Source organism: Haloarcula pelagica (assembly GCF_030127105.1).
GTDB classification, from domain to species: Archaea; Halobacteriota; Halobacteria; order Halobacteriales; family Haloarculaceae; genus Haloarcula; species Haloarcula pelagica.
In genome coordinates this window covers 1-55,714 of record NZ_CP126161.1, presented here as the reverse complement: position 1 = coordinate 55,714, position 55,714 = coordinate 1, and the positions used below count along the sequence as shown (strand labels likewise).

The following is a 55,714-nucleotide window of genomic DNA, read 5'->3' as shown; positions in this document are numbered from 1 at the left end:
GTTGAGCGTCAACGTTACCGGCGTCCCAGATCCCGACTACGAAACCGACGGGAATGACGTGTTCTCGAACAAGAAACACGTCCTCGGCTCGACTGGTGGCGACAAAGACCAGATCTGTGACCCGACCGATCGGCTCGCCGGTGCGATCGGCGTGACCATGCTCGACTGTACCGAGTCCCCTGGAATCGAGCGTATCAACACCACCGACACGGACGCCTCCCAGGTCAAATCCGACATCTACCAGTCCGGTCAGTCTGCGAAAGCGTCCGCCGATACCTACCACGCCACCCTGGACAACTACCTCGACGATACAGCCAACACCGCCCGCATCATCGGCAAGAACGCCTACGTCCGCGCGCTGAACAACGGGTCCAGCAAAGCCGCCGCCAAAACCGCCGCGAAACAGGCCGTCTCGGACTACTACGCCACGAAACAGCGCAACCTCGTCAACCAGTGGAACACGCAACTCGCTGAAGTCGCGTATCTCGATCAAGTTGCGCGAAACGAGACGGACATCTCCGCGAACTACGTCTCGCTTGCCTACCACGAAGACGGCAATATGTGGGACAGCGGCACAACAACCACCTGGCAGGACGGAACCACCGTCCTCCCGCTGGTCAACGGCCAGTCGATCAAGGCGACCACCGCGAACATCACCGGGAGCCGTGAGGGCGCTGGTTACGCTTCTTGGTCCACCTGGGGACCGACTGGTATCACCGACTCCTCGCACAAGGTTCCAGAGACCTACGTTTGGTTCCACCACGGCTACTACTACGACTACAACAACACTGATCGCGTCGAGCTCCTCGGCGTAACTGTCTCCCCACCCAACGAGAACTTCAACAGCACTCGGGTGATGTCCTTCCAACGCTACGAGACTGCCTGGACGGCCATCGAACAACAGAACCAGCAGGTCCAGGCCGACATGGACACGGTGGTCAACAACACTTACGACGCCTACCGAGCCGGCGAGATCAACAACTCGGAGCTCGTCGATCCCTACGTCCTGGCTCGGCGCGACCCCGGCCAGGGCTTCCAAACCTGGGCCGCCGGCCAGCTCGTCCTCACCGGCCAGGGCGTCCCCGACGACTTCGACCAGCTGGGCGCGTTCAACATCACCACCGAAAACGGTGACCAGTACCGGGGGATTCTGACCAGTCCAGGAAACCCACCCAGCGGCCAGTTCGCCGTCGGTGAGACCTACAACCCCGACCGGATCAACGGTACCCAGTACGTCATTCTGAGCGACCGGTATGCCGCGCTGGAATCGAACTTCACCATCCACGAGATCCGCACGGTCAACAACGAGACACGCCAGAACGTCACCATCGAAACTCCCAGCTACCAGACTGCCAACGTCTCACAACTGGAAGACGAGATCGAGTATCTGATCGAACTACGCAAGGAGCAAGAAGCTCGCGAGAACAACCTCGACGCCGGCGCCGGTGGCGGGATCATCGGCTCTGGTGGCAACTCCGCTATACTACTGGTCTTGGCCGGTGGCGTGGTCGCCCTGATCCTGGCTGGAGGTGACTGATGCTCTACCGACTCCTTCCAATCCGCCAGGTCGTCGTCTTCGGTGTCATCCTGCTCGGGCTGCACGTACTTGGCATCGATCTCGTGACACCGGCACTCGACTGGCTCGCTTCACAGCTCGGCACCCACGCGCTGCCGTGGTGACCTAACCGCGTTTTCCATCCATGATTCGACGATTCGCACTCCTGTTGATAGTCGCCTGTAGCATCGCCCTCGTTCCAGCGGTCGGAGCGCAAGAGACGACCACGACCTCGACCCCGACAGCGAACGGGACCGCCAACGTGACCGCGCCGGCACAGGCCCCGGCTGCCGAGCTGGTCGTCGACGACGATCTCGTCGTGACCGACTACCGATACCAGGACGGTGAGATGGTCATCACCTTCTGGAGTAGCCAGTACAAGGCCGTCAACATCGCGCCCGCAACTGGACACTCCTCGGCCGGTACGGTGAGCTTCCGGGCCGCCGTCGTCGACGCCGATCGGAAGACGACCGTCCGTGTCGCCTCCCCGGCGGCGTCACGCTCTGGACCGAGCAATCCATCGAGAACCAGCGGTTCCACTACCTCCGCAAGCCGAGTACGTTCTTCGTCTCCGGTCCCTGGAGTGGCTCCGACGTTCGCGATGCCGGACTCGGCGGTGCGATCGGTGTCGCCTTCGCCTGTCTGTACTACGCCGTCGCGGCGAAGATCGGCGCTGCCGAACGAGGTGAGCGTGTCGCATGACCGAGGACGGCCCGCCGGTCGACACCGACCGTGATCGTGACCGCGCCGAGATGCACCAGCAGGCCGACGTTGGTCGTGATCACTCCCGACTCTACCGCCTGCTCGCCTGGCTCGCTGACAATGCGCTGCTCGTCGGCGGCGTGATCGGCTTGGTGATCTTCGCCGTGGCCGCAGTGATCGGCGTCGACATTCCGCGCAACGTCCGTATCATCGGACTGAGTGGACTGATCAGTCTGGTCTTCCTCGGTCGCCCGACCGGCAAGAAGGTCCGCTCGATGCTGTGGGATCCAAATTATATCTGGATCGTCGACGTTGACGCTCGCGTACTCGAGGGCGGCATCTTCCACATGCCTGCCCAACGGTTCCAACAGTGGACGGTCACCGAGGGATCACTCGACTGGGTGAGTCCGAACCTCGCGTTCGGTAAGCAGGTCGACCTCCTGGAACAGACCGTCGAGGGCACCTGGCGCGGCACGCTCTCAGACCGCGAGCTGATGCGTGCGCTCCAGGCCGTCGAGGAGTGTCGCGGCCAGCTCGAAGAGGACGCGAAACGCGGCTTCGCCATCGAATCCCAGGCGTTCACGATCGTCCGCAACGCCACCCGGAAGGCCGTGTTCCGAATCGTCGAGACCTTCGAGAAAGGAACGCTCCCCGACGAAGGCGAGTCGATCACCGAGGAGATCGACGGCGCCGTCGAACGGTTCGGACTCGAACGACTCATTCGCCACGCAGAGACCGACGACTCGCCCGAGTCCGACGTGCCCGGTGTCTCGGTCAACATCGAACAGGCGACCGACGACGCTGTCGACGAAGCGATCGAGGACGCCACGGAGGTTCCCGGCGATGACTGAAGCCGTCGAGATCGTCCTGGCGTTCACGCTCGCGATCGTCGTTTCTGCTGTCTGGCTGCATCTCTGGAGGCTCGGATACGCATGAGCGAAAGCGTCGACGAACACCTACTGACGGCGGCGAAGCTATACGAACAGGTCCGTGGTGAGATGGACGGCGACGACCGCCTGCTTCCGCACACCGGCGTGGTCGAGGACAGCCGCGACCGGACGGCGCTCTCGTTCGTCGAGACAGCCATGCGTGAAACCGACCGGTCACCGGTCGGTAATCCAACCTTCGAGCGCACCCGCCTCGGCGACGTACTCTCCTCGAAGTTCCTCACCGACACCGCGACCGAGGCCGTCGCCCAGGGCAACGGCTCGGTCATGTCTCACATCGTCGGCGTCACCGAGCAGGATCTCGACGCCTCCGCGCTGCGGCTCCCGATGATGCTCCTGGACGAGATCGAGAACAACGGCGCACCGGCGTTCGTCACTGCCGCCGGGAACCCGAACACTGGCAAGACCAACACGGCCATCCTGCTGATCCAGCTCCGCGCGCTCGACCTCGACGATCTCCTCGTCCTCTCGAACGTGCGTTCCTGGGACGGTACGGATATCGTCGTCACCTCGGCGCACGATCTCGCCGTGCAGCTGCTCGAACATCGCGACCAACCGAAGGCGATCCTGATCGACGAAGGATCGACGCACTTCGACGCCCGGACGAACCGGCGCGAAGTGGCCGAACAGTACACGCCACTGGCGAAGCGATACGCGAAACTCGGTGTCGACATGGAGGCCGTCGTCGTCCACACTGGCAAGGACCTCCACCCCGAGCGAAAGCGGCTGTCGACGCTGGCGCTCTACAAGGCCGCGAAGAAATCAGGTGAGTTCTTCGAGACGTGGCCCGCCGACGCTGACGCGCCGACCGATCGGCTGTTCGGTGGGAGTCTCGAAGAGATCGAGAAGGCCGTCGGCTACGATCCCGACGACGCCGCTCCCTGGGCGTGGAATCTTCGAGCTGGTCTGTTCGAACAAGATGTCGGTTGGAATCAGATACACGATTTATTACTGGAAAACGGACCTATGCCCTAAACGGACGACTGTTCGTCACTATCTTCTATATCTACATTAAAATGCTCAGATAAAACCCGCTTTGCAAACAAGGGAGATATCTCATAGTTTTCACCACTTTCCTGGTCTATTTCTACTGAAGACTCTTTTTCAACAACTTTCTGTAATAAGTTCTTATACTGGCCTTGCCACCGTATATACGAAAGCTCTTTTCGAGTAATATACGATTCAAATCCTGAATCAATCAGTTTATCTACTTCAACATCCTCGGTTTCTATCATAATATCAGTGTCAACATCTGGTAAATTACCATTAGAAAACTCCTCTGTTTCAATTCCTCTCGAAATTATTTCTTCCAAACTACTAATTTCGTCTTTGTTCCCATCTGAAGTCATTTGATATAGAACCCGAATAACTGCTCCGACTACCTGCTCAGGATCTCCATCAATATTCTGAAATACTGTTTGAATGTCCCTGTTTGAGAATCTCCCACTAATCAGTATGAAATCCTCCAATGACTGAGATAATCTCTTCCTTATACGATACCTTGCATCTCGATCAAGACTATCGCCTGGATTCTCTTTCTTATTTAGTAAAAACTCCCTATCGGATTCTGTCAATATTCCCTGGAATCGTCCCAAGCTTGTCTCGTCTTTATCAGTCATAGCGAAATCTGTCGTTGCTGGTGCAGACGTCGTAACCTATGCAGACGAAATTTTATAAAGGTCACTCCGCTACTAACTGTCAGGAAGAAAGATAGGACGAACTTACCACTCAGGACCTATAGTACAGGTCCTGTGCGACACCCGGGACATGTTGCCACACAGGACCGGGGGTCGCACAGGAATTACCCTGGTAGGGTTATGGGTAAACTGTAACTGCATTATGGGCTAGCAACCCATCGGTTATAGGCTTTACCCAACTTTATCTCCCCCCACTTACGGCTGGGTATGCCGTAAAGTGAATGAGTTCCGCAAAAACTCCCAACGATAGTAACGATCCTGTTGAATGGGCTGAAGAAACCAAATCACGAAAGAGACTAATCAAAACCATCGGATATGTAGCTGGGCCGAAAACGATCGAACGTCCAGACTTTCAGGACGAGGTTGTTGAGTCAGATGGACTGGAAGAGATCATCGATAGCCGAGAGAAAGTGGTGAAAACGCTCAATCAAACCAATCTGCTCAATGGACTGGTTGAAGATGGCTATCTCCGAAAGGAAAAACAGGGCGGACAGGACCCCATTGTCCTTGATCTCAACTATGATGAAGATCGAGACACGTATGAGGTTGCCCCCTTCGGTGCTCCGAGTAAACTACGCTCGATAGCTTATGACGTCTTAGACCGAAACGACCTACCGTCAGATACTCTTGAGGGCGTCGATACTAATGATTTCAATGCGGTATTGGACGCGGTTAACGATGCAGTCGGTAGAAAGGTTCTTGTTGTAGTTTCGGAGGCGAGCCAATATCGTCTCCGTGAAGAGGCTCTTAGTATCGCGTCAAAGAAAGTCTCGGATGCAAAGGAATCTTCCTGACTAGCGCATAGGCCGAACTCTGTCATTTCCCACCCACCCATCCACCCACCTACAGGTGGATTAGGCATTATTCACTTTCACCGTGGTATCATATGATTTCTGCTCTAATGGTAAGATGACACGTTCTGAAATCGTATGATTTCACCTTTCATTATGAGTTAGCCTAGTCAAATCTTCTTGGAGATACTCATATGTTTGAAAATTCTCGGTTTCACAATAGTCGATAAGATTATTTGGAGCTATCTCGTTCCCACTTTTTTTCTCATAAATCACCTTCACATGATTATTGCTTACTTCTACTATCGTGGCGGGATCTGGTTCATTGTGTGACGATTTGATTACGTAGTCCCCCACGGTGAACGGATTCTCCGCGTATTGAAGATTCTCATGTTTGTATGTGTAGAGATCAATGTCCTGATCGTCGCAGTATGAAGAAAGAAGAGCTGGCGAAATATCTCGCCAGTCACCTGGACCCTCGTCGAGCGAACTCGGGAACGCGACTCGGACCCCCTCACCATCCAGTTCTTGCCCGTACAGCTCGATCTGCGTCTCCGGTGGTAGGACCTCGACGACGACCCCGACGGAAGAATCTTCTTCACCCCGCTTCTCGACGCGATCTCCTGGCTGGAATGGATTCTCTGGCTTCTGGTTCATATTCGCCGTGTTCGGCCCGAGGTCCCGGAGTTCGTTCATCGACTGGGCCGCCAGGTGTTCGAGCTTCGCAGGCGAGTTCCCAGAGAATTGCTGTTCGGTTTCGACCTTCGATTCCAGCGTCTCGATACGCTCCCATCCAAGCAGGATCAGGCTGTCCTCGTTGTCACGGTGCCAGACCATCACCACGATATCGTCTTCCGAATCGTTCTCGATCAGCGTCTCCGGGTGGAAAGCCGCCACGTCTCGCGAGGTCTTCACGTCCACCTCGTACCCGAACACCTCGAAATCGTGTCCGGCGAAGCTCTCCGGGTTACACCGGCGAATCGCATCCTCGTTCTTCCACTCCCACATCTCTGCAGGCAGATATTCGCGGCAGAACTGCTCGAAAGCGATTTCTCCTAAGTTCCCGATACGCTTGACAGACACATCGTCGGCGTCCTGCTTCACCGCCTGATGATGTGCCCGCTGTCTGTCGATCTCGTCCGGCGTAAACTCGTACACACACCCAACCGCTCACTCGAACGACAATAGTATTTCTCTCGTTTCACTCCATCATCTTTGGATGGCGCGGATACGGGTACAACTCTACATCGACCTCGCCGTCGAGGTACTGCTCTCCCTTCGTCGTCAGCTCGACGAGATCCTGATCCTCGGTCAAGAAGGCCACCAGATCGGCGTCGGCAAGAACTCGACACCGCTCCTGGACCTGCGTCTCGGTTGCATGAATCCCGTCTCGGACAGCCATCTGGCTGGCTGTCGACCACGAATCGTCTCGCAGGTGTTCGAGTATTCGATCATCGATGCACCTCTGCCAACGGGCGGTCTTTCGAATCGTCATAGTGGAGGGCTATCTACACGTCGTTCGTCTCCGCATCCGTCGAGGACGACCCATCCGCCGGACCATTCCCCGAGATATACACTCCTTCCTCCGCATCATACTCCTCGTCGAGATAAGCGATCCCCTCTTCGGTGATCACGTACGCTCCGTTCCCGATTTCCCGGAGCAATCCGTTCTCTGCGAGCTTCCTGCACCGCCGAGAGATATGAGCCTGTGACACTCTGATGAGACCGCTCTCTTTGAGCTTCTTGGGAGTCCCTGCACCGTCGTTCTCCCGTATCCACTCCAGAATACGGTCGTCCCATACACTCTGCCACGAACCAGATCTACGCATCTAGCGCACACATTCATTCCTACGAACCTAATTCATGTTAAATATGCACTTAGCTTAGCAAATAGCGTACCAATCTGTTCGTTACATTTATGCAGTCAGATTGTAACAGAGTAGTTGCGGGGCCACCGACTGATGGCTCTCGTCGATCGAGGCCGGGACCGTGCTGGTACACGGCCCCAGAAGGTGGTTCCGGTGATCAGTGATGCACGCCGAAACCTGCGCGGGCCGGACAGCCCGCACGACGTACGTCGTCCCGTTCGCTGAAAAACGTACTGAGATGGAGGGTCCACAGTGACCCGATCGCCGTCTGATCTCACACCGCGCTCTGCTCGCGAGCGGTTCCTCGACGAGTGTCGCATCGACTCGACCGACTCGACCATCCGGAGCTACGGGAACCGGCTCACTCCGTTCGTCGAGTGGTGCGAGGCCGAAGGGATCACCGAGGTCGGCGACCTCTCCGGCTGGCTCCTCGACGAGTACCGACGGTCCCTCACCGACGACGCCCCGGTGACGGTGAAAGGCAAGATGATGGCAGTCAAGCAGCTGGTCGGCTACCTCGAACGGATCGAGGCCGTCGAGGACGATCTCGAAGACAAGGTTCCGATTCCCTCGCTCTCCGCCGAGGACGAACGCAGTGAGGTGAAGCTCGCTCCCGACGACGCGGCGAAACTGATCGAGTATCATCGAAACTCCGTCGCCATGCGCGGGACGGCCCAGCACGCGATGCTCGAAGTGCTGTGGTTCACCGGTTGCCGGATGAGCGGCGTGATGGCGCTCGACCTCGACGACTACGACGAAGAGAAAGGAACTCTCCGGTTCGTCAACCGCCCGCAGACCGGTACTCGTCTGAAGAACGGGAACGACGGCGAACGTCCGGTAGCAGTTCCACCTCAGGTCGTCGAGGTCCTAGACGAATTCATCGCTCGCGAGCGGCCGGACAAGCGGGACGATCACGGCCGTCGCCCGCTGTTCTCGACGCGACAGGGACGCGCTTCTGATACGTCGGTTCGCTCCTGGTGCTACCTGGGAACCCAGCCGTGTCTCTACACGTCCTGTCCCCACGGGCGCAACCGGGAGATCTGCAAGTACCGGAAGCGGACCCACGCGAGTCAGTGTCCCTCGTCCCGGTCACCACACCAGATCCGCACTGGCTCGATCACCTGGCAACTCAACTGCGGAATGCCGATCGAGGACGTGGCCGAGCGGGTCAACTCGGCCCCGTCGACGATCCGCCGGCACTACGACGTGGCGACCGGCGAGGAAAAGCTCGAAGAGCGCCGTCGCAACCACATCGGAAACCTCTCACTTTCCAAAGATGATTGAACACGAAACCGGCGTCTCAACGGCTGAAACCCGCGGATTTAGCCGTGGTACTGATCCCTCCGACCCCATACCGTATAAAAGTAAAGCGGTCTTTCTTGCCGCTTTCTTCTCGCCACTCCAGTGCCGACGCTGCTCCCACCAACCGAGGTGGTCGGCAATGAGTCGTGTCGAAGGTGTATTCGGCCTTCGTCACGCCGGCTTCGATATAGTCGTTGTGCGCCGCCAAGGCCTTGGGGTCGATCTGTCCGGCGGCCATCGGGCCGACCGCGATCGTCGGGCCAGCAGTTGCTCACCGGTGACATGTACGGGGATCCAGCTGACGACTGAGTGAACGAACCGAACCATTCGGTACAGAGGGGTCAGGTCTCGTCTCAGCCACCTGTTCAGTTTCGATGTCGACGCCCGTCATTCGGAACAACTCAGCTGTAGACTGCTGGTTGGTAGACGATGCCATCGATTTCGAATCGGGCACCGCCGCCCTCGCTCTCAGTGATCTCGATATCCCACCCATGCCCGATAACGATCTCTTTCACGATATTCAGCCCGAATCCGGTCTTGTCGGGATTGGTCGTGTAGCCGGACTCGAAGATCTTATCGCGCTCCCCTTGCGGAATACCAGGGCCGTCATCCTCGAAATACAGACCGCCATCCGTCGTTCCGACCCTGATAACCGTCGACCCATCGGAGTGTTCAACGGCGTTGCGGATAAGGTTCTCAAAGACCTGTTTGAGACGGCTACAGTCGGCCTCAAAGGCCTTTGAGTCCTCGATATGTAACTCCGAATTCGCTGTTTCGACCATCTCCCAGGCCGAACTGACGATATCTCGAAGTTCGACCGTTTCGGTCTCGGAGATGTCGGTCTCGACCATCCGCATGGCTGAGACCTGCTCCAAGAGTTCGTCCATGCGGTCAATCGCCTTCTCAGCTTTCTCAATCCACTGTTCCTCACCGGTGTCCCGATACAGAACCAGCGAGTCAGCCGCAATACTCACTGGATTTTGAAGATCGTGGGACAGCATCTTCCGCATATTCCGGAGTTGTTCGTTTTGCTGTTCCAACTCCTGTTCACGCTCTTTCAACCCTGTGACATCACGGGCGTTAACTACGAATCCGTTGATGAAATCGTCGTCGAAGAGATTCTTCCCACGCGCTTCCACGAGTGTCCAGCCGCCAGTTGGATCTTCGAATCGGAATTCGATCGTCGGTTCCCTGCCGGGATTTTCCACCGCAGTGAAGAACTTGTCCATCGCTTCCTTTCGATCGTCTGGCGGCATATAATCGAAGGCGGACTCACCGATCAGCTCCGCTTGTTTGTACCCTAGTTCGTTCTCACAGGCCGGTGAGATATATTTGAACCGTCCCGTCTCGTCGACAATCCCCAGGACATCGGTCGAATTCCTGACGACTTTACTGAACTTTTCTTCGGACCGTTTGAGCGTTTCCGAGGCCCGGTACTGTTCGACAGCATTACAGATGCGATTCGAAAGTATCGAGTACTGGTCCGGCCCAGTTCGCTTTTCGAGATAATCCGTGACACCCTTCGATATTGCTTCACTCGCGATTTCCTCGCTACCCTTCCCAGTGAACAATATAAACGGGATGCCTTCGTTTATCTGCCGAACGGCTTCAAGAAACTCGAGTCCATCCATGGTCGGCATATCGTAATCACTGACGATCGCATCGAGTTCCACCTCGGTGACAGTCTCGATAGCGTCGGACGGATTGGACTCCGTACGTACCTCAAAGCCGCCTTCTTCACGTTCTAAAAATGTCGCAGTGAGATCTAAGAGGTCGGGATCGTCGTCGACGACAAGGATCGCGATATCCCGATCGGTATCGGGCAGCGAGAAGACATTTGACTGGGCTTCGCCGTTCGTGTGGATCGGCATCTCAGTCACCTCCATCTTCGTGATGAGCGAGAATCTTGGTGAAGTACGGAGTCATCACACGGACGCCCTGTAGCCAGTGCCGCTCGGTATGCATATCGTGGAGTTCAAACGCGAGGGCATAGCGCATCGCCTCTGGTCCAGGTCCCGCTTGCCCCGCTCGCGGCTTGTCTGGATACTCGGGATCGTCCAGTGCGGCCCGGAGTTCGTACACCTGAGATCGCTGAAACGGGCTCCAATAGTCCCCACCGATTTTATGCTGTTTCCAGGCTTCCGCCTTTGTTATTGCATATCTCTGGTCGGCCCCGATGATTGTCGCTCGTTGTCGAAGTTGCTGGATGGCAGGTGAATAGTCCGCACCACGTAGGCCTGCACGGTCGATCGTCCCGTTCTTGAGATGATCGAACTCGATGCGGTCTTTCTCCCAGAGGGAGTTAACGAACGCCTCCGAAGCTAACTTGACAGCGTCATCGCTTAGTTCTGGAAACTGTCGCTTGTCGATTTCTTGGAGGGCTTCGATAGCTTTCTCTTTATTGGAATTGTCATGTGCCCGAAATACGATGGCGAGATGTTCGGCCATCTCTCGGGCTGTCGTTCGCAGACGTGACTTCCCCTCGTCAGAATAATCCACCCCTAATTGGTTCATTCCAGAGGTATGTTGTCACCCTACACTACTTATAGCTTATTCTGACATTGGCCCTGTAATATATTAAAATAATAAGTATATGGGTCCAGGTTAGCGGAATCAGAATTCATAAGAGAGTTTACACGGATACGTGTATGAAAAGGAGCTCGGGAAGGCACGCCCACAGATCGCTCAGTCGGGGGATTCAGGATCCAGGGGGAGGCGATCCAGGCCGACAGTATCGTAGTCCTGCTCGGTCGAGAGGACACGCCCTTCGCCAGACGTGACGAGTCCGGCGTGGAGCGCATCGAACGGAGTGAGGTCGTACTCGTCGAGAAACGCTGCAGCGGCCAAGACGCATCCTCGTGCTCTTCGGGTACGATCGGCCCTAGTTAGCCACCGTGTTTGCGGCACCAGACCTGCCCACCGATCGGTGAGTTCCTGTCGAGATCCAAGGCCGAAGAAAGAGGTCGCGGACAGCCACGGTCACGACGAGCTCTACGGCTTCACCCTGGGGTGGGCGAACCGTCACATAACAGTGCTCGTCTCGTTCCTCGATCTCGTCGGGAGACTACCAGATAATCGGTCAGGCCGCGTTCAAATACATATAATTTCAATTACATATATAGTTCAATCCACATTGTCCCAGACATCAGCCGCTCATCGTCTAAACCGCTGAATTTCTCGGTTTGGCGGCCTAACGTACTTTCCGGCCCATCCAGACGCTTAGTGGCTGGGCGAAACGTCGACCGTTCGATCTGCGGAGATTGTCACGGTCCGATCAGCGTACTGGAATTGCAGGCGGTGGTGAATCACCAGACGTAGCTTGATTTCACTGTTTTAGAGATTGCTTGATGTTGTGAACCGCACACATCAGGACGAGTTCACGAAATTCACCGTACCAGGTTCGTGCACGCACGGCGTCACCGAGCGTGCGCTTGATCGTGGAGAAGACGGTCTCACACATCGCTCTCTGGCGGTATCGAGGCCCATCGATCCGCGCGTTGTGCGCGTGATCGATGGGCCGGAACTCACGATGTTTGATCAGCGGTCTCACGCCTTCTTCACGGAGTTTATCGCGTAAATCCATCCAGTCGTAGCCTTTGTCAGCAGCGAGGCTGGCGAGGTCGCCCGCGTTGCGGAGGGCGACCTGCCAGCTTGTGTGTCGTGGCGTTTCTCGGTCGTACAATGAACGTCCAGAATGGCTTGGCTTTCTGTGTCGACGAGAGCAGTTGCTTTGAGTGTCTGAACCCGGTAATTCGTCCGGCGACAGTAGTGCTTGCAGCGTTTTCGCGGTCGAAGAATGTCGCGTCTATCGCGGCGTGACCGCTCGGCTCGTGCAGTTGCGCCGACAGGCGCAGCAGCACTCGCCAGAGTGCTGTCTTGATTCTGTCAAACCACTTGATTAGCGTCGAGTGGTCGGGGAGATCGGCCGTGTCGAGTCCGATCTCCCCGAGTATTTGTGGCATCTCGCTCAGCAAATCAAGTGCTTCTCGGTAGGATTTTTCCAGGTAAACCCGCAGACAGTGCAGCGACACCACCGCATACTCGGCGAAGCCGCCACCCCTTCGGGGGCGGCGACTTCGCCTCGCTCACCAACAGCATTTTTAGCTAACTGAACGACTTTGCTCGTGAAGCGGGAGATCTTCGACATAGAGCATCGGCGGTTTCCCGCTTCAACTTCCTGGTTCTAACGGTCGAAGTCGCCGTCGTCCAGCGATTCACCAGAGCCGAATTGCACGGAACCATCTGTCTCGCTGCCCGAAAACAACACATCAAGAGCATCGGGATCGATCACGTCGTACAACGGTGGCAGTTCCTCGACCGGGGTCTCTGTCGCGGTACCGACTGCGTGTACCACGAGAGCACTCAGGGCATCGTCGGTCTCATCTGGGATGTGTCGTTGGTGTAGCTTTGTTGCCATGTGAGTATATTTACATTTGTGGGTTATAAATCTCCGCAAGACGTTCTCATCGAGTTTTTCAACTCGGAATAGAAATAGATGTAGTTAGTCACAGGACTGTCTTGGGCTCGAGTTGGCGCGACATAGATGCCTATTATCGCCCATCTCGTCTGGGTTTTTCGTCATGTTCGAGCAGGGAAATCAGGTAGCGCTGTCATGGCTTCTTTGAGTCCGGGGAAAGCTGCTATAGTGATCAGCGCCGTAGGGCGCATATGCTCGGACTGCGGTATTTCGCCTGCCAGGCCTGTGACACCGCCCATGCTGTGCCCGAGGAGTTAGCGGTCTGCGGTCGCTGTGGGAGCAGTCAGGTCGAGGAGATTACCGACCAGTTGTCGGCCGCGCCGTACTTCTCGCCGTAGATTTCGCGGGGCTGTCGCGAGTAGGGGCTACAGAACGCTCTCGTCGATGGAATCTGACTGGTCGGTAATGCCAACCGATCGGCTCCGGAGTGTCGTCCCGGTGTTCGGTAGTGCAAGGAGCGACGCCGAGACGCTGCAGGCGATACTGACCTACGTCGAGCGGCACGAACCGACGACAGACGACCTCGTCGGGTGACACCGCGTGACCTTCGCGAACGTCCAGAGCGAGGATTCGATCATGTGCCGGGTGCGGTAGCTCCAGCAGATCGGCTTTCTGCGGCAGGTAGACAGACGCTGGGGTTGGGCGAGACTGGTCGGAAACACCGTGACTCACAGGATACCGGCGTAGGGGGCGGCCATCACGAACACGAAACCGATCAGGGCTGGGAAGAGAAACTGGAGGACCAGGAGTAGCTGACAGGTCTGCCGGGTATCAAATGCGTACTGGTCGCTGGCGTGCCGGGTCGCCGATCACGTTCTCCAGCCCGCATCGGCCAACACGTGGTAGGACTGTTTCAGCCGTTCCTCGTAGGCCGGTTGGTTCCACCGGTCCCACGCGTACCGGACCGTCCGGACGGTGCCGTCGTCGATTCCCGACACGACGCTGTCGAGACTGGGCGCCTCGGACCGCTGCTCGGTTCTGCTCGCCGGAGAAACCGTGACTGCACCGACTTCGACGTGGTCGAACTCCGTGACCGCGAGGCCCGCATCCCACTCCGTTCGGAGTCGCCGTTTGCTCGACGGGTCGGCGACGTTCAGGAGGATCCAGGGGAGCTTTAGCTCGACGACGCCCTCGTCCGGGTCGACGTAGACATCGGTGAGCGAATCGTACCGTGTTGCGGTCGGGTCGCCGACACCGTACCGGAGCCGTCCCGTCTCGACAGCTTCGAACGGGACCCGTTCCTCCGTCGCGGGGACAGTGTACCCGAGGTTGATCGGCTCGCGGACCGGAACGAACCCGGCGTCACCGGTTCGGTAGGCGTCGATGTCGAGCCCGGCCACGCGGCCGAACTCCCGGGCGAAGGCGTCGTATGTCGAATCGACCAACAGGCGCGAGTCCCCCGGACCGGCCAATCGGGCGACGAAATCCGCCTGCACGGTCGGTTCGGTTCCGACCGGTAGTTGGGTGGGCCGCCCGGTGAGTCCGACCGTCACGAGCGCGTTCGTCGTTCGCCAGTCGAGTTGGCCACCGCTCCGGTCGAACTCCAGACGGACCCCCAGCCCCTCGTAATCGTGGCTCACTCGGAGGGCTTCCAGGGGCCGGGCCGCCGTCTCGCGAACCTGGGTCGCCGAGGCGGTCGTCGCGCCGTTCCAGTCGGCGCGGTCCCCACCCAGGGAGACGGCGTCGGTCGGTTCGAACGCCAGGAGACCGAACCGCTGTTCCGGCGTCTCGATGTTCGACCAGTAGGGCCGACGGCCCGGGACCGATCGAGCGTCGAGGTTCCAGGTCCGCTTGAACCACTCGTCTTGCCAGGCGAACGCGACGCCGCCGGCCGTGTCGGCGTGAATGATGTCCTCGTACATCGCGGCGACCATCTCGCCCTGTTCCGTCTCGGTGTTGCGGCCCTGATCGCGGCCGTGGACATCCCGGTGTGCGATGCCGCGCGAACTTGGGACGCCGAACTCGGCGATCAGGAGCGCTCGTTCTGTCGCCCCCGCGAGGTCGTTCAGATAGCCCGCGTAGCTGTTTCGCTCGCCGCGGTGATCGACGTACTCGACGTAGGCGGGCGTCTCGTTCAACAGGTCCGGATAGTAGGGGTAGACGTGGTACGCGGCGAACGTTCCCGACTGGAACTCGTCGGTCGCGACGACGGTGTCGGGGTCGACGCTGACGCGGTCCTCGTTCCGGAACGGTTCGTACGGGTGGTCCAGCGGGTCGGTCGTCACCCAGTTGACGAACGCGGCGGGGTGCTGGACGCCGTACGTCTCCATCTCGTAGGCGACGGCGCCGTCGAGTCGGCCGGCGAGCCATCGCTCGAACGGCTTCCCGTCGGTCGATCGGACGTACCGGCCGCCGGTGGACTGGACCGTGTCGTGCTCGTTCGTCGCGACGACCACCTCCGGAGGCCACTCGATCCCGAACAGCAGCCCGAGCGTCGCGTCGCTCACGTCGGCGTCGTAGGTGCCGCTGGCGTGACCGGGTCGCTCCGGGAGCGTGGTCGCGCCGTGGAGGGCGTCGACGGTCCGTCGCAACTCCCGGTCGACGGTGGCCGACAACCCGGCCGCGTCCCCTGCGTCGAGGAGATCGGCCGTCGGGACCCAGGTTCCCTGCAGCAGCAACAGCGGCTCGTCGGCCGACTCGTTGTACGCCGCGAGCGCCCGGTAGAACGCGGGTGGATGGATCGTGTAGGTCCGGACGACGTTCGCGATCTCGCCGATCGCGGCGAGCCAGCGGTCGTACTCGGCGCGAGTGATCGCCGCCTGGCCGGGAAACGTCCCGGGCTTTGCCATCCCGAGATTGACACCCCGAACGACGAGTGGTTCGTACCCGCCGTCAACTCGGCGCTCGAATCCCGCGTCGTCGACGCGGAAGGGGACGCGCGTCGCTGTCTCCCCAGACCGCGTGTTCGTCGCCGTCCGCTCGGGTTCCGTGTTCGTCGCCACCCCGTCACCGGACTGCCCGGGTCTGCCCGGACAGCCCGCGAGCGCGGTAAAACTGCTCGCACCCACCGACGCCAGGAACCGCCGACGATTCATGCGGTAGTATGTAGGGGAGCCACAAGAGCGCGTCGGCATGGTCGTCTTTTTATCTACTGCGTGAGTAGGCGGTGCGTAGATGGTAGGTGAGGTACTCGTCGTCGACGACGACGAAACGATCAGGTGGCTGGTGGCCCACCGCTTGGAGGCGGCCGACTACGACGTGCGACTCTGTGAAGACGGACGCGAGGCGGCCGACCTCCTCGGAACCGACTACGAACCCGATCTGATCGTCCTGGACGTGATGATGCCACGGCTCGACGGCACTCGACTGGTCCGGATGATCCGCAACGGGGAGCTGGCAGTCCCACAGGATTTACCGATCGTCATGCTCACCTCGCGTGGCCGGGAGGAGCACGTCCTAGAGGGGTTCGACGCCGGCGTGGACGATTACGTGACGAAGCCGTTCCGAAGCGCGGAGCTGGTCGCCAGGATCCGGAGACAGATCGATGCGTGAGCCGATCGTCCTCCAGACGGGGGACGTGACCGCGTTCGGCTACGCGGTTCCGACGACGGTCGTCCTGGTCGCCGTCGCACTCGTCGTCGGACTCGCACTCGCCGTCTCCTTCTATCTCACTATCGGGCTGTCGGTCTACCGCTCGGTACAGGACACCCGGCGGGACCGGGTCCGACCGGCCCTCCGGGAGGAACTGCTCGGCCGGCTGTTCAGTCCCGACCCCGACTGGGAGGACTGGGTTGCCGACTGCTCCCGCGTCGAGCGCCGGGTTATCGAGTCGCTGCTCGACGAGCACCTCCGGGAACTCGACGGCGGCGACGCGGACCGGCTCAGAGAGTTGGGCGATGCCCTGGGTATCCCCGACCGCTCCCGCCGTCGGCTCGACGACGGCGGCGAGTACCAGCGGTTACACGCACTCACCTGGTTGACGCTCCTGCGCCGACCGGAGCCGTACTTCGAGTCCTCGTTCGAGCCACGGACGCCACGAGAGCGAGCGGCGGCTGTCACGCTCCTCCAGGCGACCGACCGACTGCCGGACGCAGAGACGAGGATCTCGATGCTGCTCGATGGGGCGGACGAACAGTTCACCGTGTTCGGACAGGACACGCTGTATCGCGTCGCCCGGACCGAACCCGCGCCGCTGTTGCGCGCGGCGGGCAGCGACTACCGCGACTGGCCCGAACCGCTCCTCGCGCAGGTCCTCGCTGTCTGTGCCCATCTGGAGACGAGCGTCAGGGACGGGAGCCTGGAGTGGGTGACCGCCGCGCTCGAAACGGAGAACGACGCGATCCGCGCGGCCGCGGCCGACGCACTGGGGAGTTTCGGCTGGCGGCCGTCGCTCCGTGACCAGGTGTTCCTCGAACGGGCGACCGGCGATCCCACCCCTCGCGTCCGCGCGGCAGTTTACGAGATGCTCGCCGCGTGGGGCGACCGGGAAGCGCTCACGGTTCTCCTCTTCGCGCTCGTCGAGGAGGCCGACCCCCGGGCGCTCACGATCGGAACCACGGCTCTGGTGGGGCGGCGCGACCGCGTCGATCACGACGTGGCAGCGGTTCTTGGACCCGCCTGGGAGTGGAGTTTCGAACACTCGGAGTACGACCGGCTCGCCGGCAAGACGGCCACCGAGACGGTGGGTGGATAGGATGCACTCGCCGGAACACGTCCTCGGCACAGCACTGGTGCTGTTCGCACTGTTCGTCGTCGGGTACTACACCGTCGTCAACGCGGGCTATCTGCTGTTGCACGTCCTGGCGCTGTTGGAGCTTCGGGACGACGTTCGCGAGTCCCAGTGGGACCCGCCGTTCCGGAAGTTCACCACGCCGTTCTACCCCGGGATCGGCGTCGTCGTCCCCGCGTACAACGAGGAGGCGACGATCGTCGAGAGCGTCCGGTCGATGCTGTCGCTGAACTATCCGGAACTGGAAGTCGTCGTCGTCAACGACGGATCGACCGACGAGACGGTCGAGCGGTTGATCGACGCCTTCGAACTGGAACCGGTGGACGCCGAAGTCCCGTTCGAGGTCCCGACCGAGCAGATCGACCGCGTGTACCGCTCACGGGTCTACGAGGAGTTGCTGGTCGTCGACAAGGCAAACGGCGGCAAGAGCGACGCGCTCAACGCCGGCGTCTGGCTCACCGATATGCCGTTGTTCTGTGCGGTCGACTCCGACACCGTCATCGACCGCGAGGCGTTGCTGTCGCTCGTCAGACCGTTCCTCGAAGCGCCGACGACGGCCGTTGCCTCCGGCGGCGTCATCCGCGTCGCCAACGACTGCCGGATCGAGGACGGGGTCGTGAAGGAGGTCTCGCTCCCGAAGACCGGGCTCCCCGGCCTGCAAGTGATGGAGTATCTCCGGGCGTTTTACTCCGGGCGGCTCGGGCTCAACCGGATCAACGGGCTCATCCTCATCTCGGGGGCGTTCGGCCTGTTCCAGACCGACGCCGTCCGAGAGATCGGGGGGTATCGGCAGGACACGATCACGGAGGACTTCGACATCGTCGTCCGCCTCCATCGCTATCTGAAAGAGACCGACCGCGAGTACACCGTGGATTTCGTCCCCGAGCCGGTCGCCTGGACCGAAGTGCCCGCGACGCGGCGGGTACTCAGCCGCCAGCGGCGACGGTGGTACCGGGGGATGGTCGAGACGCTCGTCACCCACTGGCGGATGCTGTTCAACCCGAAGTACGACCGCCTCGGGACGGCCGTCATGCCCTTCTTCGTGCTGGCGGAGACGATCGGCCCGCTGATCGAGGGGCTCGGCTACGTCCTGTTGCCCCTCGCGTGGTATTTCGGCCTGTTGGACGTGGAGTTTTTCCTCGTCTTCTTCCTGTTGACGACCGGGTTCGGGGTGTTTCTCTCCTGGTTCGGCGTCTTCAGCGAGGTCTGGAGCTTCAACCGGTACGACAGTCCCTGGCAGGTGTTGCGTCTGCTCTGGTACGGTGTCCTGGAGAACTTCGGCTACCGGCAGTGGAAGACGCTGGTCGCCTGGCGCGGGTTCGTCGAGTACCTCGCCGGCGTCGACTCCTGGGGTACGATGGAGCGGGCCGGCTTTTCGATCGGGGACGATTAGTGGGTCGGTGAGCAACCGCCGATATGTCCGAACCGGAACGCCGGAACTACTTCCGTGACCTGTACGAGCTGGGCAGCGATCCGTCGGCCACGCTCGGTCGGAAGATCGAACAGGCCATCACGATCGGTCGGGACAGGCTCGGTGTCGACTACGGAGTCCTCTCGTACACGGGACACGGCGAGTACGAGGTTGTCGACTCGACGATCGAGAGCGGCGAGTTCCGGGCGGGGACGATCCACGATCTGGAGACGACTTGGTGTCGCCACGTCGTCGACGGCCGGGAGGTTCTGACGGTCGCCGACGCCGGTGCGTCGGCGTACAGCGACGATATCGCCCGCGAGGCCACCTGTCTGCAGTGTTACGTCGGTGCGCCGGTCCGAGTCGACGGCGACATCTACGGGACGCTGTGTTTCTCCAGCGAAACACCACGCGAGGAGCCGTTCGACGAGGACGAACAGCGGTTCGTGGAGCTACTCACCAGATGGATCGGTCACGAGATCGAGCGCGAGCGCCACTACCAGGCGCTCGATGCACAGAACGAACGCCTCGACGAGTTCGCCGGAATGCTCGCTCACGATCTGCGCAACCCCCTGACGACCGCGTACGGGTACACCGAACTCGTCGCCGAGACGGTCGACGACCCCGAATCGGGGTATCTCGGGACCGCGCTGGACTCGCTGGACCGGATGGAGACGCTGATCGCCGATACGCTCTCGCTCGCCCGCGACGGCGTCGATGTCGGCGAACGCGAGTCGGTCCAGCTCTCGACGGTCGCACGGACCGCCTGGAAGACGGTCGACCCCGCGACGGCGACGCTCACGGTCGTCGACGACCGGACGATCCACGCCGACGAATCGCGGCTCCGGCAGCTGTTCGAGAACCTCTTTCGCAACGTCGACGAGCACTGCGAGGCGGACGTGACGGTGACGGTCGCAGGGACCGACGACGGGTTCGTCGTCGAAGACACCGGCCCGGGGCTACCGGAGTCGATCGCGGCGTCGCTGTTCGATGGCGACTACACCGAGGGTCGGCGCGGGCTCGGCCTCCTCATCGTCGAACGGATCGTCTCCGGGCACGGATGGAGCGGGGCGGTCGAGTCGACGACTGACGGAACCCGGTTCGTCTTCGGCGATATCGGAATCACCACGACACCCTCCGTGGTTTCGTAGCCGACGACCTCCGGTTGTCGACAGCCGAGAGGTCCGGAGCGGGACGAGACGGAGCCGGGTCGTCGTTCGGCTGGCGAAAGCGAGCGCCGTGTGTCGCACCGCTGAAGCGCACGAGCGAACACGACGGGGCTGCGGACGCTACAGATACGCCGCTACCGCGGGCGCCGGAAACTCGACCGAGACGGCCGCACTACCCCGGTTTCGAGATCGTTCTGTCCGATTCACCGCGATCAACCGGTGTCGCGAGCGAGTACACAACGGGCCAACGCGGAATCAAGCCGGATTTGAAGCCGGCCACGGAGTGTTGAAATCGCCCGGGACTGGCGAGGTACCTCACCCGCTGAGCTTCCTATTTTTGCGGTTTCAAGCCGAAATTGAACGGTATTTCGGCGAATAAAACGTCTGATGTATTTATTCCAATCGCCTGATATCGGAGCGGTGTATGCGAATCAAAGAACTGTTCGAAGACGACGACGCAGTGTCGCCGGTCATCGGCGTCATCCTGATGGTTGCGATCACGGTCATCCTCGCCGCCGTCATCGCGTCGTTCGTACTCGGACTGGGCGATCAGACACAGAGCGCAACGCCGCAGGCGAGCTTCTCGTTCGACTTCGAGGCAGGGGGTGGCGGGAACGGTGTACTCTCAATCACGCACGATGGTGGGGACACTATTGTCGCGCAGGAGTTGTACGTTCGTGGTGATTCTAGCGACTTCGTCAGTTCCGGGTCTATCGCTGGCGGACCACCACTCGACATGGACTCACCAGGCGACTGGACCACGGCCGGATACAGCAGTGGTTCTGAAATCTCTGCTGGGAGCAGCGTTGACGTTGGTGTCAGTAACGACTACGACATCCGCGTCGTCTACGAGGCCCAGGAAGGCGACTCCTCGGCGACGCTCGGCCAGGACTCCGGTCCCGAAGCGTAACTGACCGACCGCGTTTTCCCGTTTTTCGATCTCGTGGGGACAGCCACGGCGCTCGTCGGTCGTGGAACTTCGATAAATCCGTCCCGAAAGGGTATGGGTAGGGGTACCGGGACGGTGTCAGAGGCTGTGGGCCGGTCGCCCACACGTACACAGACGAGAGCAGGACAGTTAGTTATACGACCGCTTCGTTCGGTAGGGAACTGTTATCCGGGGGCGGTCTACTCGGACATTTTTACGACGGCGGCGGCTACCGACTGGTGATGCCAGACACCATCGAGGTCTACACCGGCGATGTCGTGACCGTCGAACACGTCGACGCGCTCCCCGACGGCGGCGCGCGGTTCGATCTCAGTACCGACGACGGCCGGACCTGGCGGGTAGACGTGACCCGGGACGGGGGCAGCGAGATCGTGACGACGAAACGGGACGGGACGCTGGCGGACCTCGACACCCCCGAGTGGCTGGACGACGTGGTCGCCAGGCTGAGCCGGGCCTGATCAACGGATCGTCGCGTCGGTGATCAACTGGAGTTCGGTGGCGATATCGTCGTCGAGTTGCGCGTCGGTGACACGCCAGGCCCAGTTACCGTCGGTCGTTCCCGGGGTGTTGAACCGCGCGTCGCTCCCCAGTCCCAGGAGGTCCTGCATCGTCGTCATGGCGATGGTCGACTCGGCGTTCCAGACCGCTTCGACGATGTCCCAGTGGACATCCTCGCCGTCCGAGCCGAGATTGTAGTGCAGGCACTCGCGCTGGCGGTCGCCCAGGGAGTGGTAGTAGCCGACGACGGTGTCGGTGTCGTGGGTCGATGTGTAGCCGACGCTGTTCTCGGGGAAGTGCATCGGCTGGTACATGTTCCCTTCCTCACACCAGTCGGCGTACTGGGGGACGCGCATCCCGGGGAAGTCGAACTGGCTGCGGAGGTCGTAGCTGCTGTGGTCGACGAACCCCAGATCCTCGGCGATAAAGGGGAGATTTCCGAACCGGTCGCGGACCGCTTCGAAGAACGCGGCGCCGGGGCCGTCGAGCCACTCCCCGTTGGCTGGGTCGTCGCTGTCGGCCGGGATCGCCCAGAACTCGTCGAACCCCTTGAAGTGGTCGATCCGCGCGATGTCGACCATATCGAACAGTCTGTCGAGCCGTCCCAGCCACCACTCGTAGCCCGTCTCGGCGAGGTGGTCCCAGTCGTAGACGGGGTTGCCCCAGCGCTGGCCGCTGTCGCCGGTGTTGGGCGGGACCCCGGCGACGGCCGTCGGTCGGTGGTCGTCGTCGAGTCGGAACGCCTCGGGCGAGGCCCACACGTCGGCAGAGTCCAGCGCGACGTAGATGGGCAGGTCGCCGATCAGGTCGATCCCACGGTCGCTCGCGTAGGCGCGCAGGTCGCGCCACTGCTCGTCGAACACCCACTGGCAGAACTCCCGGAACTCGATCTCGTCGGCCAGATCCTCGCGGTAGGTCGCGAGGGTATCGGGCTCTCTGGTCGTCACGTCGTCCGGCCACTCCGTCCAGAGCGCGCCGTCGAACTCCCGCTTGAGCGCGCGAAACAGGGCGTAGTCGGAGAGCCAGCCCGACTCGCGGTCTCGGAACTGTGCGAACGATTCCCTGTCGGCCTCCGTGGCCGTCTCCCGGAAGTCGTCGAACGCGGCCCGTAGGCACTCGCGTTTGAACTGGGCGACGACCTCGTAGTTCACTTCCTCGGCGTCGATGCCGGCGGGCGGGGCCGCCGTCTCGCTGTCGAGGTACCCACGGTCGACGAGCCACTCCAGATCGACGAGCAGCGGGTTGCCGGCGAACCCCGAGAAGGCCTGGTACGGCGAGTGGCCGTGGATCGCGGCGGTCGGCCCGAGCGGGCAGACCTGCCAGAGTGACTGCTCTGATCGGTCCAGAAAGTCCACGAACGACCGGGCGCCGGCACCGAGATCGCCGATGCCGTGGGGACTCGGGAGCGAAGTGAGATGCAGGAACACGCCGCTGCGGCGACTGAAACGCATACCCGCCAGTTCACCGCGGAGGGATTTCAACTATCGGGTCCGTTACCTGACCTTCGAGTGCTCGCCGATGAGCGACCGCTGGAGGTCCACGTCCGAGACCACCGACTCGCGGTCGATCAGCGACCACTCGATGGCCGCGTCTTCGACCGTCGCGCCCGGGAACACGACCGTATCTTCGAGCGTCGCGTCGGTGACGGTCGCGTCGGCCATCACGTGGACGTTGTCGCCGAGTTTGCTGTTGGTGACCGTCGCGCTGTCGGCCACGATCGTGTCGTCGCCGAGCGCCCACTGGACGGCCTCGATGTAGGCGTCGGCCTCGCCCACGTCGTACCAGTAGCTGTCGAACGTGAAGGCGTTGACCGCGTCGCGCTCGGCGAGCCACTGCATCAGCCAACCCGGTTCGTCGGGGTTGTTGTCCTCGGCCAGGTACTCGTCGAACAGGGGGAGCGTCTCGCTGGGGAACGCGTAACACGCGATCGAACAGAGCGTGCTCTTGGGGTTGTCCGGTTTCTCCTGGAAGCCGACGACCTGCGTCCCGTCGAGTTCGACCACGCCGTAGGACGTGGCTCGCTGCTTCGACCCCACGTCGTAGGCGGCGATACAGGGCGTCCCGGTCTCCTCGAAGAAGGAGGCGAACTCGCCGATATCGAAGCCCATCAGGTTGTCGCCGGCGACGACCAGCATGTCGTCGTCGATCCCCTCGCGGTCGATGAGCTGTGACAGCGCACCCACCACACCGAACTTCGAGTCCTCGTCGGTCGTGTCCTCGATCGAGAGCTGTGGTTTCTCGAAGTCGCTCTCCTCGATATGCTCCTCGAACTCATCGGCGAAGTACTCGTTCGTAGAGATGTACACGTCCGAGACACGGTCGTCGGCTTCCAGATCCGAGAGGATCCCGTCGATGATCGTCTCCTCGCCCACCGGGAGGAGCATCTTCGGACGGTTTCGCGTGATCGGCCAGAGTCGCGTTGCGTACCCACCTGCCAGAACAATTGCGTCCATACCGGCTCTCTCTCGGGGGGGAAGTATCTCTTTTTTCCTTTCTGCCTGATATGTGTGTGAGACACATCTTCAGGGGTCGACGACGGAGGAGTGACCGCGACCGGGGGCTCTCCGGCCAACAGTATAAGTATCCCACCGTCAATCGTCTACGTGATGGCTACACAGGTCCTGATGCTGGCATGGGGGTTCCCGCCGAACGTGACCGGTGGACTGGACACGGCGGTCGGCGAGTTGTTCGAACGACTCACCACGAGAGACGATGTCGACATCGAACTCGTGTTGCCAGCGGAGTACGCCCCCGACGGCTACGAGAACATCCACGGCGTCCCGACCGGCGAGGGTGACATCATCACCCGGATCGGCCGGCTCTCCGGGGAGTTCGTCGACCGGGCGGCCGACGCCGATATCGTCCACACGAACGACTGGTTCGGCTACAACCCCGGTTCGCGTGCGCAGTCGACCCACGATGTCGAGTGGGTGACGACCTTCCACTCGCTGTCCTCGGACCGCAACATGGAGCCCCCTGAACGGGAGGTCCAGACCGAACAGCGGATCGTCAACCGCGCGGACCACCTCGTCGCCGTCAGCAAGTACACCGCTGGCAAGATCCGACGGGAGTACGGCCGCGAGGCACAGGTCATCTACAACGGCTTCTCCTCGGTCGAGGCCACTGGCCGGGACATCAAGGCCGAACTGGGTATCGACGGCGAGATGCTCTTTTTCGTCGGCCGCCACACCGACCAGAAGGGCATCTCGTATCTCCTGTACGCGCTCTCGAAGCTCCGTCGTGACGACCTGACGCTCGTTCTGGGCGGATCGGGGCACCTCACCGCGCAACTGAAGCGGTTTACCGAACTGCTCGGGATCGAGGATCAGGTCGAGTTCGTCGGCTACCTGCCCGAGGAGGAACTGGGCGACTACTACGCTAGCGCGGACCTGTTCGTCTCGCCCTCGCTCTCGGAGCCGTTCGGCATCACGTTCACCGAGTCGCTCTCGGTCGGGACCCGCGTCGTCGCGAGCAACGCCGGGGCCGCGGAAGTGCTCCCCGAGGACTGCCTCATCGAGGTCGAGCCCCAGTCCGACTCCATCGCGGACGGGATCGAGTACGGGCTGACACTCGATACCCCGATCGAGTACGATGTCCGGACCTGGGACGAAGTCGCCGAGGACCACGCGGACCTGTACAAGTCGATCGCCGCGGGGACGGAATCCGAGGCCTCGGACGACGAAGCCGGAACCTGATCAGCGCAGGACTCTGAGATCGGTGACCGGCTCCGGGTGGACGATTCGGAACCCGTCGCCCGTCGGCGAGAGTCCGGCGCGCTCGCTCACGTCGCCGCCTGACTGGTACGGGCTGTCGGAGTTATCGGCCGACTGGTACGGGCTGTCCGACTCCGCGGGCTGGTAGGGACTGTCGGAATCTGCGGACTGGTACGGGCTATCCGACTCCACGGACTGATACGGACTGTCCGCGTGTGGCGTGTCGGCGGCGGAGTCGGGCGGCCGTTCGAAGTCCTCCGGTGGGAGGTAGATCCGTTCGCCCGATCGGGATTCGACGACGACGGCGGCGTCTCGGTCGCCCGTCGCGGTGATGACCGTTCGGCCGTCGTCGATGTCGACATCGATGGAGATCGGAATCGATCGTCCGCCGGAAGCGTCCTCGGAGTCGCTCATACCGGACCGTGACCGCGGACTCACTTATACTGTTTCCCGATGTCGGGGTGCCGGTTCCGCCGCCGGTGTCAACACACACCACGAGAACTTTACCGTGCGGGCTGTTGGTGGCAGCAAGATGCGGTTGCGAACGGCACTCAACGACTACAAGCGAGGGGACGACGGGTCGACGGCAGCGACGGGCGCGTTCTCCGGGCACGGCGACCGTCTCGTCCACGTCGCTCCCGCGGGGACCGTCCGAGACTACTCCGCGGCGATCTCCGGACTGTACGGTATCGACCGGTCGCGGTTCGGCGTCAAGACGCCGCGCCGGACGATCTGGCTCGACGACCTGGAGACGGTCAGACAGCACTACTACCGCGAGACGACGTTGATCGAGACCGAGTACGACGCCGGCGAGTTCACGGTCCACCAGTACGACCTGACGCTGGGGCGTGCCCACCTCACGCACGTCGAACTCCGCGGCGCGGTCCCCCCGGACGCGCAACTGGTCGCGTTCCTGACGATGGCACCGGAGGGCAAGGAGACACAGGTCGGCCGGCTCGTCCACCCGGAGAAAGGCCCCGCCGACGGCGCGGTCGTCGAGGTGTTTCACCACGACGAACACGACTACGTCACCGCCTCGACCGGGCTATCGGGCATCCGCGGGCAGGTCCCCGAGCGGTTCCCCGAGATCCTGGCCGACGAACCGGTCGAGTTCCCCCGCGAGCGACAGCGCCGCAGGTACGAGGACACCCACCTGAGCGGCGATGTCGTCGTCCAGGCGCCCCTCGAACGCGAGGGACGGGGACTCCGAACCACACTGGTGACACAGCTCTCGGACCACGGCGACATCGACCGCGGGACGGCGATCCGCGACCTCCGGGAGTGTGCGGCCCGGTTCCAGGGGGCCAGAGACATCAAGGAGGCCGCGCGGGAACGGACCGAGATCACCGTCCCGGAGGGGGTCGTCCGCGAGCGCGTGGTCCGGAGTGACCTCCGGGCACTCGACCTCCTGAAAGCGCCCAGCGGCGGCCGGATCGCGGCCCCGGAGTTCGATCCGTTCTTCCGGGACTCCGGGGGCTACGGCTACACGTGGTTCAGGGACGACGCGCGCATCGCCCAGTCGCTGCTCTCCTCGACCGGGACGCTGGGACTGGACATCGACGACGAACTCGTGGCGAGCGCACAGTTGTACTGCCGGACCCAGCTCCGGGATGGCACCTGGCCACACCGCGTCTGGGCGCGTGACGGCTCGCTCGCCCCGGGGTGGGCCCACGCACACGTCGAGGACGACGACGACTCGCTGGAGTACCAGGCCGACCAGACGGCGACCGTGACCGCGTTTCTGGCGGCGCTACTGTGTGATCGCCGTGACCGACTGTCGCCCGAGACGGCCAGCGAGATCCGGACCACCATCGAGGCGGCCGTCGAGGCGATGGAGGCGGATCTCGACGACGGTGGGCTTCCCGGCCCGTGTCAGAACCTCTGGGAGGACATGGTCGGGCAGTTCACCCACACGACGGCCACCTACCTCGAAGCGTTCGCGACCGTGGCTCGGGCACCGGTCGCCGACGACCTGCGCGACCGGGCGCGAGCCTGCGCGGATCGGGTCGCCGACGGGCTGGACCGGCTCTGGGAGGACGCGACCAGGACCTACGCCCTCCGGCTGACCGACGGCGGGCTGGATCTGCGACTCGACGCCGCGACGTTCGCGCTCGTCGACGGGTTCGCCGCGTACGCGGCGCTCGACGGCGTCGATCTGGACGACGAGACGGCCGACCGGCTCACCGATCACGTCAGCGCCTGTCTCGACGACCTCTACCGGAACCCGGCCGGCGAACCGGTCGCGGGGCTGATCCGCTACGAGGGCGACACCTGGCGGACCGAGGGCCAGGACGGCGAGAAGATCTGGGGGTTGACGACGGCGATGGGGCCGCCGCGGCCGCGAAACTCGGTGTGCTCCTGGGTGAGTTCGGTCGCGACGGGACGGCCTTCTTCGAGCGCGCTGCGGGGTTGTACGGACTCATCGAGCACGACGGGCCGCTGGTGACGGACGTTGGGTACCTCCCGGAACAGCTTCACGACGACGGCCGGGCCGACAGCGGCACGCCGCTGGGGTTCGCCCACGGCTACCGACTGCAGGCGACCGCGACGCTCGCGGCGCAGGACGCCCTGCCGAGCGCGGCGCCGTCGCCGTCGGGACCGCCCGACCGACCCCGATGGACGACCGGCGAGAAGTTCGGCGTCGGCACCGTCGCCGACCACCGTGCCGACGATCCCTCCCGGGTCTGGTTCACGCTGACCGCGGGCGCGCTGACGGAGGTCCGGTTCCCGCGGGTGGACCTGATGAACCTCCGGACGCTGGATTTCATCGTCTCGGCACGGACCGACGACTACACCGTCAGGACACACGTCGAGGGCGCCGGCCGCGCCGAGGGCTCCGTCGCGCGCCGGGTCGAACCGACGGCCGACGACGCGCTCTGTTTCCGCCACGTCGTCACGGAGACCGGCGACGGGCAGGGTCACGAGTGGCAACTCACGGTCGAGTACGCCGCCGATCCCGACCACGACGCCGTCGTCGCTGACATCGAGTTCGAGGCACGAGACGGCGCCCAGTACGACCTGTTCGCGGCCGCGGACGTTGCTCTGGCGAACAGCGGCACGCGGGACCGCGGACTGCGCCTGGGCCAGCCCGGCCGCTACCACCTGGCGGCCCGGGACGCGAGCGCCTACACCGGCTCCTCGACGGAACCGCGACTCGTCGACGAGGACGGCGAGGGGTACTCGGTCGCGCTGGCGATGGTCGCGGCCGACCGCTTCGACTGGGCGACCGTCGGCGTCAGCGGGAGCGACCCGATCAGCGACCTCTTCGCCGAAGGGGTCCGTCCCGATCCCCGAGATTCGATCTCGAACGACAGCGTCGTCCTCGTCGGCCAACTGGGGGCCGGCGAACGGCTCTCCGAGACCGTCGCGCTCGGCTTCGCCCGACAGGCCGACACCGCCGCGGCGCTCGGGGAGGCAGAGGGCGCGCTCGCAGCGGGCTACGACACCGTCAGAGCGGGCTACGTCGACTCCTGGCAGTCGTTCCTCGACGGCCGTCCGCTCCCCGAGTCCGTCGCCGACGAGCCCGAACTGGCCGCCCAGTACCGGACCGCGCTGATGACGCTGCTGGCCGTCGAGGACAAGACCTTCCTCGGGGGCTCGATCGCCTCCCCGTCCGTCCCGTGGGGCGAAGCCGTCACCGCCGAGGAGCGCAAGGGGTACGGCTACAACTTCGTCTGGGCGCGGGACCTCTATCAGGTCTTCACCGCGTTCGAACTCGTCGACGACATGGAGACTGCCGTCACCCAACTGGAGTACATCTACCGGTACCAGCAGGACGAGAACGGCTTCATCCCGCAGAACACGTACCTCAACGGGATCACCCGCTGGGGCGGCGAGCAGATGGACAACATCTCGTTCCCGCAGGTGATGGCCGCCCGCCTACTCGAACGGGGCTATCGCTTCGAGGATGTCGACTACGACTACGAACACGTCCGTCGGTCGGCCGACTACGTCCTCCGCAACGGACCGGCGACCGGCCAGGAACGCTGGGAGGAGGAGTCGGGCTACTCGCCCTCGACGATCGCTGCCGAGATCGCCGGCCTGGCCTCGGCGGCACAGATCGCGCTGGAGACCGACCACGAGGCCGACGCGCTGGTCTGGCTCTCACTCGCGGACCGCTGGACAAACATGGTCGAGAACTGGACCGCGACCCACACCGGCACCGACAGGCACGCCCGGACGCCGTACTTCCTGCGGATCACCCGCGACGGCAACCCGGAGACCGGGTTCCGGCGCCGGCTGGCAAACGGCGGGCCACAGCTCGACGAGCGGGACATCATCGACGCCGGCTTCCTCGAACTCGTCCGGCTGGGGATCACGCCCTGGGACGACGAGACGATCCGCAACTCCGTGGCCGAAGTCGACGAGACGATCCGCGTCGACCTGCCGGCCGGAGCGGCGTTCTACCGGTACAACGGCGACAGCTACGGCGAGCGCGACCGCGAGGACAGCGGCGCGCCGTGGGCGCTCGAAAACAGCGGGAAGGGCCGCCTCTGGCCGTTACTGACCGGCGAGCGCGGCGAGTACGAACTGCTGGCCGACACCGAGGAGAGCGCGCTCGACCCGACGGAACTCCTCCGGACGATGCAGCGGTTCGCCAACTCCGGGCGGATGATCGCCGAGCAGGTCTGGGACCGGGAGTACAGCACCGAGTACGACTGGGAGTACGGCGAGGGGACCGGCTCGGCGACGCCGCTGGCCTGGGCGATGGCACAGTTCATCAGGCTCGCACACGGGATCGACGAGGGCCGGCCGGCGGAGGCGCCGGCGTTCGTCCGCGAGCGATACAGCGAACGCGGCCGACACGGGCCCGACAGGAGCCCCGGCCTCCACGTCGACACGAGCTTCGAGGGGAACCAGGTCGTCGTCACCGGCGAGACCACCGCCGCGGTCGTCGCGATCAAGACGCCGACCGACACGGCGCTCGTCGAACCGGACGACGGCGCGTTCGAAGAGCGGCTGGCGATCCAGTACGGGGAGAACGATATCCTGGTCGCAGCCGCGGCAGAACGCGACATCGAGTCGGCGGGGACGACCGTCCGACGGCTGACGGTGTGAGCTACACCAGGGACTGCAACAGCTCGGCGTGTGTCCGCAGGAGCGCGGTGCCCTCGTCGGTGATGACGTACTCGTTGGTTCGGCGGTCGAGCTGGCGTTTCTCGATCAGGTGTTGCTCGTCGAGTTCGTCGAGGTTCTGATACAGCCGGCCGTGTGTCACGGTCTCGGGATACACGTCCTCGACGACGCGTTTGATCGCGAGCCCGTAACACGTCTCGTCGCTGCGTTTGAGCTGACTGATCGCGACCAGGAGGTCACGCTGGAACGCGCTCAGCTGTGTCCAATCGGCGTCGAGTTGTGGCGCCATCAGTCGACTCCCTGCCGTCCAGGCGTGACCTGAAATCCACGGCGACCCTCCGCCCACGTGACTACTGAGCTACTCATACAGGGAGATGTTCACCGGGACCAACTTAGTTCCACCTGACGATTTCGTTATCTTCGCTTGACGCGAGTATCAGATACTGTAACTGACCGAACAGGATTTATGTCAGTACCCGTTAGCCGGAGTGAATGTATAATAAAGTGGACTGGATGAAAGCGGCCGACCAGTCCATCCTCACGGTGCTGGGGCCACCGAAGGCACTCGAACTGACACCGAGCAACATCGCTCGCAACGCCGGGTTCAGCCGCGGCTACACGAGCGGGCGGCTCAACGAACTCTGTAAACGCGGGCTCGTTACTGTCGACGAGTCCGGCGGCTCACACCCCTACTACAGTATCACCGAGCGGGGTGTGAAAGTCCTCAACGCGGAACTCTCACCGGACCAGTTGGAGGGGAGCGACTGAGGCGGGTGCCGATAGGCACAGGCCCGGAGTCGGCACGACCCGGGACTGGGACCTCGTGTGCGCGGCCCGGCCGAGCCGCCCCTTACCAGTAAGGAGGGGGAGTGAGGCACCACGCGGGTGTCCTCGCTTGTATGGAACCGACGCAAGCGCGCTACGACGTTATCGCCGATCAGGGACAGAACACACTCCATCTCGTTCTCCAGGGGCAACTCACCGATGACGAGGTAGAGCGCCTCGCTGTCGAGGCGGTCACGTCGGCCCGGCACCTCAGTCCGGGCTTTACCGTCATCACCGATGTCTCGGAGTTCGACCCGCACTCGACCGTGGTCGTCGAACCGCTCGTTCGCGCTCGCGGCCAGCTGTGTGAGATGGGGTGTGAACGGATGATCAGCGTCCTGGCGGACGACACAGCCGACGACCCGACCCGGGGCGACTACCAGGTCGAAACGACGACAGCGCGTTCGGCGTCCGGCATCGTGCCGCCCTCGACATCCGAGTCGGTCTCGGCGAGGGCAAACTTGAAGTAGCACCGTGACAATAGGTAACGTGGAGCGTACGACTCCCGGCGGGAACCACCGCCGTATCGTTCCGGGATTGGCACCGGCGGCCGACCGATCACCTGCGGGGCACGGCCACCCCGCCGGTAACTTTACTCTTATACGGACACGACCAGTAGCTGTCCGTCGTTCCAGATGACCACGCTGCGTGCCGTCGTTCGACTCGGCGACCGCCCGCCGCTCGGCGAGGGGATGGTCCCGCTCGTGGAGGCCCACCTGTACGGGGGTGGACTGGCGCGGTTCGTCGCGTTCCGCGTCACCGACGGGCCGGAACTCGAACGGATTCCGGGAGCGTACGCACCGGATTTCGGTGCCGACCCCGCCTATCCGGTGACCGACCTGCTCCTCGCGCTCCCGGAGACGCGCGGACTGTCCGCGGTCGGCCAGCGCCTCGATACGCTCTCGACGAAGGCCGACGCCAACTACGGCCAGTCGTTCGACGCGATGGTGTTTACCACGGACGTGGAGTGGGGCAGCGACGGCTACGGTCGGCTCTTCGAGGGCCGGAGCCAACTGGAGGCACACCCCTTCGACGGCGTGGCCGAGGTGACACTCCTGGCCGGCGCGAGCGAGGCCCAGCGGGACACACTCGCCGCGAACCTCGACCGCCTCGACGGGACGACGGCCGTCTACACCGCCGACCGTGACTGACAGCGACATCGATTTTGCGCGGGGGGATCTACCCTCGGCCATGGACGGGCTGGGACTACCGGGATCGAGCCGGCGCGAGCGGGTCCTCGCCCACGTCGACATGGACTGCTTCTACGCGGCCTGCGAGCGACAGCGCGAGCCGGCGCTGCGGGGCGAACCACTCGTCGTCGGGATGGGCTACGAACCCGGAGAGACCCACGGGGCGGTCGCGACCGCCAGCTACGAGGCCCGCGAGTACGGCGTCGAGTCGGCGATGCCGATAACCGACGCCCTCGAACGCCTCCCGCGCAAGGTCGACGCCGTCGACGACCCGGAGCGTGACGTGTCCGAGGCCGGCTTCTACCGGCCGGTCGAACTGGACTACTACGAGTCGGTCGGACGAGACGTGAAGGCGATTCTCCACGACACCGCCGACACCGTCCGGGAGGTGAGCATCGACGAGGCCTACCTCGATGTCAGCGACACCGTCGACTGGAGCGAGGCTCGGGCGTGGGCAACCGATCTCAAAGACCGGATCGAGGCGTCGGTCGGCGTGGTCGCAAGCGTCGGCCTGGCCCCGACGATGAGCGCGGCGAAAGTCGCCAGCGACCACGACAAGCCCGACGGACTGATCATCGTCGAGCCCGGTGAGGTCCGGGACTTCTTCGCGCCGCTGCCCGTCGAGGCCGTCCACGGCGTCGGGCCGGTGACGGCCAGAGAACTCGCCGCCATGGGGATCGAGACGGCCGGCGACCTGGCCAGTGCCGATCCGGACCGCCTCGACGACGCCTTCGGCGAGCGCGGCCGGGAGATCCGCCGGTTCGCCCGCGGCGAGGACGACCGCGACGTGACCCCGAAAGGCGACCCCAAGAGCCTCTCGCGGGAGTCCGCGTTCACCGAGGCGACCGAGGAGAGTGAGACGGTCCGGCGTCGCGTCCGCACGCTCGCCGACGCCGTCGCCGACCGCGCACGGCGACAGGAGGCCCGGTATCAGACGATCGGTATCAAGGTCGTCACGCCCCCGTTCGATGTCAACACACGCGCTCAGTCGTTGCCAGGGCCGGTCGAAGACGCCGATCTGGTCGAGTCGGTCGCGCTAGACCTGCTGACGGAGTTCGACGGTGCGGCGGTCCGAAAAGTCGGCGTGCGCGTCTCGAACCTGGACTTCTCGGCCGGCCAGCAGGCGAGTCTCGACGGGTTCGAGACGACCGACGACGACGGCCCGGCCCGGCGAGGAGGGCAGTCGATCAGGCACCGCTTGGTGCCTTCCAGGAGCGGGCGGGGACCGACCGAGTGGCCGACGGCGACAGGGGAGGCCAGACGACGCTCGACGAATTCGGCTGACTCAGTCGACCCCGTGCTCCAGATTCTCCAGCAGTTTCCCGACGAACAGTCCCGCACGCGGCGAGAGCACGTCGTCGGGCGGGACAGCCGTCGGCTGTGCGGCGAGCGTCCGAACGAACTGCTCGCTGTGTGTCATCGCCTGGAGCATATCGACCACGTCGACGGTGAGTCCCTCGTCGGAGGTGTCGACTCCGGGGAACTGCTCGCGATAGGCCTCGGTGTACTCGATCGTCCAGGCCGGCCCGCCCACGGCGGCGACGATGTCGTCGAGCGGCGCGATCTCGATGCGACCGTCGGGGGTACCGACGGAGACGCTCCCGTTCTCGACGACTGTCTCGTACCGTGTCATCTGTCACCGACCCACAAAAATAGTTACGGCTCCACCGCAATAGCGGTTGCTCCACCAAGCCCGTCAGCGGACGGAAGACGCCTGTCTGACGGAGAGTTATGAGGTGTGCGTGTCTCCGTCGGGACACGAATGGCAGAGACCGAACAGATAACCGTCGCCGACACGAGCGCCGGCGTCGGCGGAAACACGGACCCCGACAGACCCGTGAACCTGCCGGTCGTCGAACTGCTCACTGGCCGCGGCTTCATCACCGGGAAGAGCGGGAGCGGGAAGAGCAACTCCGCGAGCGTCATCGCGGAGAAACTGCTCGACAACGGGTTCGGGCTGCTCATCGTCGACATCGACGGGGAGTACTACGGCCTCAAAGAGGAGTACGAGATCCTCCACGTCGGCGGCGACGAGGAGTGTGACATCCAGGTCACGGAGGACCACGCGGGCAAGATCGCCTCGCTGGCCTTGGAGCAGAACGTCCCCATCATCCTGGACATCTCGTCGTTCCTCGACGAGGAAGAGGCCGAGACGCTGCTGACGGAAGTCTCGAAGCAACTGTTCGCCAAGGCCAAAAAGCAGAAACAGCCGTTCCTGATGCTCGTCGAGGAGTGCCACGAGTGGATGCCCGAGAAGGGGTCGATGGGCGAGGTCGGGAAGATGCTCATCAAGATCGGGAAACGCGGCCGGAAACACGGGCTGGGCATCGTCGGCATCAGCCAACGCCCGGCCGACGTGAAAAAAGACTACATCACCCAGTGTGATTGGCTGGTCTGGCACCGTCTGACCTGGAACAACGACACCAAGGTCGTCGGGCGGATCCTCGACAACGACTACGCAGACGCCGTCGAGGACCTCGGCGACGGCGAGGCGTTCCTGATGACCGACTGGGCCGAGGCCGTCCACCGGGTCCAGTTCCGGCGCAAGCAGACGTTCGACGCCGGCGCGACGCCCGGCCTCGACGACTTCGAGCGCCCGGAACTGAAGTCCGTCAGCGAGGACCTGGTCTCGGAACTGGAGACGATCAGCGACGAGAAACAGGCCACCGAGAACCGCATCAAGGAACTCCGCGAGGAACTGGACAAGAAGAACTCACGCATCGCGGAACTAGAGCGGGAACTCCAGGACGCACGGGACCTCTCCCGGATGGCCGAGCAGTTCACCGACGCGCTGGTCGACCACGTCGACGACTACAACCCCGGGCGGACCGCAAAGGAGGAAGAACGCCGACGGCGCGAGCGGTTCGCGGAGGCCGGCGAGGGCTCGCCGTCCGAGACGGCCGAGGACTCGCCTGCCGAGGACGCGGAGCCGGCGGCGGCCTCCGGTGGCGGCTTCGGCGACGCGTTCGGCGACTTCGCGCCCGAGGAGGGGATGGACAGTCCGCCCGCGTCCGGCGGGGACGCCGGCCCACCCCAGGCGGACGCGACGGCCACCAACGGCCAGCCCGACGCGGCATCGGCCAACGGCCAGGCGGAGGGCGACGACGCCGAGACGGCGTTCGCCGCGGCGATGGCGTCTGTCGATTCCGGCGGCTCGTCGTCGGACGGCGGCGTCGCAGCCGACACCGGCGGCGGGACCCGAGCGGCACCGATCGATCCCATCGACGACTCGGTTCCGGAGGCCGTCGCGGCCCTCGCGGCGGATATCGCCGACCTGGAGGGAAAGACCCGGCGGATGCTCGCGTTCTACGTCGAACAGGGGCCGGGGACGCCGCTGAACGCGCACTTCTCGGCCGGCGGCTCGGGCGACCGGACGGCGGCCTACGCGCGCAACCGGACGCTCAGGCTCCGTGGGCTCGTCGAACACGTCGGGAGAGGCTCCTACGACGTACGGCTGGGCGCGCTCATCGACGAAGAGACGGCGACCGACCTCCCGGCCGCGCAGCGCGACGAGTACGCCGACCGGCTCGAAGGACAGATCGTCGACAACGAGTCCTGAGAGCCGTCAGACCAGCGGCTCGACGAGGTCTTCGCGCGGCACGGGGGTCGTCGGCCTTCGCGACACCGCTCGCCAGCAGGACGCCGGTCGCGCCCAGATCGCTCGCGGAGACGAGGTCTTCCCCGGTAGAGATACCCGCGCCACACAGCACGTCCACGTCGCCGTCGACCCGTGCGGCCGCGTCGACGGCACCGGTGACGATGTCGGGGTCGGCCTTGCTGACCGGCGTCCCGGTGCCGATGAGTTCCGGCGGCTCGACGGCGACGGCGTCCGGGCCGAGCGCCGCGGCGGCACCGATCTGTGCGGGGTTGTTGGCACAGACGATCGTCTCCAGGTCGACCCGATCGGCGGCGTCCAGGGAGCCGTCGATGTCGGCGAGTTTGAGTCGGTTCTCGGAGTGGTTCAACAGCGTGCCGACGGCGCCGGCGTCGGCGACCGCCTCGGCCAGCGTACTCCCGGTGTGGCTGCCGTGCTCGACGGGGCTGACGTGCTGTGCCCACGTCTCGACGCCCGTCTCGGCGACCGACTCGATGTGGGCCGCCTGGGGTGCGACCGCGACGCGGACGCCGGAGTCGTCGCTCACGTCGGCTGCGGCGGTCGCTACCTCGATCGGATCGCACGGATACGCCTTCAGATTGACCAGAACGAACATACGACTATCACCTCGGCCGGCAGTCAAATAGGTTGTGCGGTACGGAGCCACACGGAAGCTGGGGGTATTAAGACGGTCCGCGTCGTCACCAGTTATCGAACCGTGAACCGTGGCTCCGGGGGACCACCGACAGTCCTGATCGTCGAGGACGAACAGCATCTGGCAGACCTGTACACCGACTATCTCGCGGCGGCGGAGTACGACGTGGTGACGGCCTACGGCGGTGAAGAGGCGCTCGAACGCCTCGACCGCGAGCCCGACATCGTGCTTCTGGACCGGCGGATGCCCGTCGTCTCGGGCAACGAAGTCCTCGCCGAGATCGAGGACAGGAACTTCCCCTGCCGGATCGCGATGGTCACGGCGGTGAACCCCGACTTCGAGATCATCGATATGGGCGTCGACGACTACATCGTGAAACCGGTCACCCGCGGTGAGCTGATCGAAGTCGTCGAACGGCTGGAGATGATTTCGGACTACAACGAGCAGCTCCGGCAACTGACGACGAAGAAACTCAAGCGCAACGTCTTACAACTGGAGAAGACCGAATCGGAACTCCGCGAGAGCGACCAGTACCACCGGCTCCAGTCGGAGATCAGCGACATCGAGACGAACGTCGACTCGCTCGCGAACGAACTCGACGTAGAAGAGGAAGACCTCAGACTCTAGTCCTTGCGTTCGACGACATCGCCGAGCGTGTAGCTCCCCTGGCTGCTACCGCTCGACCACTCGGTCTCCTCGCTACTGCCGCCTTCGCTCAGCGAGATCCCCAGTTCGCGTTCGAGTTTCTTCTGGATCTCGTCGGTCGGGAGCGTGTCGCCGCGTTCGAGTTTCCGGATGAGACTTGCCTTCTCGTTGAGCTTCCGTGCGAGGTCCTCCTGGCTCATCCCGCTTGACTCGCGGGCCTCCCGGATCCGCTGGTCGTAGTCCTGGGCCACCTCGTCCATCTCGTCGAACATGTCGCGGCGACGGCTCGACCCGCCGGAACTGGACGCTCGACTGTGAGGACGAGGACGACCCGCTCGACCCGCTGGAGGATGTCGAATACTTCGTCGATGTCGAGGAGCTGTCCTCGGTTTTGACCTCCGTGCCGAAGTCGGTACACTCGTCACAGACATCGAGTTCAGCGCCCTCGATCTTGACGCGGTTCGGAGACGAGACCTCCTTGCCGCACATCTCGCACTGGACCATACTGCCGGGTTGGAGAGGGGAGGGTATAAATGGTGTGCCGGCCGCCCTGTCAGTCCAGCGCGCGCATCGAGTGATAGAACCGCTGGACGGCGGTGAGATGACCCACCAGGGCGAAGACGACCAGCAGCCAGCCGACGAGCGAGAGCCCCGCGACCTCGGGCTGGACGAACGCGACCACGCCGGTGACGACGCCGACGAGCGCCAGCCGGTCGGCCCGGCCGAGCAGGCCGCCGTACACCCGATCCAGGCCGACGGCTTCGGCCTGGGTGCCGAGGTACGAGGTCATCAACACGCCCGTGACGGCGGCGATGCCGAGCGCCCACTGGCCGATCCCCGCGGCCAGGCCGACGATGATCGCGATATCGGCGTACCTGTCGAGGACGTGATCGAGCAGGTCACCACCCGAGGAGGCAACGTCGAGTTCCCGGGCGAGCGCGCCGTCGACGAGGTCGAGCCAGCCGTTCCCCAGGACCAGAAAGGCACCGAGGACGTACAGCAGCGGGTCCCGTGCCGCCACGCCGTAGGCGCCGCCGGCACCGACAGCCAGCAGGAAGGCGATGACGCTCACGCCGTCGGGAGAGAGCCCGGTCATGCGGGCGGCGCTGACGAACGGCCCCAGCGCACGGTCGGCGAGCGGTCTGAACCTGTCCAGTGTCATAGCCACTCGACGTACGAGACGGTGCCGGCGCTCGGGTCACGCTCGCCGCGGAGCACGGCCTCGATGGCTGCCGCCACCTCGTCGGGGTCGCGGTCGGTCGTGACGACCTCGTAGACCGAGTCGATCCCGTGGCGGTCGACGGCCTCCGAGAGGATCACGTCCAACGCCTCCGATTCGGCGTTCTCGGCTGCCTTCGCCTCTTCGTCGCCCCGCCCCCGAAGGCGGGCCGCGACCGTCTCGGGGTGGGCACGGAGGACGATCACCCGGTCGGCGTCGAAGTGGTGTGCCAGGTGTGATTCGAAGACAACGTCGTCGCGCCCGTCGAGCCAGTCGGCCACCGCGTCCAGGTCGGCGACGAGACTCCCGCGTTCCTCGTCGCGGCCCGTCGAGAACCCCTCCGAGGTGACAACGTCGTTGAGGTGGACTACGTCGAGATCGGTGTCGAGTCGCTCCGTCGCCGTGGTCTTGCCCGTCCCGGGCGTGCCCGTCACTGCGACCCTCACGCCTCTGTCACCCCGAGAATCTCGTTGAGCGTCTCGACGGCTCGGCGCGTGTCCTCGCGCGTGCCACAGGTGATCCGGACGCACTCTGGCAGGCCAAAGGAAGAGCAGTCCCGGAGGATGACGCCGGCCTCCTGTGCCGCCTCCGCGACGGCGTCGGCGTCGCCGACCGACGCGAGCACGAAGTTGCCGGCGCTCTCCCAGGTGTCGGCCGCGAGTTCGTCGTGCATGTACTCCCGGGCCCAGGCGGCCGTCTCGACGGACTTGCGGACGTGTTCGTCGTCGTCCATCGCCGCAAGCGCCGCCCGGCAGGCGAGTTCGCTCGCCGAGAACGGCGTGTTGATCCGGGCGTAGGCGTCGGCCCACGATTCGGGGACCAGCGCGTAGCCGATCCGGACCCCCGCCAGTCCGTAGGCCTTCGAGAACGTCCGGAGGATCGCCACGTCGTCGCGGTCGTCGAGCAGCGATCGTTTGCTCGGCCGGTCGGAGAACTCCCCGTAGGCCTCGTCGACGACGACGAGGGTCTGCTCGTCGGTCTCCTCGGCGATCTCTCGGACGGCGTCCGTCGAGAACTCCGCGCCGGTCGGGTTGTGCGGGCTGGTTAGGTAGACGATCCGCTCGCCGTCGTAATCTTTCAGGACCGTCTCGGCCGTCTGTGCGAAGTCGTCGGCCTTCGAGAGGGTGTACTCGGCGACGGTCCCGTGGTGGTAGCGGGCGCTCATCGGGTAGTAGGCGAAACCGGGATCGGGCACCAGCACGCGCTGGCCCGGGTCCAGCATCGCCCGGGCGAGACAGTCGAGCGCCCCGTCACCGCCGTTCCCGAGCCAGACCTGCTCGTCCTCGCAGTCCCAGTGGTCGGCAACCCTCGCCACGAGGTCCGCGTGGGAGGCCTTCGGGTACGAGTGCATCCCGGCGGCCGACTCCCGGATCGCGTCGACGGCGGCGGGACTCGGCCCGAACATGTTCTCGTTGGACGCGAGTTTCACGAGGTCGTCGGGCTCGACCCCCAGTTCCCGGGCGACTTCTTCGATACCGCGGCCCGCCCGGTAGACCGTGTGCGACGAGAGATCGCGTGGCTCCATGGATGTGCCAAGCGGGTGGGGCGGCTTAAGAGTGACCACCTGGGCTGGCTCGACGGGACGGGGCTATCCGAGGATCGAGAACGTGTGCTCGCGCTCGGCGTCACAGCTCGGGCAGGTGTGGCGGTAGACGATCTTGCCGCCGTTGGTCCGGCTGTCCCAGTTGCCCGCCTCGTCGACGAACCCACACTCCGGGCACTTCTTTTTGGTTCCCTCGTAGCGGTTCTGGATACGTGCCAGCGGTGACGAGCCGCCCTTACGGTTCGTTGCCATGACATACGATACCACGCTTCGGTAGATAAATCTTCACGTTCGTTCACAGGACTGCGGTCACACTCACGCCGGCGGGCCGTCCCACTGCTCGCCGTCGTCCTGGGTTCGTAGCCGATCGTCTCCCGGGCGTGTTCGAGGTCGTCGAGCCAGCGGCGCTCGTTGCCACTGACGCCGTAGAAGTGGTCCCACTCGACCGACTCGTCGTCGAGACAGCACGCGACCATGTGGGCCAGATCGCGGCGGGACTGCCAGAGCCCTTTCATGCGTGCGACCTGTTCCTCGTAGGCGTCGCTGCCCCGCTCCCAACGGCCCTCGTCGACACCTCGTTCGGCGTCGCCGTACGGGTGGTCGTACGCCGGATCCCGGATCGCGCCGAGACGGAGACCGTAGAAGCTGATCTCGTGTGCCTCGGCCGCGAGCCGCCCCAGGTCCTCGCCGTAGCTCTTCGTCAGACCGTACCGGGAGTCGGGACGGTGTGGCTCGTCGTGGCCGGCGACGATACCCCGGTCGTGGTACACGTCGGGCGCGTTCCGTCCCTCGACCATCCCGACGGCGTGGTTCGAGGAGGCGAAGACGATGCTGTCCAGGCCAGCGTCGACGGCCGCCTCGGTGACGTTGTGGATGCCTTCGAGGTTGTCGGCCTGTGGCTCGTTCCAGCCCAGCGCCCGGGAGTCGGGGCCGCCGGTCCCGGGGATCAGCGCCAGGTGGACCACCGCGTCCTGTCCCTCGAAGTGCGGGCGGATCTCGTCGTACGCCCGGACATCCGCGACGGCTGTCTCGTGAGGGCTCGGTGCGTCGTCCACGTCCAGCAACGTGAAGTTGTACCGGTCGTCGTCACCGAGGTGGTCGGTGATCGCCGTCCCGACGGTCCCGTGTGCGCCAGTGATGAGAACGTCCATACGGGCCGGGCGGTCCGGATCGGGTTAGGCCTTCCCCCGTCTAGTCGATGGGCAGCGCGTCGAGATCGATCTCGAACCGGAGCGTATCGTCGACGACCTCGCGGTTGACCGGGACGCGCTTCCCGATCAGTTCCTCGACCTCGTCCGGTGCGAGTTCGTAGGCGTCGAGGAACCGCTTGAGGTCACAGTTGGCGCCCCAGACCGGCGGGCGCTTGAAACACTGTTCGAAGGACGCGCCGCCGGGGAGTTCCATGTGGACCGCGACCTCGTGTCCTCCTCGGTCACGTCCGTGATCTCGACCGTATCGAGGTTCCCGTTCGTTCGGACGCGGGACAGCGCGTCGGCCGTGTTGTCGATGTCACCAGGCATACCTGTCCGTGGTGACGCCGGCGGTGAAAACTCTTCACATGACGGCCGGGGACCGTCGTCGGTCACCACGGCCCGGATAGCGACAGCGGCGACCCCCGGAGGCGACGCCGCGAACGTCGAAGCGCGAGACGTGTTCGCGGAAGCCGATCCCTCGGACGACGGCGGTTCCTGACCGCCGGGCGCGGAAGCAGGACGTTCAAGACAGTGCCGTCCAACCACCGCCCATGAGCACTGTCGATGCCGCGATCTTCGGAACCCACCTCGTGTTCGCTGGGCTCTGGTCGGGGAGTGTCCTGTTTACCGTCTACGCCGTGTTGCCGGTCGCGATGAACGGGAACGCGCGGGTCCGCGCACTCGAACCGATAACGGGTAAACTCAAGACCGTCTCGCGAGTGAGCGCGCTGGCGCTGCTGTTGACCGGCGGGCACATGGCCGCGACGCGGTACACCGCCGAGTCGCTGACCGGCACCGGACGGGGCCACCTCGTCTTGACGATGGTCGCGCTGTGGTTCCTGCTTGCCGGCCTCGTCGAGGTCGGCGCGTCGAAACTCACGGACGGGTTCGACCGGAAGAAAGTCGGGGAACCGGCCCGCGAGGCGCGGCCGTTCCTGCTCGGGGCCGCCGTCGTGGCAGTCCTCCTGTTGCTCGACGCCGGGGCGATCCTCGGGCTCTACTACTAGAGCCGCTGCCCCACGTGGTCGGCACATTTCAACGCCAGGGCACCGATCGTGAGCGTCGGGTTCAGCGATCCGGCGGTGACGAACGCCGACGAGGACGCGACCGAGAGGTTCGTCAGATCGTGGGTCCGAAGGGTGGGTGTGACGACGCTCTCGGCGGGATCGGTCCCCATCCGGGTCGTCCCCATGTGGTGGTACGCCGGGCCGGTGTGTTCGGGTCCGACCGTACCGCCGATCTCGGCCCCGAGTTCCCGCAGGATCGCCACCTGGATCTCGTTGGCCCGGCGTAGCGACCGTTTGACACGCGATCCCAGCGACCACCGGATGTCCGGAACGGGGTTCCCGTGGTCGTCGGTCCGGGAGGTGTCGAGCGTCACACGGTTTTCCTTCCGCGGCGGTTGCCCCACCAGTCCGCCCATGGCGATGTGGGTGCCGTAGGCCGACCGGAGATCGGCGAGGAGGTCGTCACCCCAGGTCTCGCCGTCGAGGGCGATCTCGACCGGGGAGGGGCCGGCGTAGTTCAGGAACTCAAGTTTGATCGGCGAGAACGACTCCCCGGTCGACTCGACGACCGTCTCCCCGGTGCCGGCGTGTTCGACGGCCTGCCCGGGGTCGTCGTAGAACTGGTGGGTCTCGCTGGTGATGAAGCCGACGTGGTTCTGGCGGGTCTCCCGGTCGAGCGTGCCGCCGGCACCGGCAAAGAGGTGTTCCATGAAGTACCGGCCCACGAGCCCGAGGAGTTGGCGAGGCCGTTCGGGTGGGCCTCCGACCGGGAGAGCAAGAGGAGGCGCGGGATCTCGACGCCGCCGGCGGCCAGGACGAACTCCCGGGCCGTCTGTCGGTGCTCGGTCCCGTCGGGGGTGGCGTAGACGGCGGCGGTGACCCGGCCCTCGCCGTCGGTCTCCAGGCGCTGGACTGGCACGCGATCGACGATGCGGGCGCCGGCCTCTTCGGCGTCCCTGGCGTGGACGCTGGCGTCGTACTTCGCGCCGGAGGGACAGACCGGCTGACAGGTCCCGTAGCCGACACACTGGCCCCGACCGTCGTACCCCTCGGAGTTGCGGGCGTTGGGGACCGAGTGGGTGGCGATCCCCAGCGACTCACAGGCTTCTGCGAACAGCGAGTCGCTGTAGGAGGGCGGGAACCCCGGCATGGGATAGGGGTTCTCCCGGGACGGTGCGAACGGGTTGTCGGCATCGCCGGCGACCCCCATCGCCCGCTCGACCTCGGCGTAGTAGGGCCGGAGGTCCTCGTAGCTGATCGGCCACGCCGGGTCTGCGTTTTCGTGGCCGCCGTCGAAATCCGTCGGGTGGAACCGCATCACCATCCCCTGCCAGTGCAGTGTCGACCCGCCGACGCCTTTCACGCGGGTGACGTTGAGCGGGTAGAACCGGTCGCCGCCGGAGGTGTAGGCGTCCCGCTCGCCCCCCATCTCCCAGACATCGCCCCTGCCGCCCGGCCTGATCGCTCGCTCCATGCGCTCTTGGCGCGATTCGAAGTCGAACCGGGGACCGGCCTCCAGGACGACTACGTCGTGGCCGTCGTTGGCGAGTCGGCTGGCGACGAGTGCACCTGCGGGACCGGCACCGACGACACAGACATCGGCACGGTCGGACGGCTCGCGCTCCTCCATCTCGTCGAAGGATTAGGCGATCCTAAACTTATGCGTTGTTATCCGCGTCAGGGGATCTTGACCGAGTGTTCGAGCGTGCCGACGCCCTCGATCTCGATCTCGACGGTGTCACCGTCCGCCAGCGGCCCGACGCCTTCGGGCGTTCCGGTGGCGATCACGTCGCCCGGTTCCAGGGTCATGTACTCGGTGATCTCCGCGATGAGTTCCGGGATGGAGAAGATGAGGTGGTCACGCGAGGAGGACTGGCGAGTCTCACCGTTGACGCGGCACTCGATCGTGGCGTCCTCGGGGACGTGTTCCGGGGTCGCGACCAGCGGACCGATCGGACAGGCGTTGTCGAAGGCCTTCCCGCGGACCCAGTTCTGTTCGCGGTTCTGGTCGTCGCGGTTCGAGATGTCGTTGACGCAGGTGTAGCCCGCGACCACGTCCATCGCGCCGGACTCGGAGACGTTCTTGCACTGCTCGCCGATGACCACGCCCAGTTCCGCCTCGTGGTCGATCCGCTCCTTGCCCGAGGGCAGCGTGAGCGTGTTGCCGTGCGAGGCGATCGCGTTTGGCGCTTTCAGGAACAGCATCGGCCGATCCGGGAGTTCTTCCGCCATCTCGTCGGCGTGATCGGCGTAGTTGCGGCCGATACAGACGACTTTCGTGGGCTCACAGGGCGGGAGGATGTCGACCTCGTCGGGGTCGTAGCTCTCGTCCCCGAAGGCGATGCGGCCGTACGGGCCGGCCGCGGCAGTGACGACAGGCTCGCCGTCCTCGACGGTCCAGCGGCCGCCGCGGACGTTCCCCGCGGAGTCACGGAATCGAACGCGCTTCATGGCTCTGTTCACTCTCGGCCGACGGATAAGCGTTTAGGAGGGGTCCCCCGGACGCCGTCGGTCGGTTTCGACGGGCGTCTACGTCGGTATCGTCAGAGCGGGAACCTCCCCGCTGCTCGGGTCCCGCGGGTGACCGAACGCCTTTTGAGACGCCGCGGGCTACGCCCGGTCGATGAACGTTCTCGTCGTCGGCGCGGGCGCGATGGGGCGGTGGGTCGCCGGGACGCTCCGGGACCACGCCGACGCGACGCTCGCCTTCACCGACACCGACCAGGCCGCCGCCGAGGCCGCTGCCGGGGCCGTCGGCGGCCGCGCCGTCGCGACCGACACCGACGAGCGCTTCGACGTGGTCTGTGTGGCCGTCCCGATGCCGGTCGCGCGGGCCGCGATCGAGGAGTACGCCCCACTGGCGACGGGCGCCGTGGTCGACGTGACCGGCAGTATGCGGGAGCCGGTCGCAGCCATGCGCGAGGCCGCACCCGACAGCGAGCGGGTGAGTCTCCACCCGCTGTTCGCGCCGGCCAACGCACCCGGAAACGTCGCCGCCGTCACGGACGCCGACGGGCCGACAGCCGACCGGCTCACGACCGCCCTCTCGGCGGCCGGCAACACCGTCTTCGAGACGACCGTCGAGGAACACGACACCGCCATGGAGACGGTCCAGGCCGCCGCCCACACCGCCGTCCTGGCGTTCGCGCTGGCCGCCGAGGACGTGCCCGAGTCGTTCCACACGCCGATCTCGGCCGGCCTGGCCGACCTCGTCGACGGCGTCACCGGGGCGACCCCCGCGTCTACGCCGACATCCAGCGGACCTTCGACGGCGCCGACGCGGTGGCCGACGCCGCCCGCCGGCTGGCCGACGCTGACCCCGAGGAGTTCGCCCGCATCTACGAGGAGCTATGAACGCCGACACACGCCGACAGATCCGCGAGAACGCCCAGTACCTCAGGAGCGTCCGACCGCTCGACCCCGAGGAGATCCACGAGTACGTCGAGGGACAACCCCACCCGGCGGTCGTCCGGCGGGTCCTCCGGGAGGAGGCGTTCGACCTCGCGATCGTCGAGCAGGGAGACGGGACCTTCGTGCCGGCCCCGGAGGAACCGCTGTCGGTCCGGTTCCACGGCGTCGAGTCGTTCCCGACGCCGTACGCCCGCGCCGTCGAGGACCTGCTCGTCGAGGAGTTCGGACCGAACTGGCACCGCGGGGACAGCGGCGACCGCCTCCGCGAGCGTATCCGCGACATCAAGGAGCGGTATCTCCAGGGCGCATCGGTCGAGTACGACCGGCTCACCGCGCTGGGCTACGCGATCTATCACCTCCCGGACTACTACGCGACCGCCCAGTACCTGCTTGCCGACCTCGCCCGTGACGGACTGCTCCCGTCCCGACTCCGGGTGCTGGATGTCGGTGCCGGCGTCGGAGGGCCGGCGCTCGGGCTGCTGGATCTCCTGCCCGAGGACGGGCTGTTGGACTATCACGCCGTCGAGCCAAGCGCGGCCGCCGACGTGCTGGCACACCTCCTGGAGACTGCGCCGCCACACGTCGGGACGACGATCCACCGGGAGCGTGCCGAGGTGTTCGAGGCCGAGGAACCGTTCGACCTGATCCTCTTCGGGAACGTCCTCAGCGAACTCGACGACCCCGCGGCGACGGTCCGGCGATACCTGGACTTCCTGGCCGAGGACGGGACGGTGCTTGCGGTCGCGCCGGCCGACCGCAACACCGCGATCGACCTCCGGACGACCGAACGTGCCGTCGCGGACGACGGCCCAGCGACCGTCTACGCCCCGACAGTCCGGCTCTGGCCCCACCAGCGGCCCGGCGGCGAGTGCTGGTCGTTCGACCGCAAATCCGACATCGCGGTCCCCGACATCCAGCGCCGGCTGGACGACGCCGGCGGCGGGACCGGCGAGTTCGTCAACACCGACGTGCAGTACGCCTACAGCGTCCTCAGAACGGACGGGCAGACTCGTATCGACATCTCCCCCGACCGGGGCGTCCACGCGCCGATGGCCGACGCCGAGACCTACGTCACCGACCGGGTGAACCTCCTGGCGATCAAACTGAGCCCGGACCTCTCGGAGGGCGAGGGGAACCCGCTGTTCCTGATCGGCGACGGCAGCGAGGCGACCGACCACTTCGCGGTGCGGACCGACGCCTCGATGCTCAACGCCGACCTGGTCGAGGCCGACTACGGCGACCTCCTGTCGATACAGAACGGGCTGGTCCTCTGGAACGACGACGAAGCGGCCTACAACGTCGTCGTCGACGGCGAGACCGTCGTGGATCGGGCTCGCTGAGCGGTGGCCTTTTCTCGCGGACGGCCCGACGGGGGGTATGGACGACGACGAGCCGGCGATCCTGTTGACGAACGACGACGGCATCGACAGCACCGGGTTGCAGACGCTGTACGAGGGGCTCTCGACGGTCGGTGATGTCACCGTCGTGGCTCCGGCCGAAGACCAGAGCGCCGTCGGGCGGGCCATCTCCCACGAGGTCGAGGTCCGGGAACACGAACTCGGCTACGTCGTCGAGGGGACGCCCACCGACTGTGTCGTGGCCGGGCTGGAGGCGCTGGTCCCCGAGACCGACCTGGTGATCGCCGGCTGTAACCGGGGCGCGAACCTGGGCGCGTACGTCCTGGGCCGCTCTGGCACCGTCAGCGCCGCCGTCGAGGCGACGTTCTTCGACGTGCCGGCCATCGCCGTCTCGATGTACATCCCGGTCAGAGAGGACGCCGCGTTCTCCGACATCGAGGCCAACGGCGACAGCTACGGCGAGGCGGTGCGCGCGACGACGTACCTCGCCGACCACGCGCTCGGTGCCGGCGTCTTCGAGCAGTGTGACTACCTCAACGTCAACGCCCCGGTGGCGGAGTGGGGCCCGGCGGACATCGAGATCACCCGCCCGTCGCGGCTCTACGAGATGGACGCCGTCCACGACGGCGACGCCGTGACGCTGCACGACCGGATCTGGGAGCACATGGCCGACGGCGACATCCCCGACCCGGAGGGCACCGACCGGCGCGCGGTCGTCGACGGGAAGGTCAGTGTCTCCCCGCTGACCGCGCCACACACCACCGAACACCACGAGGCGCTGGACGCGCTCGCGGAGACGTACGACCCGACCGATTGACTCGCCGTCACGTTCAAGCCCGTCGGCGCCGCCAGAGAGGACGATGGCGACCACACGGCATCGCCCACCTCTCGGCCGGCGCCAGCTTGCCGGCACCGCGCTGGCGCTGGCGTTGATCGGGCTGTTACTGCTCGGGCTCGACACCGCTGCGGTCGCGACAGCGATCGCCGGTTCCGATCCGACACTCGTCGCGGGCACCGTCGTGACCGCGCTCGCCGCACAACTCGTCTGGAGTCTGACGACGGTGACGCTGCTGACAGCGGCCGACAGCGGCCTCCCGCCGTACCGGGTCCAACTGGGCTACCTCTCCGGGACCTTCGGCAAGCAGATCCTCCCGCTGGGAACGGTCAGCGGCACCGCGATCATGGCCTACGTCATCGCCGAGGACCTCGATCGGCAGTTCAGGGATGTCTTCGCTCCGGTGGCCGCCAGCGAGTTGCTCATCTTCGGCTCCTCGCTGGGCGTGGCCGTGCTCGGCCTCGTCGGCCTCGTCGCCGACCCGCGGGCGGGCGTCGGCGGCCCGATGGTGCTCGCGCTCGCTGCCGGTGTCACGCTCGTCCTCGTCGTCGGCGTCGCGCTCGTCGCGTACCGGCGGGCCGTGCTCGGACGCGCCGTCGTCGGGGTGGCTGGGGCCGTCCACGGGCTCGTCGCCCCCGTCTCCGAGCGGCTCGCCCGGCACACCCACCCCGACAGCGTGGCCCCGCACGTCGACTCCTTTCTCGCGGGCTTCGGGGCCGCGACCGGCGACGAACGGCGGATCGCCGTCGGCGCGTCCCTGGCAGTCCTCGGGTGGCTGACGCTCTCGCTGGCACTGTACTCCGGGCTGGCCGCCGTCGGCGTGACCGTCCCGTTCGCGCTCGCCCTGTTTCTCGCGCCGGCGAGCGGGCTGGCGACACTGCTCCCGACGCCGGGCGGTCTTGGCGGGTCGGAGGTCGGCCTCACTGCCGTCCTCACACTCCTGACGGGGGCGGGCGCCGAACAGGCCGCCGCCGGCGTCTTGCTCTATCGGCTCGCGACCTACTGGCTGGTCCTCTCGATCGGCGGGCTCGCGACCGCGTATCTCTCGGCCTCGATCTGGCGCGTACTGGAGTGAGTCGATGGCCAACGTTTTGCCGCCGGGCACGAACTGGGAGACACCGATCCGATGCGCTTCAGGAACGCAACACTGTTCGTCGCGCTGGCGGTCGCCTGGGGGAGCGCGTTCACCGCGATCAAGGCCGGGCTGGACTACTTCCCACCGGTGCTGTTTGCCGCGTTCAGATACGACCTCGCCGGGCTCTTGATGCTGGGCTACGCCGTGTACGCGACCGACCGCTGGCGGCCCCGGAGCAGGCCGGAGTGGACGCTTGTCGGCGTCGGTGGCCTGTTCATGATCGCCGCCTACCACGCCCTGCTGTTTGTCGGCGAACTGGGCGTCTCCAGCGCCGTCGCCGCCATCGTCGTGAGCCTCTCGCCGGTCCTCACGACCGCGTTCGCCCGGGTGTTTCTCCCCGAGGAACGTCTCACCGTCGTCGGCGTGGTCGGGTTGCTCGTCGGCTTCGTCGGCGTCGTCGTCCTGAGCAATCCCGGACGGGGCGCTCAGTGACGAGCCGCACTGTCTCGCTGTTTCTCGTCTTCCTGGCCGCGGCCGCGTTCGCGCTCGGGAGCGTCCTCACCCGCCGTGTCGAGGCCGAACTGCCCATCGAGACGATGGAGGCGTGGTCGATGTTGCTGGGCGCGGCTCTCATGCACGTCGCGAGCCTCGCCATCGGCGAGTCCGTCGCAGCCGTCCGCTGGGAACCGCGGGGACTCTTCGCGCTGGCGTATCTGGTCGTGGTCGCGAGCGCCCTGGGCTTCCTGATCTACTTCGACCTGCTGGAACGGCTCGGCCCTATCGAGATCAACCTGGTCTCCTACGCCGCGCCGATCGTCGCCGCCATCACCGGCGTCCTCTTCCTGCCGGAGGAACTGACAGCGGCGACCGTCGCCGGGTTCGCGCTCATCTTCGCCGGATTCATCCTGCTGAAACGGGACGCGATCAGGGACGAACTCCTCGGGGCGGGCCGGACGGCCGGAGAGCGCCACTGAGCGCTCAGAGCAGACCCGTCACGAAGCCAGCCCCCAGCAGGATCAACACGGCTGCGGAGAACACCGGCAGGTAGGGCGTGATCCGCTCGACCTCGTCCTCGTAGTGTTCGTACCCGGCCAGCAACAGGGCAGTCAGGCCGACGATACCGGCGATCACCGTGAGGGCGTAGGCACTCATCAGTTCGAGACAGTAGCTCGACCCGGCACAGAGTGCGATGATCTCGAACTCCTCCTCGTGGGCGAACCCGAGGAGGAACGCCGCCCAGGCGATACTGAGCAGGCCGCGATCGGCCGCGTCCGAGAGCGATCCGTGGTCGTGTCCGCCGGCGAACGGGAACGCGCGTCCGAGGCGAGCGCGGAGGCCACCCTCGTGGGCCTGCTCGCCGTGTGAGTGATCGTGGCTGTCCGCGTGAGAACCACCGTGCTCGTGTGAGTGGGACCGATCGTGCGAACGGCTGTGATCGTGTGTGTCACCGTGGTCGTGTGAGTGGTCGTCTACGTCGCCGCCGTGGCTGTGTCCGCCGGTGTACTCCCGGACGCCGAGGACGATCAGGAGGAGCCGGCGACGACACTGACCGGACCGCCGATCTGGATACCGGCAACGGTCAGTGGCTCGTTGACCTGCGTCAGCGAGAAGTACGACTTCGCGTAGAAGAACACGCCGACCATCGCGAGGCTGCTGACGAGGTGTCCCAGCCCGAGGATCGTGCTCGCGGCGATCCCGGCGACCCACTTGTTCGACTGGTCGAGCGCGTAGGAGGCCGCGACCGGCCAGCCGTGGCCCGGTTCCATCCCGTGGACCGCGCCGAGGACGACAGCTCCGGCCAGGAGTCCGGTCAGTTCGCCGTCGATCATCACGGGTGGACGTAGCGCCAGCGGTCGGTTAAGGGTAGTTAATACCTGTTTGGGGGATCGTCATACGCGCTTCGGCGAGCCGGCGGTGTTCATGTAGCGGGCGCGAGCACACACCGACGATGCGAACGAGTTTCAACATTCCCGACGAGACGGTGGCGGAGTTCGACCGCGTCTGGGAGGAGCAGGGCCTCGACAACCGCTCGCGGGCGGTCCGTGAGGCGATGCGTGAGTACATCGAAGCCCACTCCCGGTTCGACGAGCAGTCCGGCGAGGTCGTGGCGCTCCTGGGTTTCGACTACCGGCATCACGATGTCATCGAGTCCCTGCACACCGTCCAACACGAGTATCAGGACGTGATTCTGAACACGAGTCACACCCACCAGGGCGAGTGGTGTCTGGAGTCGCTGTTCTGTCGCGGCCCGGCGGGACGGGTCCGGGCGCTGACGAACAGACTGCGTGACTTCGACGCCGTCGGTCGGGTCAAAGTGATGATGATACGCGACGACTGACGGTTACGACTCGATCTCGCGGACGACCGTCGCCGGGTTCCCCCGGACCACGACGCCCGCGGGAACGTCTTCGGTGACGACCGCGCCCGAGGCGACGACGCTGCGGTCACCGACCGTCACGCCCGGATTCAGGACCGCCCGGCCGCCGATCCAGACATCGTCGCCGACGGTCACGGGCTTGCCGTACTCGATGCCGGCGGCGCGTTCGGCCGGGTCGAGCGAGTGTGTCGCCGTGTAGACGTGGACGCCCGGCCCCAGCAGACACCGATCGCCGAACTCGATCCGACAGACATCGAGGAACACGCAGCCGAAGTTCGCGAAGAAGCCGTCGCCGACGTGGATCTGGGTGCCGTAGTCACAGCGGAACTGTGGTTCGACGACGGTCGACTCGCCGACCGACCCGAACAGCTCGTCGAGCAGGTCCCGCCGCCGGTCGCCCGCGCCGGGGTCGGTCCGGTTGTACGCACGGACCAGTTCGCGTGCTCGCTCGCGCTCGGCGACCAGTTCGGGATCGCTCGGGTCGTACCGCTCGCCTGCCAGCATCTTCTCCTTCTCCGAGGGCATACGTCCGGTACGCCGGTCCGCGTGGTAAGCGCTCGGGACGCGAGTGTCGGACTTATATCCGTCCCGCCGTTACGCCGGAGAGATGGTCGAAATACGGCTTGCCGGACCAGCCGACGCGCCGGCCTGTCGCGAGATCTACGCACCGTTCGTCCGGGACAGCGCGATCACCTTCGAGACCGAGCTCCCCGGCGAAGCGGCGTTCGCCGAACGCCTCTCAGAGACGCTGGAACAGCACCCCTGGCTCGTCTGCGAACACGACGGTCGCGTCCTGGGGTACGCCTACGCCAGCCGCACCGAAGCCGGGGCGCCTACAAGTGGGCGGTCGAATCCTCTGTCTACGTCGCCGAGAACGCCCGGCGCTGCGGGGTCGCCGGCGGCCTCTACCAGTCACTGTTTGCCGTGTTGGAACGCCAGGGGTACCGCAACGTCTACGCCGGGATCACCGTCCCGAACCCGCCGAGTACGGCACTGCACGATGCCATGGGGTTCGACCGCGTCGGTACCTACGAGGACGTGGGCTACAAACACGGGGAGTGGCACGACGTAGAGTGGTGGGCACGCTCGCTCCGGGACGACGACGAGCCGCCGTCGGCGCCGATACCGATCCCCGAACTGGACAGCGACGCGGTCGCGTCGGCCCTCGCGACCGGGACGAACGCGCTCTCACTGTGAGTAGGGACCACAAACTGATATATCCCTACGAACGGTGGTCACCGTATGAACGAGGTACTGGTCGACCTACTCGCTCGCAACGCCGAGCACGCCGAGACGTTCCAGGCGCGGTTCGGCGACGTGCAGGACGCCCAACATCCCGAGGCAGTCACCGTCTGTTGTTCCGACTCCCGGGTCCTCCAGGACCACATCTTCGGCAACGACGAACCCGGCCACCTCTTTACCTGTGGAAACATCGGGAACCGGGTCGTCCAGCGGACCGCGTCGGGCGAGGCCGTCTCCGGTGACGTGCTCTATCCGCTCGCACACCGGGACGAAGACCGCCGTCGTCGTCGGCCACACCGGTTGCGGGGCCGTCACGGCGACCTACGACGAGCTCACCGAGGGACTCTCGGAACCGCCGGGGATCGAACACTGTCTCAGCCTGCTCGAACCCCACCTCGAACCCGGTGTCGAGGCGCTACCCGACGATGTGGGCCGTGCGGGCGCGATCAATCGGCTCGTCGAGTACAACGTGGATCGGCAAGTCGAGTTCCTCGTCGCGAGCGACGACGTGGCCGACGATGTCGATGTCGTCGGTGCCGTCTACGACTTCCAGGATGTCTACAGCGACCGTCGTGGCGAAGTCCACGTGATCAACGTCGGCGGCGAGACCGACGTGGCGACCCTCCGCGAGCAGTACCCCGAAATCGAGGGGCGAATCCGCCGTCTCTGGGAGTACTGAGCGGGCGTGTCGGTGGTCGAGTGAGCCTGTAGCGGTCGATGCCACGCCAGTCCTTCGCCTCGGCTTCTCGCTGTCCCACACGGTTCTCGGTGGCGTAGAGAACGCACCGGACCGTACCACGGACGGCTTCGACGGTCACATGTTCGTCTTTTTCCCCCCATATTAATCAGAAAACTTATACTCTTACCTCGCGTTCACTACTTGATTATGCATCCACGAAGACCAGATGGTGTCGGACGAGACGTGCCACATGCTACCATCAGTCGGCGGCGGTTCCTCGCGGCAGGTGGTGTCGTTGCTGCCGGCGGGCTCGCTGGGTGTCTGAGTCGAGTGGCGTCGTCCGTGACGAACACGGGAGCGTCGCCTGCCGCAGCATTCTCGGGGACACAGGGAGAGAGTATGGGCGAGTTTGTCGTTGGGCGGCCACACGTGAGTCGGCTGACTCCGACGGTGTCCGGTCGGATCGAACTGGAAGGGTGGGTTACGTCGTCGCCGGTCATGGCGCAGAACCACAATTCGTCGCGGAGCAACGCGCCGGGAGAAGGATACGCTCGTGACGATGACGCTGACGGTGACGGCCTCGGCGACGGCACTGAAGACGAGGACGAAGAACTGGAGCCCGTCTACGACTATCTTGGCGGCGAGGCGATGGTCGCCGAGCGGTTTACGGTCTGTCTGCCGGATGCGGAGGTGCCGGGTGGGAACGGGAGTATCCGGGAGGCGGTGACGCCGGATCGACTGCTCTCGTATCTCACAGGCGAGTCTGCTGGTGATGGGCGAGTGTACTCCTGGGGGACGCCGAAGGCTGGCCCGGATGGGGGTGGCGATTGCGACGATACTGAACGGGAGATTTTCCCGGGGGCGGCGTGCGGGACGACGCCTCACTTCGTTGCGGAGGTGTCTGAACCGACGGCGACGGGCGGTGGTTTGGAGGTCGTTCGAGCGGAGGACGGGCCAGTGCTGGTAGTGAGTTCGCCGCCGGGCGCGGACGGTGGCTCTGAGCAGGTCTGTAGTGTCCAATGGCCTTTTGGCACAGAACGGTGCGGGCCGGGTGTCTGGGCGCGGACGACGGAGTCTGGATCGTCGACTGGTGTGTCGGTGTTTCAGGTGATGGTGCAGCCGCCGCGGTGTCCGGAGTCGTTCCCGGCGTTGTTCTATGTCCAGCGGTGTGAGAGCAACGACCAGCTCGTGTACACGGGTGGGTGGGTCATCGACGATGCTGCGCTGTACGGGAATTCGGCGACGGTGGTGTCGATGGCTGGACCGACAGAGGTGGTCGGTGTCGAGCGTTCTAAGCTTTCTGAGCTTACTGCTACGTTTGAGGATGTGGCGGGTGGGGGTGATGCACCTCGGGGAATGGTTACGCGTCGACGGAGGGGGGCGCGGCTGGATTCGGGGACTGTTGAGGAGTTGGTGAAGGCGGGTGTACTTTCGGAGTCGGGTGGGAACGACATCCTCCTTCGGAAGCGGCCGGGAGAGAAGAAGTATGATATCGAGTTGCTGCACGTGGGGGTCGATGCCCCGGTGCTTCACTTGACGAGTGCGAGTCGGGCGTCCCAGGACGTGAAGTTCAAGGCGGGAGCCGAACTGTCGAAGGCGGTGAACTGACCCGGTTAGCGGTTCTCGCGCTGTTCCACCTTGTTCAACTCGATCAGGAGTCGGAAGGTCGCTTTCACGAGGTTCGCGTCGACATCGAACCGTTCGGCGTTCTCGCCGGCGCGATCCATCACGGCCTGTTCCTGTGCCTCGTCGGTGGTCGGCAGGCCCTGTTCGTCTTTGACCTGGGCGATCGTGTCGGCGACGTACGTTCGCTGGGCGATCTTCTCGACGATCTCGCGGTCGATGGCACGGATCTCGTCGCGCAGTTCCTCCAGTGACATGTCTTCCGGGGTAGGTTCTGAACTCATGCTATCTGTGTTCCGTCCGTCTGTGTCGTTGTCAGCAGTGTCTCGCCGTCACGCTGGTCCCAGTAGGCCTTGACCGGTTCGAGCGCCTCCCGTTCGCCGACGGCGGTAAACGAGGGGCCGGTCCCCGAGAGGGA

At 64.7% G+C, this 55,714-nt stretch carries 51 protein-coding genes and 13 pseudogenes (1 of these 64 cut by a window edge); 35 read left to right on the top strand and 29 right to left on the bottom strand.

The genetic code is table 11. From position 1 onward, the window contains the following. The 5 genes and pseudogenes from P1L40_RS00315 to P1L40_RS00295 all read left to right on the top strand — a co-directional run. Positions 1-1,537: the 3' portion of an Env/VP5 family phage fusion protein gene (locus P1L40_RS00315; protein WP_284009286.1), read on the top strand. It extends 326 nt beyond the left edge of the window; 1,537 of the gene's 1,863 nt are visible here — the last part of the coding sequence; its start codon lies beyond the left edge, outside the window; the stop codon is at positions 1,535-1,537. Then, a complete protein-coding gene (locus P1L40_RS00310) occupies positions 1,537-1,680 on the top strand; it encodes a hypothetical protein (protein WP_284009285.1) in 144 nt (47 codons plus the stop codon). The genes P1L40_RS00315 and P1L40_RS00310 overlap by 1 nt, the downstream gene beginning before the upstream one ends. Before the next feature lie 20 nt (positions 1,681-1,700). Next, positions 1,701-2,257, top strand: a pseudogene (locus tag P1L40_RS23700) (DUF8063 family protein). Continuing rightward, positions 2,254-3,108: a DUF8125 domain-containing protein gene (locus P1L40_RS00300; RefSeq protein ID WP_284009283.1), complete on the top strand. Its 855-nt coding sequence runs from the start codon at positions 2,254-2,256 to the stop codon at positions 3,106-3,108. Before P1L40_RS23700 ends, P1L40_RS00300 begins: the two are co-directional and overlap by 4 nt. 81 nt (positions 3,109-3,189) lie before the next feature. Continuing rightward, complete coding sequence (locus P1L40_RS00295; RefSeq protein WP_284009282.1) at positions 3,190-4,179, top strand: hypothetical protein; 990 nt, start codon at positions 3,190-3,192, stop codon at positions 4,177-4,179. Here the strand turns inward: P1L40_RS00295 and P1L40_RS00290 are convergent. Beyond that, positions 4,176-4,823 carry a DUF8102 family protein gene (locus P1L40_RS00290; RefSeq protein ID WP_284009280.1) on the bottom strand — a complete coding sequence of 216 codons (648 nt, stop codon included), beginning with the start codon at positions 4,821-4,823 and terminating at the stop codon, positions 4,176-4,178. The genes P1L40_RS00295 and P1L40_RS00290 overlap by 4 nt on opposite strands. Positions 4,824-5,122: 299 nt before the next feature. Here P1L40_RS00290 and P1L40_RS00285 point away from each other — a divergent pair, with 299 nt between their 5' ends. Further along, positions 5,123-5,695: a hypothetical protein gene (locus P1L40_RS00285; protein ID WP_284009278.1), complete on the top strand. Its 573-nt coding sequence runs from the start codon at positions 5,123-5,125 to the stop codon at positions 5,693-5,695. Between the two features lie 141 nt (positions 5,696-5,836). Here P1L40_RS00285 and P1L40_RS00280 read toward each other — a convergent pair whose 3' ends face one another. The 3 genes from P1L40_RS00280 to P1L40_RS00270 all read right to left on the bottom strand — a co-directional run bounded on the left by P1L40_RS00280 (position 5,837) and on the right by P1L40_RS00270 (position 7,521). Next, positions 5,837-6,850, bottom strand: a complete 1,014-nt coding sequence (locus P1L40_RS00280) for a DUF7961 domain-containing protein (RefSeq protein ID WP_284009276.1) — start codon at positions 6,848-6,850, stop codon at positions 5,837-5,839. A gap of 43 nt (positions 6,851-6,893) precedes the next feature. Then, positions 6,894-7,094 (bottom strand): hypothetical protein, encoded by a 201-nt coding sequence (locus P1L40_RS00275; RefSeq protein WP_284009274.1) that lies wholly within the window; start codon positions 7,092-7,094, stop codon positions 6,894-6,896. A 106-nt stretch (positions 7,095-7,200) separates the two neighbouring features. After that, the gene (locus P1L40_RS00270) at positions 7,201-7,521 is read right to left on the bottom strand and encodes an ArsR family transcriptional regulator (protein WP_284009272.1); all 321 of its coding nucleotides are present in this window, start codon (positions 7,519-7,521) and stop codon (positions 7,201-7,203) included. Between the two features lie 291 nt (positions 7,522-7,812). On the opposite strand from P1L40_RS00270, the gene P1L40_RS00265 reads away from it, so the two are divergent. After that, complete coding sequence (locus tag P1L40_RS00265) at positions 7,813-8,844, top strand: tyrosine-type recombinase/integrase (RefSeq protein WP_284009269.1); 1,032 nt, start codon at positions 7,813-7,815, stop codon at positions 8,842-8,844. Between the two features lie 16 nt (positions 8,845-8,860). Here the strand turns inward: P1L40_RS00265 and P1L40_RS00260 are convergent, their stop codons facing one another. From P1L40_RS00260 to P1L40_RS00235, 7 genes and pseudogenes are all read right to left on the bottom strand, one after another. Then, complete coding sequence (locus P1L40_RS00260; protein WP_284009268.1) at positions 8,861-9,100, bottom strand: hypothetical protein; 240 nt, start codon at positions 9,098-9,100, stop codon at positions 8,861-8,863. Positions 9,101-9,263: 163 nt separating this feature from the next. Continuing rightward, complete coding sequence (locus P1L40_RS00255) at positions 9,264-10,733, bottom strand: response regulator (RefSeq protein ID WP_284009202.1); 1,470 nt, start codon at positions 10,731-10,733, stop codon at positions 9,264-9,266. A 1-nt stretch (position 10,734) separates the two neighbouring features. Then, positions 10,735-11,310, bottom strand: a complete 576-nt coding sequence (locus P1L40_RS00250) for a hypothetical protein (protein WP_284009200.1) — start codon at positions 11,308-11,310, stop codon at positions 10,735-10,737. Between the two features lie 237 nt (positions 11,311-11,547). After that, positions 11,548-11,747, bottom strand: a pseudogene (locus P1L40_RS00245) (PIN domain nuclease); the annotation flags it as partial. Next, positions 11,744-11,887, bottom strand: coding sequence for a hypothetical protein (locus tag P1L40_RS23695; protein WP_465260776.1), 144 nt, complete (start codon positions 11,885-11,887; stop codon positions 11,744-11,746). The gene P1L40_RS23695 and the pseudogene P1L40_RS00245, both read right to left, overlap by 4 nt. A 300-nt stretch (positions 11,888-12,187) precedes the next feature. After that, positions 12,188-13,009 (bottom strand): annotated as a pseudogene (locus tag P1L40_RS00240) (IS5 family transposase). Between the two features lie 36 nt (positions 13,010-13,045). Then, positions 13,046-13,279 carry a HalOD1 output domain-containing protein gene (locus P1L40_RS00235; protein ID WP_284009194.1) on the bottom strand — a complete coding sequence of 78 codons (234 nt, stop codon included), beginning with the start codon at positions 13,277-13,279 and terminating at the stop codon, positions 13,046-13,048. Between the two features lie 251 nt (positions 13,280-13,530). On the opposite strand from P1L40_RS00235, the gene P1L40_RS00230 reads away from it, so the two are divergent. Then, positions 13,531-13,677, top strand: a complete 147-nt coding sequence (locus P1L40_RS00230) for a hypothetical protein (RefSeq protein WP_284009192.1) — start codon at positions 13,531-13,533, stop codon at positions 13,675-13,677. 67 nt (positions 13,678-13,744) lie between these two features. Continuing rightward, positions 13,745-13,873 (top strand): basic helix-loop-helix domain-containing protein, encoded by a 129-nt coding sequence (locus P1L40_RS00225; RefSeq protein ID WP_284009190.1) that lies wholly within the window; start codon positions 13,745-13,747, stop codon positions 13,871-13,873. 275 nt (positions 13,874-14,148) lie between these two features. Here the strand turns inward: P1L40_RS00225 and P1L40_RS00220 are convergent, their stop codons facing one another. After that, entirely contained in the window at positions 14,149-16,413 is a 2,265-nt protein-coding gene (locus tag P1L40_RS00220; protein ID WP_284009266.1) for a hypothetical protein, read from the bottom strand. Between the two features lie 40 nt (positions 16,414-16,453). Here P1L40_RS00220 and P1L40_RS00215 point away from each other — a divergent pair, with 40 nt between their 5' ends. From P1L40_RS00215 to P1L40_RS00190, 6 genes are all read left to right on the top strand, one after another. Beyond that, the gene (locus tag P1L40_RS00215; protein WP_284009186.1) at positions 16,454-16,831 is read left to right on the top strand and encodes a response regulator transcription factor; all 378 of its coding nucleotides are present in this window, start codon (positions 16,454-16,456) and stop codon (positions 16,829-16,831) included. Beyond that, a complete protein-coding gene (locus tag P1L40_RS00210; RefSeq protein WP_284009184.1) occupies positions 16,824-17,972 on the top strand; it encodes a HEAT repeat domain-containing protein in 1,149 nt (382 codons plus the stop codon). Before P1L40_RS00215 ends, P1L40_RS00210 begins: the two co-directional genes overlap by 8 nt. 1 nt (position 17,973) lies before the next feature. Continuing rightward, on the top strand, positions 17,974-19,401 hold the full coding sequence (locus tag P1L40_RS00205; protein WP_284009182.1) for a glycosyltransferase family 2 protein: 1,428 nt from the start codon (positions 17,974-17,976) through the stop codon (positions 19,399-19,401). A gap of 23 nt (positions 19,402-19,424) precedes the next feature. Continuing rightward, positions 19,425-20,570, top strand: a complete 1,146-nt coding sequence (locus P1L40_RS00200; RefSeq protein ID WP_284009265.1) for a sensor histidine kinase — start codon at positions 19,425-19,427, stop codon at positions 20,568-20,570. Between the two features lie 442 nt (positions 20,571-21,012). Further along, entirely contained in the window at positions 21,013-21,498 is a 486-nt protein-coding gene (locus P1L40_RS00195) for a type IV pilin domain-containing protein (protein ID WP_284009263.1), read from the top strand. Positions 21,499-21,758: 260 nt separating this feature from the next. Further along, positions 21,759-21,995, top strand: a complete 237-nt coding sequence (locus P1L40_RS00190; protein WP_284009180.1) for a hypothetical protein — start codon at positions 21,759-21,761, stop codon at positions 21,993-21,995. On the opposite strand, the gene malQ is transcribed toward P1L40_RS00190, so the two are convergent. Both malQ and P1L40_RS00180 read right to left on the bottom strand, forming a co-directional pair. After that, a complete protein-coding gene (gene malQ, locus P1L40_RS00185; RefSeq protein ID WP_284009178.1) occupies positions 21,996-23,486 on the bottom strand; it encodes a 4-alpha-glucanotransferase in 1,491 nt (496 codons plus the stop codon). Positions 23,487-23,528: 42 nt separating this feature from the next. Next, the gene (locus tag P1L40_RS00180; RefSeq protein ID WP_284009177.1) at positions 23,529-24,488 is read right to left on the bottom strand and encodes a nucleotidyltransferase family protein; all 960 of its coding nucleotides are present in this window, start codon (positions 24,486-24,488) and stop codon (positions 23,529-23,531) included. A 153-nt stretch (positions 24,489-24,641) separates the two neighbouring features. On the opposite strand from P1L40_RS00180, the gene P1L40_RS00175 reads away from it, so the two are divergent. Next, the gene (locus P1L40_RS00175) at positions 24,642-25,730 is read left to right on the top strand and encodes a glycosyltransferase family 4 protein (RefSeq protein ID WP_284009176.1); all 1,089 of its coding nucleotides are present in this window, start codon (positions 24,642-24,644) and stop codon (positions 25,728-25,730) included. Here P1L40_RS00175 and P1L40_RS00170 read toward each other — a convergent pair whose 3' ends face one another. After that, on the bottom strand, positions 25,731-26,162 hold the full coding sequence (locus P1L40_RS00170) for a DUF7510 family protein (protein WP_284009174.1): 432 nt from the start codon (positions 26,160-26,162) through the stop codon (positions 25,731-25,733). Positions 26,163-26,280: 118 nt separating this feature from the next. Between P1L40_RS00170 and P1L40_RS23460 the strand changes: the two are divergent. Then, positions 26,281-30,806, top strand: a pseudogene (locus P1L40_RS23460) (DUF7997 domain-containing protein). A 1-nt stretch (position 30,807) separates the two neighbouring features. Here the strand turns inward: P1L40_RS23460 and P1L40_RS00155 are convergent. After that, entirely contained in the window at positions 30,808-31,113 is a 306-nt protein-coding gene (locus P1L40_RS00155) for a PadR family transcriptional regulator (protein WP_284009169.1), read from the bottom strand. A gap of 203 nt (positions 31,114-31,316) precedes the next feature. On the opposite strand from P1L40_RS00155, the gene P1L40_RS00150 reads away from it, so the two are divergent. From P1L40_RS00150 to P1L40_RS00130, 5 genes and pseudogenes are all read left to right on the top strand, one after another. Beyond that, positions 31,317-31,592 carry a hypothetical protein gene (locus P1L40_RS00150; protein WP_284009168.1) on the top strand — a complete coding sequence of 92 codons (276 nt, stop codon included), beginning with the start codon at positions 31,317-31,319 and terminating at the stop codon, positions 31,590-31,592. Between the two features lie 131 nt (positions 31,593-31,723). Further along, entirely contained in the window at positions 31,724-32,119 is a 396-nt protein-coding gene (locus P1L40_RS00145) for a hypothetical protein (RefSeq protein WP_284009167.1), read from the top strand. Between the two features lie 165 nt (positions 32,120-32,284). Then, positions 32,285-32,800 (top strand): hypothetical protein, encoded by a 516-nt coding sequence (locus tag P1L40_RS00140; RefSeq protein WP_284009166.1) that lies wholly within the window; start codon positions 32,285-32,287, stop codon positions 32,798-32,800. A gap of 40 nt (positions 32,801-32,840) precedes the next feature. Continuing rightward, positions 32,841-34,025 (top strand): annotated as a pseudogene (gene dinB / locus P1L40_RS00135) (DNA polymerase IV); the annotation flags it as partial. A 576-nt stretch (positions 34,026-34,601) separates the two neighbouring features. Continuing rightward, positions 34,602-36,398 (top strand): ATP-binding protein, encoded by a 1,797-nt coding sequence (locus P1L40_RS00130; RefSeq protein ID WP_284009260.1) that lies wholly within the window; start codon positions 34,602-34,604, stop codon positions 36,396-36,398. Positions 36,399-36,404: 6 nt separating this feature from the next. On the opposite strand, the pseudogene tpiA reads toward P1L40_RS00130, so the two are convergent. After that, a pseudogene (tpiA, locus tag P1L40_RS00125) lies at positions 36,405-37,050 on the bottom strand (triose-phosphate isomerase). 102 nt (positions 37,051-37,152) lie between these two features. Between tpiA and P1L40_RS00120 the strand changes: the two are divergent. After that, positions 37,153-37,716, top strand: a complete 564-nt coding sequence (locus P1L40_RS00120) for a response regulator (protein ID WP_284009161.1) — start codon at positions 37,153-37,155, stop codon at positions 37,714-37,716. Here P1L40_RS00120 and P1L40_RS23690 read toward each other — a convergent pair. Then, a complete protein-coding gene (locus P1L40_RS23690) occupies positions 37,713-38,006 on the bottom strand; it encodes a helix-turn-helix domain-containing protein (protein WP_473092370.1) in 294 nt (97 codons plus the stop codon). The genes P1L40_RS00120 and P1L40_RS23690 overlap by 4 nt on opposite strands. On the opposite strand from P1L40_RS23690, the pseudogene P1L40_RS23685 reads away from it, so the two are divergent. Beyond that, positions 37,913-38,170, top strand: a pseudogene (locus P1L40_RS23685) (DUF8138 family protein); the annotation flags it as partial. The gene P1L40_RS23690 and the pseudogene P1L40_RS23685 sit on opposite strands and share 94 nt — an antisense overlap. A 117-nt stretch (positions 38,171-38,287) precedes the next feature. Here P1L40_RS23685 and P1L40_RS00110 read toward each other — a convergent pair. The 5 genes from P1L40_RS00110 to P1L40_RS00090 are packed head-to-tail and all read right to left on the bottom strand — an operon-like array spanning position 38,288 to position 41,900. Beyond that, positions 38,288-38,896: a CDP-alcohol phosphatidyltransferase family protein gene (locus tag P1L40_RS00110; RefSeq protein ID WP_284009159.1), complete on the bottom strand. Its 609-nt coding sequence runs from the start codon at positions 38,894-38,896 to the stop codon at positions 38,288-38,290. Then, positions 38,893-39,399: an adenylate kinase family protein gene (locus tag P1L40_RS00105; protein WP_284009158.1), complete on the bottom strand. Its 507-nt coding sequence runs from the start codon at positions 39,397-39,399 to the stop codon at positions 38,893-38,895. The genes P1L40_RS00110 and P1L40_RS00105 overlap by 4 nt, the downstream gene beginning before the upstream one ends. Continuing rightward, entirely contained in the window at positions 39,396-40,478 is a 1,083-nt protein-coding gene (hisC, locus tag P1L40_RS00100; protein ID WP_284009157.1) for a histidinol-phosphate transaminase, read from the bottom strand. The genes P1L40_RS00105 and hisC overlap by 4 nt, the downstream gene beginning before the upstream one ends. Continuing rightward, on the bottom strand, positions 40,379-41,647 hold the full coding sequence (locus P1L40_RS23680; protein ID WP_284009258.1) for an NAD-dependent epimerase/dehydratase family protein: 1,269 nt from the start codon (positions 41,645-41,647) through the stop codon (positions 40,379-40,381). The genes hisC and P1L40_RS23680 overlap by 100 nt, the downstream gene beginning before the upstream one ends. A 40-nt stretch (positions 41,648-41,687) precedes the next feature. After that, a complete protein-coding gene (locus P1L40_RS00090) occupies positions 41,688-41,900 on the bottom strand; it encodes a hypothetical protein (RefSeq protein WP_284009257.1) in 213 nt (70 codons plus the stop codon). On the opposite strand from P1L40_RS00090, the gene P1L40_RS00085 reads away from it, so the two are divergent. Then, on the top strand, positions 41,901-42,188 hold the full coding sequence (locus P1L40_RS00085; RefSeq protein WP_284009255.1) for a hypothetical protein: 288 nt from the start codon (positions 41,901-41,903) through the stop codon (positions 42,186-42,188). A gap of 52 nt (positions 42,189-42,240) precedes the next feature. Next, on the top strand, positions 42,241-42,696 hold the full coding sequence (locus P1L40_RS00080; RefSeq protein WP_284009254.1) for a transporter: 456 nt from the start codon (positions 42,241-42,243) through the stop codon (positions 42,694-42,696). On the opposite strand, the pseudogene P1L40_RS00075 reads toward P1L40_RS00080, so the two are convergent. Both P1L40_RS00075 and P1L40_RS00070 read right to left on the bottom strand, forming a co-directional pair. Then, positions 42,693-44,326, bottom strand: a pseudogene (locus tag P1L40_RS00075) (GMC family oxidoreductase). The gene P1L40_RS00080 and the pseudogene P1L40_RS00075 sit on opposite strands and share 4 nt — an antisense overlap. 47 nt (positions 44,327-44,373) lie before the next feature. Further along, positions 44,374-45,147 carry a fumarylacetoacetate hydrolase family protein gene (locus tag P1L40_RS00070; protein WP_284009150.1) on the bottom strand — a complete coding sequence of 258 codons (774 nt, stop codon included), beginning with the start codon at positions 45,145-45,147 and terminating at the stop codon, positions 44,374-44,376. A gap of 172 nt (positions 45,148-45,319) precedes the next feature. Here P1L40_RS00070 and P1L40_RS00065 point away from each other — a divergent pair. The 5 genes and pseudogenes from P1L40_RS00065 (at position 45,320) to P1L40_RS00045 (ending at position 50,349) form a co-directional block, all read left to right on the top strand. Further along, a pseudogene (locus tag P1L40_RS00065) lies at positions 45,320-46,050 on the top strand (prephenate dehydrogenase/arogenate dehydrogenase family protein). After that, positions 46,047-47,447 carry a small ribosomal subunit Rsm22 family protein gene (locus tag P1L40_RS00060; RefSeq protein WP_284009146.1) on the top strand — a complete coding sequence of 467 codons (1,401 nt, stop codon included), beginning with the start codon at positions 46,047-46,049 and terminating at the stop codon, positions 47,445-47,447. Before P1L40_RS00065 ends, P1L40_RS00060 begins: the two are co-directional and overlap by 4 nt. 37 nt (positions 47,448-47,484) lie before the next feature. Then, positions 47,485-48,282 carry a 5'/3'-nucleotidase SurE gene (surE, locus tag P1L40_RS00055; RefSeq protein ID WP_284009144.1) on the top strand — a complete coding sequence of 266 codons (798 nt, stop codon included), beginning with the start codon at positions 47,485-47,487 and terminating at the stop codon, positions 48,280-48,282. A gap of 43 nt (positions 48,283-48,325) precedes the next feature. Continuing rightward, positions 48,326-49,375 carry a lysylphosphatidylglycerol synthase transmembrane domain-containing protein gene (locus tag P1L40_RS00050; protein WP_284009142.1) on the top strand — a complete coding sequence of 350 codons (1,050 nt, stop codon included), beginning with the start codon at positions 48,326-48,328 and terminating at the stop codon, positions 49,373-49,375. Between the two features lie 51 nt (positions 49,376-49,426). Then, positions 49,427-50,349, top strand: a pseudogene (locus P1L40_RS00045) (DMT family transporter). A gap of 4 nt (positions 50,350-50,353) precedes the next feature. Here the strand turns inward: P1L40_RS00045 and P1L40_RS23455 are convergent. Continuing rightward, positions 50,354-51,204 (bottom strand): annotated as a pseudogene (locus P1L40_RS23455) (sulfite exporter TauE/SafE family protein). Between the two features lie 119 nt (positions 51,205-51,323). Between P1L40_RS23455 and P1L40_RS00035 the strand changes: the two are divergent. After that, a complete protein-coding gene (locus P1L40_RS00035) occupies positions 51,324-51,713 on the top strand; it encodes a CopG family ribbon-helix-helix protein (RefSeq protein ID WP_284009136.1) in 390 nt (129 codons plus the stop codon). 3 nt (positions 51,714-51,716) lie between these two features. Here P1L40_RS00035 and P1L40_RS00030 read toward each other — a convergent pair whose 3' ends face one another. Continuing rightward, on the bottom strand, positions 51,717-52,277 hold the full coding sequence (locus P1L40_RS00030) for a sugar O-acetyltransferase (protein WP_284009135.1): 561 nt from the start codon (positions 52,275-52,277) through the stop codon (positions 51,717-51,719). A 21-nt stretch (positions 52,278-52,298) separates the two neighbouring features. Between P1L40_RS00030 and P1L40_RS00025 the strand changes: the two genes are divergently transcribed. The 3 genes and pseudogenes from P1L40_RS00025 to P1L40_RS00015 all read left to right on the top strand — a co-directional run bounded on the left by P1L40_RS00025 (position 52,299) and on the right by P1L40_RS00015 (position 55,281). Beyond that, positions 52,299-52,949 (top strand): GNAT family N-acetyltransferase, encoded by a 651-nt coding sequence (locus P1L40_RS00025; RefSeq protein WP_284009252.1) that lies wholly within the window; start codon positions 52,299-52,301, stop codon positions 52,947-52,949. 45 nt (positions 52,950-52,994) lie between these two features. After that, a pseudogene (locus P1L40_RS00020) lies at positions 52,995-53,673 on the top strand (carbonic anhydrase). A 399-nt stretch (positions 53,674-54,072) separates the two neighbouring features. After that, on the top strand, positions 54,073-55,281 hold the full coding sequence (locus P1L40_RS00015; protein WP_284009251.1) for a hypothetical protein: 1,209 nt from the start codon (positions 54,073-54,075) through the stop codon (positions 55,279-55,281). Positions 55,282-55,286: 5 nt separating this feature from the next. Here the strand turns inward: P1L40_RS00015 and P1L40_RS00010 are convergent, their stop codons facing one another. Both P1L40_RS00010 and P1L40_RS00005 read right to left on the bottom strand, forming a co-directional pair. After that, positions 55,287-55,580 carry a chorismate mutase gene (locus P1L40_RS00010; protein ID WP_284009128.1) on the bottom strand — a complete coding sequence of 98 codons (294 nt, stop codon included), beginning with the start codon at positions 55,578-55,580 and terminating at the stop codon, positions 55,287-55,289. Next, positions 55,577-55,714 (bottom strand): annotated as a pseudogene (locus tag P1L40_RS00005) (shikimate kinase); the annotation flags it as partial. The pseudogene P1L40_RS00005 and the gene P1L40_RS00010, both read right to left, overlap by 4 nt.

Excerpts from the sequence above, each read along its gene's own strand:
- P1L40_RS00270 (WP_284009272.1), bottom strand. The coding sequence starts at position 7,521 with ATGCGTAGATCTGGTTCGTGGCAGAGTGTATGGGACGACCGTATTCTG.
- P1L40_RS00060 (WP_284009146.1), top strand. The coding sequence starts at position 46,047 with ATGAACGCCGACACACGCCGACAGATCCGCGAGAACGCCCAGTACCTC.
- P1L40_RS00175 (WP_284009176.1), top strand. The coding sequence starts at position 24,642 with ATGGCTACACAGGTCCTGATGCTGGCATGGGGGTTCCCGCCGAACGTG.
- P1L40_RS00035 (WP_284009136.1), top strand. The coding sequence starts at position 51,324 with ATGCGAACGAGTTTCAACATTCCCGACGAGACGGTGGCGGAGTTCGAC.
- P1L40_RS23680 (WP_284009258.1), bottom strand. The coding sequence starts at position 41,647 with ATGGACGTTCTCATCACTGGCGCACACGGGACCGTCGGGACGGCGATC.
- P1L40_RS00235 (WP_284009194.1), bottom strand. The coding sequence starts at position 13,279 with ATGGCAACAAAGCTACACCAACGACACATCCCAGATGAGACCGACGAT.
- P1L40_RS00290 (WP_284009280.1), bottom strand. The coding sequence starts at position 4,823 with ATGACTGATAAAGACGAGACAAGCTTGGGACGATTCCAGGGAATATTG.
- hisC (WP_284009157.1), bottom strand. The coding sequence starts at position 40,478 with ATGGAGCCACGCGATCTCTCGTCGCACACGGTCTACCGGGCGGGCCGC.
- P1L40_RS00180 (WP_284009177.1), bottom strand. The coding sequence starts at position 24,488 with ATGGACGCAATTGTTCTGGCAGGTGGGTACGCAACGCGACTCTGGCCG.
- P1L40_RS00190 (WP_284009180.1), top strand. The coding sequence starts at position 21,759 with ATGCCAGACACCATCGAGGTCTACACCGGCGATGTCGTGACCGTCGAA.
- P1L40_RS00250 (WP_284009200.1), bottom strand. The coding sequence starts at position 11,310 with ATGGCCGAACATCTCGCCATCGTATTTCGGGCACATGACAATTCCAAT.
- P1L40_RS00070 (WP_284009150.1), bottom strand. The coding sequence starts at position 45,147 with ATGAAGCGCGTTCGATTCCGTGACTCCGCGGGGAACGTCCGCGGCGGC.
- P1L40_RS00205 (WP_284009182.1), top strand. The coding sequence starts at position 17,974 with ATGCACTCGCCGGAACACGTCCTCGGCACAGCACTGGTGCTGTTCGCA.
- P1L40_RS00150 (WP_284009168.1), top strand. The coding sequence starts at position 31,317 with ATGTATAATAAAGTGGACTGGATGAAAGCGGCCGACCAGTCCATCCTC.
- P1L40_RS00050 (WP_284009142.1), top strand. The coding sequence starts at position 48,326 with ATGGCGACCACACGGCATCGCCCACCTCTCGGCCGGCGCCAGCTTGCC.
- P1L40_RS00170 (WP_284009174.1), bottom strand. The coding sequence starts at position 26,162 with ATGAGCGACTCCGAGGACGCTTCCGGCGGACGATCGATTCCGATCTCC.
- P1L40_RS00130 (WP_284009260.1), top strand. The coding sequence starts at position 34,602 with ATGGCAGAGACCGAACAGATAACCGTCGCCGACACGAGCGCCGGCGTC.
- surE (WP_284009144.1), top strand. The coding sequence starts at position 47,485 with ATGGACGACGACGAGCCGGCGATCCTGTTGACGAACGACGACGGCATC.
- malQ (WP_284009178.1), bottom strand. The coding sequence starts at position 23,486 with ATGCGTTTCAGTCGCCGCAGCGGCGTGTTCCTGCATCTCACTTCGCTC.
- P1L40_RS00260 (WP_284009268.1), bottom strand. The coding sequence starts at position 9,100 with ATGGCCGCCGGACAGATCGACCCCAAGGCCTTGGCGGCGCACAACGAC.
- P1L40_RS00275 (WP_284009274.1), bottom strand. The coding sequence starts at position 7,094 with ATGGCTGTCCGAGACGGGATTCATGCAACCGAGACGCAGGTCCAGGAG.
- P1L40_RS00295 (WP_284009282.1), top strand. The coding sequence starts at position 3,190 with ATGAGCGAAAGCGTCGACGAACACCTACTGACGGCGGCGAAGCTATAC.
- P1L40_RS00225 (WP_284009190.1), top strand. The coding sequence starts at position 13,745 with ATGCCAACCGATCGGCTCCGGAGTGTCGTCCCGGTGTTCGGTAGTGCA.
- P1L40_RS00195 (WP_284009263.1), top strand. The coding sequence starts at position 21,013 with ATGCGAATCAAAGAACTGTTCGAAGACGACGACGCAGTGTCGCCGGTC.
- P1L40_RS00285 (WP_284009278.1), top strand. The coding sequence starts at position 5,123 with ATGAGTTCCGCAAAAACTCCCAACGATAGTAACGATCCTGTTGAATGG.
- P1L40_RS00310 (WP_284009285.1), top strand. The coding sequence starts at position 1,537 with ATGCTCTACCGACTCCTTCCAATCCGCCAGGTCGTCGTCTTCGGTGTC.
- P1L40_RS00140 (WP_284009166.1), top strand. The coding sequence starts at position 32,285 with ATGACCACGCTGCGTGCCGTCGTTCGACTCGGCGACCGCCCGCCGCTC.
- P1L40_RS00015 (WP_284009251.1), top strand. The coding sequence starts at position 54,073 with ATGGGCGAGTTTGTCGTTGGGCGGCCACACGTGAGTCGGCTGACTCCG.
- P1L40_RS00080 (WP_284009254.1), top strand. The coding sequence starts at position 42,241 with ATGAGCACTGTCGATGCCGCGATCTTCGGAACCCACCTCGTGTTCGCT.
- P1L40_RS00110 (WP_284009159.1), bottom strand. The coding sequence starts at position 38,896 with ATGACACTGGACAGGTTCAGACCGCTCGCCGACCGTGCGCTGGGGCCG.
- P1L40_RS23690 (WP_473092370.1), bottom strand. The coding sequence starts at position 38,006 with ATGTTCGACGAGATGGACGAGGTGGCCCAGGACTACGACCAGCGGATC.
- P1L40_RS00210 (WP_284009184.1), top strand. The coding sequence starts at position 16,824 with ATGCGTGAGCCGATCGTCCTCCAGACGGGGGACGTGACCGCGTTCGGC.
- P1L40_RS00215 (WP_284009186.1), top strand. The coding sequence starts at position 16,454 with ATGGTAGGTGAGGTACTCGTCGTCGACGACGACGAAACGATCAGGTGG.
- P1L40_RS00145 (WP_284009167.1), top strand. The coding sequence starts at position 31,724 with ATGGAACCGACGCAAGCGCGCTACGACGTTATCGCCGATCAGGGACAG.
- P1L40_RS00090 (WP_284009257.1), bottom strand. The coding sequence starts at position 41,900 with ATGGAACTCCCCGGCGGCGCGTCCTTCGAACAGTGTTTCAAGCGCCCG.
- P1L40_RS00155 (WP_284009169.1), bottom strand. The coding sequence starts at position 31,113 with ATGGCGCCACAACTCGACGCCGATTGGACACAGCTGAGCGCGTTCCAG.
- P1L40_RS00030 (WP_284009135.1), bottom strand. The coding sequence starts at position 52,277 with ATGCCCTCGGAGAAGGAGAAGATGCTGGCAGGCGAGCGGTACGACCCG.
- P1L40_RS00200 (WP_284009265.1), top strand. The coding sequence starts at position 19,425 with ATGTCCGAACCGGAACGCCGGAACTACTTCCGTGACCTGTACGAGCTG.
- P1L40_RS00220 (WP_284009266.1), bottom strand. The coding sequence starts at position 16,413 with ATGCCGACGCGCTCTTGTGGCTCCCCTACATACTACCGCATGAATCGT.
- P1L40_RS00255 (WP_284009202.1), bottom strand. The coding sequence starts at position 10,733 with ATGCCGATCCACACGAACGGCGAAGCCCAGTCAAATGTCTTCTCGCTG.
- P1L40_RS00230 (WP_284009192.1), top strand. The coding sequence starts at position 13,531 with ATGCTCGGACTGCGGTATTTCGCCTGCCAGGCCTGTGACACCGCCCAT.
- P1L40_RS00300 (WP_284009283.1), top strand. The coding sequence starts at position 2,254 with ATGACCGAGGACGGCCCGCCGGTCGACACCGACCGTGATCGTGACCGC.
- P1L40_RS00010 (WP_284009128.1), bottom strand. The coding sequence starts at position 55,580 with ATGAGTTCAGAACCTACCCCGGAAGACATGTCACTGGAGGAACTGCGC.